The organism is Stenomitos rutilans (assembly GCF_059505485.1).
In genome coordinates this window covers 1-49,946 of record NZ_JCACKR010000101.1, presented here as the reverse complement: position 1 = coordinate 49,946, position 49,946 = coordinate 1, and the positions used below count along the sequence as shown (strand labels likewise).

The window sequence follows — 49,946 nt, the reverse complement described above, 5'->3', positions numbered from 1 at the left end:
CGTGGCATTGGCATGACATTGCCACCTATCCCACATTAATCTAATGCACTACCAACCGTTCGACTAATTGTGCAACCGCATCCCCAGAACGCCTCCCACAAACTTGGGCAGCAGCGGTATAGCTCAGTCTTTGGGCAACCGCTAGCAGGGCTTTGGCACGAGCCACACGAGTGGCAGATTCACTCGTTGCACGACTGAGGCGTTCTAATTCCTGCTGTTCTTCATCGGTGAGTGCACGTAACGGGTCTTTCTGTCGGCGAGTCATCACACTCTAGCATCGGGGACTTCTCTATCTTGCCAGACCCAGCAAATAATGGCAGTATTCATGCCAAGTGACCCACTAGTGGGTATTGGTGGAAATGGACATGACATGACTGCTGAAGTGTGGAAAAGAGAATAAGACTCAATACAGTTAGTCAAAATGTCTTGATATTAGTCTACCGCAAGCACGGTCATGCTTCGCTTTTAGGAATCACACCCACCTGCCAACGACCACGCGTAGAGTGCCGTCTTCTAACGTTTCTTGAGCCTCAACATCAAATCCCTGTGCCTGCACATTTGCCATCAGCGTTTTGTGGGCATAGTTTTGCAAGATGGGATTGAGAAAATCTTGTTGATTGATGCGCGCGCCCCAGAAGTCGGCGACCAGTTCGTAATGGTCATCGCCATCATTTCCATCGCTATGACTGCAACGAAAACCCAGGTCGTATCCATTCGATCGACGGATCACATACTCCGCCTGAGTTTTGTCACCCTGATAACCACGAACCTGGGCACTACAATCGACGCTGTAGCCTAGCTCTTGCAGCACCTGATGTAAAATTTCGCCGTTTTTGATCTGAACTTTAATGCGGCTAAAGTGAGACATTTATACTCTCCCGTTTCAATAAAAAAACTACCGTTGACATCAAGCTAAGCCTTAAACCCATTTTGCAAGCACAACGCGAATTGTGCCATCGTCTAAAATTTCATCTTGCTCGATCGCAAATCCTTGTAGCGGCACTTGGGTCATGAGCGCATGATAGGCATAGCGCTGCGTCATCTGGTTTAGCCACTGTTGAGAATATTTGTGGCGATCGTACTCAGAAATAATGGCGGTAAAGCTACCGTTCTCTTGACGCTTAAAGCCAATATCGTTGCTCATTCTGCCAATATATTGACGACGAATAATGATTTCCGCCGTGTCTGAGCGCTTATCTCCTTGATAGCCGTACAACGGTTGTGCCGTTTCATGCACTTCAATGGCTTTAAACTTCATTTCAGTCAACGCCTTCACAAGCGCATCAGGATCTTTAATCTCGGTTTTGATTTGAGTGAAATGAGACATTTAATCGACCTCCAAGGGCCCAATGCCCCGATCGTGGGTTAACTGACGCAACTCTTCAACCAACTGTACATCTTGAGAAGCGGGACGGGCACCCGTAATAGCTGCCCACTGCTTGAGCGCGTCGATCTGGTCACGGGCGATCGCGGCTAAGGGAACCGTTTCCTCGATCGCCTGCACAATATCTTCGCTGCTAAAGTCTTGCCGATTGCCAGGAGTACCCCGACTAAAGGCGCGCTGCATCCCATCAATAATGGTTTGCTCGATCTCAGCGCCACTAAAGTTTTTCGACTGACGAGCTAATAGATCGAGATCAAACTCCCGTAAACGGCTGGGGCGTAGGCGCTGTAAATGCACCCGAAAGATTTCTCGTCGTTCTTGCTCCGTGGGTAAGTTCAAGAAAAAGATTTCATCAAAGCGACCTTTACGAAGCAGTTCAGCGGGCAGAATTTGCACATTATTAGCCGTGGCAACGATAAATACCGGGCTTGTTTTTTCCTGCATCCAGGTAATTAAATTGCCAAACACCCGCCGACTGGTGCCCGAATCTCCATCAAAGCCTGCATTGATGTTGCCAAACGCCTTGTCAATTTCATCCATCCACAACACGCAAGGCGCGATCGCTTCGACAATTTGGATCATCTGACGCACTCGGCTTTCGCTTTCACCCACCAATCCGCCAAACAACCGCCCAGCATCCAGTCGCAATAAGGGGAGCCGCCATTCGTGCGCGATCGTTTTGGCAGACAGTGATTTGCCTGTGCCCTGAATGCCTGCCAGGAGAACACCTTTGGGGTTGGGGATACCGTAACGCCGTGCTTCTTCAGTGAAGCTATCCTGCCGCATTTGCACCCACCGCTTAAGCTGATCCAGTCCACCCACGCTTTTAAGGGAGGCGTGAGTGGTGACAAACTCCAAAATCCCCGTTTGCCGAATGGCTTGCCGCTTCGCTTCTAAAACGCTATCAATGTCCTGTTCTGTAACCTGCTGTTTTGCCGCAATTGCGTTTGCCAGCACCCGTTGAATGCGTGCTCGGCTCAATCCCTGGCATGCCTTCACCAGTTGCTCTCTTGAGAACTGCGATAGTTTCAGGTTTTCTGGAACGACTAGAAAGGAAAGCAAGGTGTTGATTTCATCAGCATCCGGTAGCGGAAAATCAATGACCGTCATCTCTTCGATGAATTCGGGCGGCACATCAAGCGAATAGCTCGTCAAAATTAAGGTTTTACGAGTGCGCTTGAGTTCGCGGGCTAAGGTTTTAATTTCACGAATGATGGGTACATTGCCCGGCTGTAGAGGCGCTTTGAGGACGGGATGCAAATCTTTCAGCACATAGATGGCCGGTTTTTCACCTGCCGCTTTGGCAATGCGCCCCAGAGCCGCGATCGCTGACCCCTTATCGGAGCCATTGTCATTCCAGCCTCGCGCAATATCCCACAGGTACAGATCGCGCTGAGGCGTTGAACGAGCTGCCACTTGCGTTAAAACTGCCTCGATCGGGTCTTCTTCTGCACCCACGATGTAGATCAGCGGATACCGCGCCCGCAGCATTAAATCAAGCTGTTCGACAATGCTCTGATGACTCGTCGGCAACGCAGATGGATGGGCATTCATACGAAACGGAGCAGAATATAGAACATGCAGCAGAATTCAGGCGTTAGAAGTCAGACGTGAAAAAACCCATCGATCAGGTTCTCAGAGTTCGAGATGTACTTTATTTAGCTGTAAGGGCAAATGCCGAACCACACTTAGTATGCCCTCTAGCCGTTGAGATTGAGCAAGCGCTAGATCTACTCTATTAAAGTACATTTGTTCTGCGAAAAACTTAAAACTTTGATAAACTCGTTCTCTCCAATCATTGTAGAGAGTATCAGGCTGCTTCGCTCTCAAGACGGCTCTAAGTCTCGCTGAGATGCGATCGTTCTAGAAGTACAGTTGTCAGTGTGCGGATGATTGGTGCCTAGTTTGTGAATGCCAACGTTGACTGGGCTAGCTTGACCGATCGACTGACGACGAGTCTGCTGGTGGCGGAACAAAGACCTCCAACGCTTTGGGGCAAAGCTCGAACAGGGCGGGCGTTTTGGTTGTAATTTCGCCATCCGTGTTCACTCGCTTCGGTTCATGCGTCCAAACTTTGATTTGTTTGCCCTCCCAGCGTTCAATACCAATACGATTGCTGAATTGCCCTGTTCTCAAAGCAGGCAATAAGAAGAGGAGGTGCCACCATTGGGGCATCTCCAGGCTGTACAGATCAAGTCTCTGATCGTCGATCGCCGCATCCTTGGCAATGGTTAAACCGCCGCCATAGTAGCGTCCGTTGCCGACCGCAATTTGCAAAGACCTTCGGGTCATTTCTACCCCGTCATCGACCTGGATCACAGCCGTAAACCGTCGTATTGTCACCATCGTTCGTAGCGCCGCGATCGCGTATGCCACAACGCCCCAGCGTTTTTTCAGTCTGCCTGAAAGTTTCTGCGTAATTTTGATACTGAGACCACAACTGGCGACGTTAAAAAAGTATTTGCCATTAACTCGCCCTAAATCAATGGTCTGTCGGTGACCTTGAGCAATCACCTGACAGGCTTCTGGCAGTGTCCGGGGTAGGTTGAGCGTGCGAACCAGATCATTCGCCGTTCCCAACGGTAAAATGCCCAACGGCAAACCTGTCTCAACGAGTGCATCAACGGCAACATTTAATGTACCATCGCCTCCACCAATGATTACCGCAGATACCCGCTCTTGGTAGCGGCGGATGCAACGGGCAAAATCTTCAGCCTCTTTGATCTGACCAATGATGTATTGAACGCCCAAGTCATTGAAACTAGCAAGCGCTTCTCCAAACCGTAAAAGCCCTTGTTTAGATTGAAGATTAATCAGCAGCAAAATGGGTTTAACCATCTCTTCACCCGTTGGTTGATGTTTCCAGTAAGGACATTGAGCAGCTGTTACTTACAGCCGCTCTTAATCGAGTAAGCCACAGTCTAATTTAAAACGGATGCAGAGGGGTGGGTAGCGGATATGGTGAATCCAAACGAAATCGGCTGTGATTCAGCAACGTGGGAGCCGCGATCGTAGTTTTGGTTGCGGTCAATCCCTGCCCTAAAAAAGCCTGTCCTAATAAAATCGCCGCGCCTGTTGCTTTTTAACCGTTTTTGAGAAATGCCGCAGTGGTACCTGTGACAGACCAATCCTACAGGTATTGGAAGCATTCCAGGAAGATATCCTGACCAACTGACAAAAGTCTTGAAAGGCTGATGGCTTCGTGGCTCATTCGCCCGTGATTAGAAGCCGGGCTAACGGTGCGAAACCCGTTAAAACGGGGTGAAAGACGCTTGTAGGCCTCTACCCTTCGGGAAGGCAGCACCTAGAGAGGACTTTCTGCTGTTAGTCCGCACTTTGAGGCAAGGCGAGGCAGGCGATTACGGAAAGCTTTGCCAGGCAATCAGGGAAAGCGTCTCAGGGTAGAGTGGCTTGCTCCAGTAACATTTGAAACTGCACGATGCTCCAGTAACATTTGAAACTGCACGATCGCCCTTACAGAAGCAAGCTAGAACGCATCCATTTTCCTTCAGCCAATGTGCTGATCATACGGCAAATCAGGGCACTCTACCTTTTAGATCTAAAAGCATGCGCCACTCTGGTTTACTGCTGATGTCAATGCCTGCTTTCTATACCTTCTGAGAGGTTTTCATGTTGGAAGCATTTAGGACTTTTTTGAATCCACAAGGGTTTATTGCTCACGGCCATTGTTACCTTTGGAAGCCGACATTAGTTTGGTTGCATGTCATCTCTGATGGCGCGATCGCGCTTGCCTATTTCTCTATTCCCCTCACGCTTATTTATTTCGTTTCCAAACGTAAAGATATCCCCTTTAACTGGATTTTTTGGATGTTTGGCCTCTTCATCATTGCGTGTGGTATTGGTCACCTGATGGACATTTGGACGCTCTGGCACCCGACCTATTGGTTAGCTGGAACGATCAAAGCACTCACCGCTTTAATTTCAGTCATCACGGCTGTAGAACTGATTCCACTGGTGCCTAAAGTGCTGGCATTACCAAGCCCGGCTCAGTTAGAAGCCGCCAATCAGGGGCTAGAAGAAACTCTTCGCAAGCTTCAGGAAGCCCAGATTCAGCTCGTTCAAACTGAAAAAATGTCCAGCTTAGGGCAACTCGTAGCCGGAGTGGCGCATGAAATTAATAACCCTGTTAACTTCATTCATGGCAACCTGCTTCACACCAGTGGTTACGTACAGGCTTTACTAGAGGTATTGAGCGTTTACCAACAGTCGTATCCTCAGCCAACGATCGCTGTGCAAACAGCGATTGAGCAGAGTGATCTGGAATTTTTGAACGAAGACTTACCGAAAATGCTGTCGTCGATGAAAGTTGGCACCGAGCGCATTCGTCAGTTGGTGCTCTCGCTCCGTAACTTTGCCCGGTTAGATGAGGCAGCCATGAAACCAGTTGACATTCATGAGGGTATCGACAGTACGCTGCTGATCTTGCAGAACCATTTGAAAGCAAAAGCGGATCGATCGGGCATTCAGTTGCAGAAAACATACGAACAGTTGCCTCCAGTTGAGTGCTACGCTGGACAACTAAACCAGGTGTTTATGAACCTGCTCAGCAATGCCATTGACGCGTTAGAAGCTGCGCCTAAAGGCCAACAGTCTGTAGAAAGTAATGCCACTCAACTCTCACCCACGATCCACATCCGGACAGCACGGCTTGAGCAAGATTGGGTTCTAATTGAGATTTCTGATAATGGGCCGGGTATGCCTGAGGCGGTGAGACAGTCCATTTTCAAACCCTTCTTCACCACTAAAGCAGTGGGTAAAGGCACAGGTTTAGGCTTATCTATTAGCTATCAAATTGTCGTCGAAAAGCACGGTGGACAGTTGGAATGCACCTCTACTATTGGACAAGGAACGACCTTTCGCGTCAAAATTCCAATCAAACAGGCCGAAAAGCGGGTGATGGAACCGAGTGATCAGCCGCCAACCATTCGCTATCAATCTGCTTAACGCTCTATGAAGCGCACTTATGCCCTTGTGCCTGAATATAGCGCTCCTCTTTGTTTTGTGAACATGATTCTGGGTTAGCTACTGACTAACAAAAGTCTTGAAAGGCTAATCGCTCCGTTGCTCACCCGCCCGTGATTCAAATCTGGGCTAACGGTGTAAAAACCCGTTAAAACGGGTTGCTAGAGGCTTGCAGTCCTCTACCCTTTGGGAAGAGCCTATAGAGGACTTCCTTCCATTAGCCTGTACTTTTAGTGCAGAGCGGGTCAGGCGATCACTAAAAGATTGGTCAGTCAACCAGGGATTAGCTATCAGCCTTCAGCTTTAAATTCCAGGCTGACCACTGACCGCTAATTAGATCAAACACAGCCTGCTACACGAACATGCGGCTTCTGCCTGAACGATCGCTTACATGTAATGCCTTATACTATCCATGCTTCAACAAATGGTTTAGTAATACGAGTCAAGGACAAAATATTCCTTGACTGATAGTTTTAGGCATTGAAACGCATGACAGACAACTTTAATCGTCGGAAGTTCCTTGTTTATGGCTCCGCTGCCTTTGGCTCTAGCCTTTTGCTCAAAGCCTGTGCCTCATCGCCTGCGCCAGAAGGTTCTCCAGCAGTACAAGGATCGCCTTCAGCCTCACCAGCAGGCAAAATCAAAGTGGCGAGTGTATACACGGTACCGATCGAGCAACAGTGGGTGAGCCGTATTCACAAAGCGCTGTCAGCCGCCAAAGAGCGAGGCGACATTGAGTACGTTTATTCTGAAAATACGACCAACACTGACTACGAGCGGGTGTTGCGGCAATATGCAGAAGGCGGCAATCAACTGATCGTTGGTGAAGCGTTTGCGGTGGAAAAAGCCTGTCGATCGGTCGCCAAGGAATACCCCAAAGTCGCGTTTTTGATGGGGTCGAGCGGCAAACCAGACGGCACCAATTTCGCCGTTTTTGACAACTACATTCACGAGCCGTCTTATCTTACAGGCATGATTGCAGGCGGTATGACCAAATCTAAGGTGATTGGGATGGTCGGCGGCTACCCGATCCCAGAGGTCAATCGCCTGATGCACGCGTTTATGGCAGGCGCAAAAGAGACCCAGCCAGATGTGAAATTCCTGGTGACGTTTATTGGGAGCTGGTTTGACCCACCTAAGGCGAAGGAAGCCGCCTTCGCCCAGATCAGCAAAGGTGCGGATGTGATGTACGCCGAGCGGTTTGGCGTGTCTGATGCCGCGAAAGAAAAGAAAGTATTGGCGATCGGCAACGTCATCGACACCCAAAAAGATTACCCCAACACCGTCGTCGCCAGTGCACTGTGGCACATGGAACCGACGATCGATCGCGCCATCAAAGCGGTCAAAGACGGCACCTTCAAAGCGGAAGACTACGGCGAGTACAGCTACATCAAGTACGGTGGCAGCAGTCTTTCACCACTGGGCACCTTTGACAGCAAAATTCCCGCCGACCTGAAGCAAAAAGTGACTGCCAGACAGGATGACATCAAAGCAGGCAAATTTACCGTCAAAATTGACGATACGCAACCGAAGGCGACCGCGTAAGGTAGAAAGGATAAGGGATGAAGGATGAAGGCTAAAGATTAAAACGTTTATCCTTCATCCTTAAAATCCAAACAAAGAGATTATCATGCTGACCTATAAGGCAACCTATCGGTTTCTAGATGAAGGTGTACATGGAGAAGTGCTGGACTTTCCAGGCACCATCACCTTTGCCGAGAATTTGGAAACAGCGCGACGATCACTGGCAAGTGCCCTGGTTGAGATGGCAGAAACCAATTTGCTGCTGGGCGAACCATTGCCCTCGCCGAATGCTCAATTGACGGATGCTGACAGTGATTTAGAAGAACCGATTCACCTCATTCTCACTGCCGCTTCCCGCATTCAGATTGTGCCCGATTTAGCAGCGTCATGAAGCGGCGAGATTTAATCCGCCATCTCAGCGCTCAAGGCTGTCGTTTAGTGCGGGAGGGTGGCGAACACTCAATCTGGGAGAATCCTGCTAACCATCGCCGGACTTCTGTACCGCGTCATCGAGAGATCCCCAACTTTACAGCAATGCAAATATGCAAACAGTTAGAGATAGCCACACCGTCTTGAGCCTTCTGCGATCAACGACCTGTCTCTTTGGTGTGCAAACGTGATGAGTCATTCAACCAACGCCATATTCGGGAAGCGAGCGCTGCATCAGATCTTTGCGGATGACTACATTGATTGGGCAACCGAACTGCTCGTGAAGGGTTACGACTCGCCCAACCTGCGAATTTTGGCTGGACTCGATCGACGCAGCAGCGTTTTTGATATAGAAACGTATTTCATTCATGCGATCAAAGAATTAGATATAGAGGAACCAGAGCCAAAAGCGGCTATTCGGGCGTATGCGTGCGAAATAGCACAGCAAATCATCAATGGTCAGTTCATATCACTTCGACAAGCGATACAGCCGTTGTATCAAATCTGGTTGGATACCGATCATGATCCTGATTACGTCATCTGGCTTGAACTTGACGATGCCCTGGATAGCCTCTATGCAGGCGAGTTTCCCTACAGTTATCCATCCGCAACTCTGGAAAATATTGATGCGATCGTCCATCAAGAGGCTGCAAGATTCGTGAACCAACTACTGCAGCCAGAAGCCGACGTTGTCCTTCAACTCACTAACATCAGCAAGCGGTTTGGGAGCCTGCTGGCAAATGATGCTGTCAGTCTGGAGTTGCATCGCGGCGAAGTGCTGGCGCTGTTAGGTGAAAATGGCGCAGGCAAGACCACGCTGATGAATATCCTGTTTGGTCATTACGTGGCGGATCAGGGATCGATCGCCGTCTTTGGCAAACCGCTGAAAACAAGTTCGCCTCGAGCCGCGATCGAAGCGGGTGTCGGCATGGTGCATCAGCACTTTACGCTGGCAGACAATCTTTCAGTGTTAGACAATATCACGCTGGGCACCGAACCCCTGTGGCGACCCTGGCAAAACCTGCAAGCTGCACGTCAGCGCTTAACCGCCCTATCAGACCGCTTTGGACTGGCAGTGAATTCAGATGCCAAAATCGGTGCCTTGTCTGTGGGTGAACGTCAGCGGGTTGAGATCCTCAAAGCGCTGTATCGGGATGTCAAGATTTTGATTCTCGATGAACCCACAGCGGTGCTCACGCCACCCGAAGCCGCATCGCTGTTTGCCACCTTGCGCCAGTTGACGTCAGCGGGGCTCTCGATCGTCTTCATTTCTCACAAGTTGCAGGAAGTGATGGCCGTGAGCGATCGTGTCATCGTCCTCCGTGCTGGCAAAGTTGTCGCGGCTGTCACTACCGCAGACACCACACCTGCCCAACTCGCGGAACACATGGTAGGTAGACCCCTGCCTAAAACCATTCGTCAGCCGCTCACACCTGGTGAACCAGTCCTACAGCTCGATCGCGTGACGCTGAAAGCAGGCCATCTTACCTCACTTGATGCCATCAATCTGCTGGTACGTCAGCAAGAAATTGTTGGCATTGCAGGCGTTTCTGGCAATGGACAAGCCGCCTTGTTTGATCTGCTGAGCGGACTGATGGCACCCACACAGGGCATCGTACAGCTCTATGGGCAAAAGCTACAGCAGTTTTCTCCCGCTGATATGGTGCAGGCTGGCGTGGCACGCATTCCTGAAGACCGTCACACCACCGGGCTTGTGACAGACATGACCATTTGGGAGAACTTGATTTTGGAAACGCACCAGGATCAAGCATTCTCTCAAATAGGGTTGCTCAAGCGAGAGGCTGCCACTCGCCATGCTGCCGGCCTCATTGCCGCCTTTGACGTACGGTGCCCATCGCCCAAGGCAACGGTGCGGTTACTGTCTGGTGGCAATATGCAAAAGCTGATCCTGGGTCGTGAACTATCGCGTGATCCCAAACTCATCCTGGCAAGCCAACCGACACGCGGACTTGATCTTGGTGCCGTTACCACTGTCCACCAACGCTTGCTGGAGGCTCGCGCCAACGGAGCCGGGGTTCTACTCATCTCTGAAGATTTGGACGAACTGCTGACGCTCTCCGATCGCCTCTACGTGCTCTACAAAGGTCGCCTATCACCTTCGATCGCCATCGAAAACGTGGTGATCAGCGAGATTGGACTCATGATGGCGGGGAAAGAGGGGAAGGGGTGAAAAGTAGAAGGCAAAAGGCAAAAGCAGAGGGGGCAGGGGAGGCGGGGGCGGAAGGCGTTGTTAGTTGTTAGATAGATGGCTGATGGCTGACCGCTGACCGCTTAATCAACTCAAAACTCAAATCTCCACTTCTCCATGCACCTTGAACAACGCGAACACATTCCTCCTCTTCTAGCCGTGCTGGCACCGATCGCGGCCATTGGTGCAGCGCTGGCATTATGCATTCCGCTGGTCTCCTGGACGGGTGTACCCGCGTTGCACTCCTATGGTGTGATGCTAAAAGGAGCGTTGGGTTCACAGTTTGCGCTTTCAGAAACGCTTTCACGGGCAACGCCACTGATGTTTACGGGCTTGAGTGTGGCGATCGCGTTTCGGGCGCGATTTTGGAATATTGGGGCAGAGGGGCAACTGTATGCGGGTGCGATCGCCGCAACGCTCGTGGGTAGCGGACTCATTACCCTGCCATCGTTCCTGATGATTCCCCTCATCTTGATCACAGGCTTTCTTTTCGGCGGAATACTGCTACTGCTGCCTGCTATCCTCAAAACGCAGATTCAAGTCGATGAGGTCGTCACAACGCTGTTACTCAACTTCATCGTGCTGCTGGTTGTCAGCTATTTAGTAGAAGGCCCGCTGAAAGATCCCTCCGCTTTAGGGTGGCCGCAAGCCGTGCCAGTGATTGATCAGGCCACCTTACCCAGGCTTTCGGGTCGGACTCATTTAGGGTTAATCGTGGCAATTTTAAGCGCGATCGTCGTGTGGGTACTCAACAGTCGTTCCGTATTGGGCTATCGCATGAAGGCGATCGGGGCAAACATCCATGCCTCCAAATTTGCGGGCATTCCCATTAACCGTGTCATTCTCGCCACAGCGCTTTTGAGTGGCGGGTTAGCGGGTCTTGGTGGCGTCAGCGAAGTGGCTGGACTCAAAGGCTACCTCAGCCTCGATTTGTCGCCCGGTTTTGGGTACACCGGCATCATCGTAGCGATGCTGGCGCAATTGCACCCAATCGGTGTACTTGGATCGGCCATTTTCATTGCGGCAATCTATGTCGGTGCTGATGCCATGAGTCGATCGGCGAACTTACCGTCTTACCTGGCAGATGTCATTGTATCGGCCTCCCTGCTGTGCATGCTCATCAGCATTCTGCTGACCCGTTATCGTTTGCGATGGCGATAGACTGTGCTGAGCTGACAGACTTGAACCAACAAACATCGCTCACAAAATGAAGTAATGCCACGTCTATGGATAGTCTCAACCTGCTCTTTGGTGTCGAATTTTGGACTGCCACGATCCGGATAGCGACACCGCTGCTCTTTGGCACCTTAGGAGAATTGCTCTGCGAGCGAGCAGGTGTCTTAAACCTGGGCATTGAGGGCATCATGACGATCGGTGCACTGGTTGGCTGGGCTGCCGTCTATCAGGGAGCCGATCTGTGGATTGGTGTACTGCTCGCAGCAGGAATCGGTTGTGCGTTTGGCTTGCTGCACAGCCTGTTTACAGTTTGGTTGGGTCTGTCACAACACGTCACGGGTATTGGCATCACCTTACTGGCCTCAAACTTGGCGTATTTCTTCTACCGAGTGTTGCTGCCTCAAGCCACTACACCGCCCAAAATTACACCGTTTCAGCCCTACCCGATTCCACTACTCTCGCAGCTACCGCTGATTGGTCAAGCCATGTTTACCCAGACGCCGCTCACCTACCTGGCACTGCTTGCGGTCGGTATAATCTCCTATGCGCTGTACTTCACACCGTTGGGGTTGGCCGTGCGAATGGTGGGGGAGAATCCACAGGCGGCAGAAGCACAAGGCATCAATGTGTATACGGTGCGAACAGGTGCAGTGATGGCTGGCAGCGGGCTAATGGCGATCGCGGGTGCCTTTCTGACCCTTTCTGCCTTTGATTCCTTCTTTATCAACTTAATCAACGGGCGTGGCTGGATTTGCATTGCCCTTGTCATTTTTGCCTCATGGCAACCCTTCAAGGCGTTGCTTGGTGCTTTGTTGTTCGCCGGGTTCGACGCTATCCAGCTCCGGTTACAGCAGGAAATTGGCGCGACCATTCCCTACCAGGTGTTTTTGATGCTGCCCTATCTTTTTAGCATCCTGGCACTCACCATCATGTCCAGGCGAGCCGGATACCCCAAAGCGCTGATGCGACCTTTCCTGAAGGGAGAACGGTAGGAGCAGGGCTTGCTTCCGCTTTGTGATGAAATTGATCGCGTAGTGGAACTGGGTCTCTAAGGCGTGTTTGGAGAATCGTTCACTAGATTGATCAAAATTTTGTGCCAGGATGCTTGTCAAAAGGGCTAAATTATCGATACTATGAGATCCGCGACGTTAAAGCATTCCTCAGTAGCTCAGTGGTAGAGCGATCGACTGTTAATCGATTGGTCGCAAGTTCGAATCTTGCCTGGGGAGTTTGATTAAGGGTAAAGGCAGCTACAACGGGTCAAATGGCAGCGTATTTATTGCAGTGGATTTGCCTGGTTTTATGATGATGCTTGAGCACTTTTGTTTCTTTTGATACAATCATGCGTACATTAAGCCGTTATAACTAGCACCATTCCAGGAAGTTGCTTTCTGGGAGTGAAAAACTTTATGAATAGAACTTACGCAGTCGCCCCCTTTTCTTGTATGCCCAAAGGGCTTTAAGCCCCCAACTCTGGGGGAATTTGAGTGCTTGCTCCCCCAAATTTGGGGGCTGTGGGGCTAGTTTTAGAGAATTTGCGTAAGTCCTGATGAATAAAGACTTCTAGGGTTCCGGCTTATCAACCTGGTAGCGACTGGTTCGAGAGAGGTCGATCCATTGAAAGGCTTGCGTCTGAGGCTTTTAATAGATTACACGGCGGGATAAAAACCCGGGAGAGTTCTGTAGCGATCGCTGCTTCTCTTCCGGGTTTTTAGCTGCTTCCTCATTTTTTTTGACCGTTCTATCAAGCCCTCTTTAATTGTACCTGAAAATAATTTTAATCTTGCGTGTTCATCCTCCTCTCACCCTATGCTAGAGCAAGTTCTGAGTGTTAATCACTCTAGTGAATTGTCCCAAGAACCCGTGGCAAAACTCCAGGTACAAAATCTTTACAAAACTTATCCCCTCCGGGGTAAGCAAATGCTAACCGTTCTCCAAGAGATTAACTTCAAGATTTTTCCTAGAGAATTGGTTTGTCTGGTCGGTTCGTCGGGTTGTGGCAAATCGACCTTGCTCAATATTATTGCTGGTTTAGTTCCACCGTCTGCTGGTGATGTTTTAGTTGATGGTAAACCTGTGACGGGCCGCCCTGGCTCCGATCGCGGCATGGTGTTTCAAGGCTATACCCTGTATCCGTGGCTAACGGTAGCGCAGAATGTGGCCTTTGGTTTGCAGTTCCAAAACATGCCAAACGCCGAGCAGCGCGATCGGGTGCGCTACTTTTTGGACGTTGTGGGGCTGACGAAGTTTGCTAAAAGCTATCCAAAGCAGCTCTCTGGTGGGATGAAGCAACGGGTGGCGATCGCGCGTGCCCTAGCCAACGAACCGGCTGTGCTATTGATGGATGAACCGTTTGGAGCGTTGGATGCTCAAACCAAAGAGCAGATGCAGCAGTTTTTACTGGAGTTGTGGGAAAAAACCCATGTTACTGTGCTGATGATTACTCATGATATCGAGGAGGCAATTTACCTTTCTCAACGAGTGTATGTAATGGCTGCAAACCCCGGTCGCATTCAGCTAGAGGTGCCGATTCCATTACCAGAACACCGCGAATTGGATATTAAAATGTCTCCAGAATTTGTCGGTATTAAGCGGCAAATCATTCATGCATTGCATAGCAAAACGTAGCCTGCTTAGCTCAATGCAATGGGGCATTTAATGCGTTTGCTTATTTCATTGTTTCATTGTTTTATGGTTCTATTGCTTGATTGAAGAATTATTCTATGCTGAAATTGCCTCACCTCGTCCGTCTGTTTTGCTTGGCGCTTGTATCCTTAACCTTAACGATTGCTTGCGCGCAACAACCCAATCCGACCTCATCGACGAGTTCTAGCCCGTCTGCCTCTCAGCCCATCGTTTCTGCCACTAACAACTGGGTTGGTTATGCTGGGCATCATGTTGCTGTGGGCAAAAACTTTTTTTCTGAACAAGGACTGACTGTTCAAGACCAGTTTTTCCAAAGCGTGAGTGAAGAAATTACAGCCTTTCTAGCAGGCAAAATTGATCTGGCCTGGTTCACTTCAGGCGATGCGGTGCAAATGGCAGCCAAAGACCCATCCATTCGCATGATTTATCTGGTGGATTACTCCAATGGCTCTGATGGCATTTTGGGGCGTGGAATTAAGTCCCCACAAGATGTGAAAGGGAAAACGGTTGGGCGAGAGAACGTCTTATTTGAAAAAATTCTGCTGGAAGCTTACTTGAAAAAAGCAAGTTTAACTGAGAAAGATGTTGTGGTTAAAGATATGGCAGCCGCTGATGCCGCTACCGCGTTTGCTGCCAAGCAGGTGGATGTTGCCGTGACCTATGAGCCTTACTTGACCAATGCGGCGAAGCAAGGTGGCGGCGAAGTCATTTTCTCCACAAAAGACACCAATTTGATTGCCGATGTTGTTGTCGCAAAGGATAGCTTTATCAAAGCGCATCAGGCAGACATCAAGGCGTATTTTAAGGCGATCGATAAAGCGGTTGATTTAGTGAATGCTAGCGATGCCGAAGCGCTCAAAATTGCAGGCAAGAAGTTAGGCATCACTGGCGATGACGTTAAACAGCAGCTTTTGGGGGCAAAGCTCTTTGACTTAGAAGGCAACAAATCGATCGCGTTTGACAAAAACAATCCCAATAGCTTGATTGGTAATCTGGAATTAACAGCTAAAGGAGCTTACGATTTCAAGATTGTCGATAAACCTCTCAAGGTTGAATCGCTTTATGATGATTCGATCGTGAAAGCATCGTAAACAGGCATGATGAATCAGCCCGTACTGTGGGAAGAACTTACCTGGGAGCAGTTAACGGCTTTGCGGAACCAGGGCACGAATCTGGTCATTCTACCCATTGGTGCAACTGAACAACATGGACTTCATTTGCCCGTGGGGGTGGATACCTTTTCGGCGATCGCGGTTGCACATGGAGTCTCCGCTCAAACGGGCATTCCTGTGCTGCCCGCACTGCCCTATGGGTGCTCTTTAGGGCATTCTAAAAAGTGGGCAGGTACGCTTTCCCTCCGACCTGAAACGTTGGCAAAACTTGTGGTAGAAATTGCCGAATGGGTTTACAGTGCTGGATTCCATCGCTTGCTGTTGCTCAACGGGCATGTCACCAATTGGGCACCCCTGCGCTGTGGGTTGGAAAACGTTCGCCATACCTACCCCGATTTACGCATTGCGCTGCGATCGTTGTGGGAAATCTCACCTCGAATCCATCAGTTCTATCACCAGGATGCCGCAAACTTTCATGCCAACTGTGCTGAAACATCTGTCATGCTGGCGCTGCGTCCCGATCTAGTGCAGATGGATAAAGCACTGGACGAACCCGATCGCTCTGCTGGTTGCTTTTTTGCTTATACCGTCAATCACGAAAGCGTCCACGGAGCAGTGGGTTCTCCCAGCAAGGGCGATCGTGCCTTGGGCGAACAGATCCTGCAACTTTGCATTGATGAACTCAGCACTCAACTGAAGCAGGCTCTGACCGAAGGAACCCCCCTGGAGGAATTGCCCCCTCCAACACCTGATTGAGACTGATCCATAACGACTGGTTTTAAGAAGACTCTGGAGGTTTTGCGTCAGTCGTGGATAATCTACTGTCATGTTGATTAATAGGCATTTATGATGACTTCAATCTTTTATGAGCAGCAGAAACCCATTGCAAGAAAAATATGAACCCTGAGCAAAGACTGAATTATCTTTACAAAGAATATGTGCGCTTAAGCCAACAAGCAGAAGAATACATTAGAAGTGCTTTTGATGACTTCAAATTGATGGGAGTCATCGGCGCTACGATCGCGCTTTGGAAGCCGATCGTAGATTTTATTGTGCTGGCAAACCCCAAAATTGACTATAGTGGACTCTTATTTTTAGGGTTTCTCAGTCTTCTGCTAGTAATTGCGATTATCGGCTTTTGGAATCTGATTAAACAATCCTTCATCATTTTCTTTGCAGATAATCTCCAGGGCTATGAGAAAGAACTTAGAAAAGAATTGAATGAGTTAGAAAGCTCAAGGGTCTTTAACCTAAATCTTGAAAAAGAAGCAAAACTTCTTGCCAGCTATAGGGTGACGTTTGCCGCGTTTCTTCTAATCTTTGCGCTTGCAACTACTGTCATACCGTTTTTAATTTTAATCTTTTTCAAAGTTATTTATTCGTTAATCTATTTGTTTCTATCATTGACTATTTTTGGAATCTATTTCCGAGTACTTAAGAAGTCAACTAAGAAATATCTCAATGAATAGCCTACAGAAGCCCGGTACTGGGCAGTGCTTTAAAACTTCTCCACTGCGTTGCGTCTCCGCGCTGAACTGTAAGTTCGCGCTCACAGAGCCAAGTCCACTAAAGGGACTGCTGGTCTTGAGTCCCTTTAGTGGACTTCCTGCTATTAGCCCGGATTTGCAATCACGGGCGGGAAAGCAGCATAGTGAAAGGGTTTAAAGCACGTTCTAGGTATTGACGACAATTTTCAGTGGCTAAAAAACCGCTTCTACTCAATCCTCAATCTTGCTAATTCGTACCTCTAAACCCACCTTCAATCTCCCACTTCCAATCAATATGACTGAATCTCTTACTCCAGAACTCCAGGCATTAAAAGATTCCCTGGCGGCGAAGGGCGTAAAATATGCCCTTGCCAGCTTTGTGGACATTCATGGCATGTGCAAAGCCAAATCGGTGCCCTTATCCCATTTCGGGCAAATGATGGAAGGCTCAGAACTCTTCACCGGAGCAGCACTTGATGGTGTTCCACAGGATGTAAGTGATGAAGAAGTCGCCACCTATCCTGACCCTAATTCTGCTACCATTCTGCCCTGGAACTCAGAGATGGTTTGGTTTGCCAGCGATTTACATTTGCAGGGAAAGCCTTTTGAAGCCTGCTGTCGTAGCATTCTTAAGCGGGTGCTGGCAGACGCTGCCGCGATGGGGTTTATCTTCAATTTAGGAATTGAAACTGAGTTTTTTATTTTAAAAGACGAAAATGGGAAAGCGGTGCCTGTGAGCGATCGCGACACCCTTGCCAAACCCTGCTATGACCTGCAAGGACTGTTGGATAACTACACCTGGGTGACAGAAATTGTGGAGGCCATGAACAGCCTGGGTTGGGATGTTTACTCCTTTGACCACGAAGATGGTAACGGACAGTTTGAAACTGATTTCATGTACTGTGATGCGCTCAAAATGGCCGATCGCTTCACCTTCTTTCGGTTGATGGTTAAAGAAATTGCTCGTAAGCATGGGTTCTTTGCCACCTTTATGCCCAAACCATTCGCCAACCGCACAGGTAGCGGGGCCCACTACAATATGTCCCTGGCAGACATGAATACGGGCGAAAATCTTTTCTATGATGCTGAAGATCCGCGTGGCTGCAAGCTTTCTAAGCTGGGCTATCAGTTTATTGCGGGCATCCTTCGCCATGCGCCTGCCATTTGTGCCACCATTGCGCCTACCGTCAATAGTTACAAACGGCTGGTGGCTAGAGGCAGTATGTCTGGCTTTACCTGGGCACCTGTTTATGTCTGCTATGGCAACAACAACCGCACCAATATGCTCCGTATTCCCCTGGCAGGAGGACGAGTGGAATGCCGTGCCGCTGATATTTCCAGCAACCTGTACTTGGGCGCGGCAATGATTCTCGCTGCTGGATTAGAAGGCATTCGGGAAGACCTCGATCCCGGCGATCCTCACACCGAAAATATGTATAACTACTCCCTGGAGCAACTCGCAGACATGGGCATTCGGTTTCTGCCGCGTAATTTAGGGGAAGCGATCACCGCCTTTGCCAGCGACCCTTTCAGCGAAAAAGTGATGGGTTCTCTGATGTACAAAACCTACATTGATTTCAAATCTCAGGAATGGGAAGAATACCACACGCACGTTTCTGACTGGGAAATTCAACGCTATCTCAAGTTCTTCTAAAATAACCATCCCCATGACACCCTTCAGCCCTGCTAACCCAGAACCCACCATCCGACAATATCGTTACCTCGAACCTTCTATATTTTGGAGCATCCGTCAGGGCTTTCCTAAGCGCTTAGCAGTTGCCCTTGTTGTCTCTGCTCTACTGGTGCCGTTATTGATTTGGAGCGTTGTCAGCTCACTACAGCTTGTACCGCCGATCTTTTTGCCCTCTCCTGCTGCGGTGCTGGCGGCGGGTTACAAAATGTTTGCGGAAGACAACTTAATTGCAGACGTAATTGCCAGCAGTCTTCGCGTTTTAGCTGGGTTTATTGTTGCTGCCATCATTGGTGTGCCGATCGGCTTAGCGATGGGAACGTTTTACAGCATGGAAAGCCTGTTTGCGCCTATTGTTGGCACCGTGCGCTATATGCCTGTAACTGGCTTTGTGCCGTTGATTGTGATCTGGTTAGGGCTAGGTGAACCCTCAAAAATTCTCATCATTATGCTGGGTGCAGTGCTATATAACGCCATTATGGTTGCCGATGCCGTTAAATTCATCCCCAATGAGATGATTAATGTCGCTTACACAATGGGTGCACCTCGATGGGGAGTGGTGTTTAAAGTGATTATTCCAGCTACATTTCCAAGCGTGTTAGATACCCTGCGAGTGAATATCTCAGGGGCATGGAACTTTCTCGTCATTGCTGAACTGGTCGCCTCCCAAAATGGTTTGGGCTTTAAGATTATCCAGGCTCAGCGCTTCTTGCAAACTGAGAAAGTTTTATTTTGCATCGCTTTCATTGGGTTGATTGGGTTAGTGATTGACTATGCCTTGAAATGGTTATCACAATGGTTGACTCCGTGGGCAGATCAGGTGCGCCATTAGAACCATCCGCCGTGAAATCATTTTGACTAAAGCCTCAGAGGTTTAAGCTACAACATGGGTCACAGTGCTTGATTTGGTGAAAACCTCCGAGGTTTGCGTCATACCAGAGGGCAAGGGAACACGATCGTGCTCATGAACGCGTTCCCTTAAGACCTAGAAACAATAAGCCACAATCACTTACTGTTCGTGTGAGCGCTGGTGCGGACGCGTTCGGCAAGCTTCTCAGGCACTTCTTGTAGGTGGTCATACTGCCAGTGAAAGAAGCCGACCCCTAACGTGAGCGATCGCAGTTCCACAATCAGGTCATGGATTTCTGCCTGCGGCATGTGAGCAGCCACTTGATCCCAGCCATACCAGTTGGCTTTAGCATCATAGCCAAGAATTTGCCCACGTCGGCCACTGACCAGCCGCAGCACCTTTGCCGTAAACTCCGCTGGTACTGAAATCGCCACGTTCAGGATGGGTTCTAGCAAAGTGGGTTCGCACTGTACGATGCCTTCCTGCATGGCTACCCGCGCGGCTTGCTTAAACGCCTGCTCAGAACTGTCGACTGAGTGGTAGGAACCATTGGTGAGCGTGACAGCCACATCCACGATCGGAAACCCAAGTGGGCCGTGAATCAGGTATTCGCGGACACCCGTTTCAACGGCAGGAATGTATTGGCGCGGCACCACTCCACCCACAATTTTCTCGCTAAAGTTAAAGCCATGCCCACGCGGCAGCGGTTGGATATCGAGGTAGACATCGCCAAACTGCCCGTGTCCACCCGTTTGATGTTTGTACCGCCCGTGCACGCTCCTGGTCTTACGAATGGTTTCCTTGTAAGGCACCTGGGGTCGGTGGGTGTGCATGGGCAGGTTGTACTTGCGCTTGAGGCGATCGAGGGCCACCTGAAGATGAATTTCACCCTGTCCCCATAGAATAATTTCATGGGTGGCATCGTTTTGTTCCCACGCGAGAGCGGGGTCTTCTTCCAGCAGCTTGGTGAGGGCACCGCTCAGCTTCACTTCATCACTGCGCTTTTCAGCGGCGATCGCCAGGGCAAACACAGGTGCCATCCGCTCGGCTTTGGGCAATTCACTGGCAAGCGACTGATCGGTGGTGAGCGTATCACCTGTTTTAATGCCATCCAGACGACCCAGCGCCACGATTTCTCCCGCAACGGTAGTGGTCAGACTCTGCTGCTGGTGACCCATGAGACGATAGATGCCGCCAACCCGCACGCCATTGAGGACAATGCCATCGGTCAACGTCCCTTGCCAAACGCGTACTAACGAGAGCTTACCGCCCTGAGGAGTGTAGTAGGTTTTCAATACCTGCGCCAGTGGAGCAGCCGTATGAAGGGAAATGCCTCGGTAGTCGGCGGTCGTTTCAGGCTCAGGTGCCTCGCGTAAGAGTGCCTGGAGCAGGGGACGCACACCAAAATCGCGATCGGTCACGCCAATGAATACGGGTACGATCTGGTCAGCCCCCAGTTCCAGCTTCAAGTCTTGCAGGATTTCTTCTTGCGGTGGTTCAATATCCTCTAGCAATTCCTCAAGCAGATGATCGTCAAATTCTGCCAGGGTTTCTAACATTTCGGCACGGGCCGCCTGCTCTTGCTCACGCAGCGATTCGGGTAACGGCACCGGATCGGCTGGAGCACCGGGATGATAGTGATAGGCTTGCTCGGTGACCAGATCAATGAATCCCGCCAGCTTTTCACCCTGCCCGATCGGGTATTGGTGGGCGACTAGCGGACGACTGGACACTTTTTTGAGCGCTTGCAGAACATCGGTAAACGCGACATCGGCTCGATCCATTTTGTTGATAAACACCAGATGAGGAAGGTGCCAGTCGTCTAAAAATTTGAACAGTGGAGCCAGGGTGAGCACTCGATCGGCCACGGGTTCACACACCACCACCACCGCATCCACCCCAATGAGCGCATGACAGGTTTCTTGAGCAAATTCAATCGAACCAGGGCAATCCAGGAACGTAAAACGAACGCCGTCGTACTGAGTACTGGCGGCGTTGATTTCTACAGACATCTGGCGATCGCGGGCTTCTGGGCTGCTATCTCCGACGGTATTTTTGTCCTGGACTTTGCCTTTGCGCGTGACAGCATTGGTAACAGACAGAATGCTTTCCAATAAGGTCGTTTTACCGCTGAGATAGGGACCCACGATCGCCACGTTTCGGGTTCCCAACAAGACGTTCTCGTTCATAAATTCCTCGCCAGCAAATGCTAAACAACAATGGGCTGGCTTAAACGGGAACGGCTTTTGGTCAAGCCTGAAGTCAAAGCCAGTCAGCCGCCTTCCAGGAGGAGAACCGAACGGTCAACGCACTGGAATAGCTATGTCATTGATTGTGGGGATCGTTCTATGAACCGACTCAAAAACTGCGGTTTGTCTTAAGGAAGGGTTAAACAATCATGAAGTAGTGTCTCGTTATTTTTCCTGGCTGACAATCATGAGTCGGGTGTTGTGATAGTGGGTTGCTCTTTGGATGCCTGGGCAACTTTTTGCGCGATTTCGGGATTGTAAAGCCGCAGGTAGTTCCAGTAGTTCTCGAATACTGATTTGACATAGCCTTTCGTTTCGTCGTAGGGGATTTTTTCGACGAAAACATCTGGATCTTGCTGCCCTGCTTTGGCTAGCCAACCTCCGACGGCTCCTGGCCCTGCATTGTAGCTTGCCACTGCCAGCATGGAATTCCCACCGTATTCTTGATGGGTATAGTCTAGATACCAGGTGCCAAGCTTGATGTTGTCGTCAGGATCGTTCAGTTGGTACTGCTTGAGCTTAATTTGCTTGGCGATCCAGGCTCCGGTATCGGGCATGACCTGCATCAGGCCAGTGGCTCCCACGCTCGATCGAATACCGGGCATAAAGCGCGATTCTTGACGGATGAGGGCGGTTACTAACAGAGGGTTGAGCTGCCGTTCTTGTGACCAGGTTTCGATCGGTTCCAGGAAGGGGAAGGGATAGAGCGCTTGCCAGTAAGAGGCTTGCTGTTTGAGCGATCGATACTGCGACTGCTCTTCGGGCTTGTCTCGTTCACTCAAGAAGGACACCATAAAGATCCCATCAAGATAATCGCCAACGCCAAGGCGCATGACTCCATCGGTAAACTGTTCTGCGACGGATGGCTGCATGGGGGTTTGAAATTCGACCTGCCAAAGCTTCCACGCCTCGCGGTCTTGCCCTAGCTGAAACAATTCTTTGAGCACGGCTGAGCCAACGGGCAACTCAGGGCGAGCGGTGGGGCGAGCGACTTCGGGTTTTAGCTGACGCACACTGTTAAAATCGCCGACCTGCCAACCCAGCCGGGAGGCCGATCGCCACGCGTAGTACGATTGTGGGTAGCGTTGCAGCACTTGCTCATAGGCTGCTCTGGCTTCGTTCTCTTTACCCAACTGTTCTGCCCACTTGCCGCTCCAAAACGTGGCTTCTGGTGCTTCTTCGCTGTTGGGGTTGTGCGTCATCAGAGACTCTGCCCACACACGAGCCGATTGAGGGTCGTTGGCGGCTCCTCGCTCCTGGGCTAATGTCCATCGTAGGGTTGCGGCTGCATCGGATTTGCCATATCGCGTCAGCAGCGTTTGACGAACGGCTGTCGCATACTTGAGACTATTTTGCTGCTCCAGGATCTTGCCTTTTTCGAGCAATGCCTCGCCCGCTTTGGCTGGAAAGCGCTTCTCTACCTGATCGAGATACGTGATCGCTTGCCCCGGTTCGGTAATTTTAGCGAGACGCAGGAGTGCCAGAGCGGTTTCGCTAGCGTTTGGGAATGCCTGTACGGCACGCTGGTAGGCTTGAGTGGCCCCTCCTGTTTCACCCAACTGCAAGCCTCGACCAATGCGGTAGGCGTTGCGGGCTGTGTAGGGTGCACGGGCATAAGCGGCTCCTGCCTTCCCGTAGACCTGTTTTTCCCAATAGCCAAAGGCGATCGCTTCCCAATCCGCTGGCCCTAGCTGAGCCGCATACTGACTGGTTAACGTATCCAGCACAGCCAGGTAATTTTGAGCGTAGAGGGCATGCTTGACAATGAGCAAGAGCAGTTGGGGCTGTTTGGGATTTTGCTTGAGGCGTTGCTGCACTAACTCGATCGTGCTGGGGTGTGCCGGAAACTGGGCGATCGCCTGCTCTGCATACCGTGGATTGTCTTGCCCCAGGGCTGCTAGTGCCTCGGCTGCGACCGGATTTTTAGGATAGTCTTTGAGCAGTTGTTGCCAGGTGGCCTGAGCCTTGGCGCGATCGCCCAGTTGCCCATAGGCTTGTGCCCGCTGCTTTAAGACATGCGCTGCCAGCACCGGGTAGCTGGTTTCTAACCCTTGCAGCGCTTCAAGGGCTTGTTTGCCCTGTTCCTTTGCCAGCAATTCGGATGCCAGCAGGTAGCGCGCACGGTTGCGTTCTAACGAGTCTTTGCCTCTGGCAGCAACCGTCTCTAAGGCTTTGGTGCGTTGGGCTGGCGGCAGCGCTTTGAAAGCGCTCACGGGCTTGTGGCTATCACTGACGGCAGTTGCGGTATCGAGCGCGATCGGTGATGCGTCTTGTTGACCGTGTTTAAAGATTGGGATTGCCGCGCCAACGACGAGTGCACTGAGTGCCGCTAACCCCAAACCGATCTGGATTTTGCGTTGCTTCAGCATGAAGCCTCCCAAAGTGGGCTGAATCTCCCTGTGAATTTAGCACTTTTAAACGAAAGTGACCGCTCAATTTAAGCCAAATGAAAGACTCTTTGTTCATCCTCTGGGGAGAAGACATTGTTCAGTTATAGCGGGTGATAAGTGATACCAATTTAAACAGACTCCGTGACAGATTTTGTCCCGAACTGATCTCCCTCAGTCTCCCTTGCATAAGCAGAGTGGTTTCATGTATCAGAAGAAAAAAGATTGGCAACAGATTGTGGAGCGGATGAAACAGATAACCCAAACAAAAAGCCACCTAACCCAGCCGTTTCATCGGTTTACCATCCGTTGCTCATTTGATTTCCTTGTATGAAACCACCCTGCTCAGTCCCCCTTATTCAAGAGTGATGCCGAAGGCAGGGGGATCGCATCTGTCGCATTCACAAATCAAATTAGTATGAGGGGAAGGCAAAGCAACTCGGTTGCCATGTTATACCGTTTCCCTTTCATTGAGCTACAGATAATGCACTCTAGCCAACGATTCCATGCAGGTTCGGGCACTCAAAACTCTCTAGCAACGCGGCGCATAGCGCTACTCAAAACTCAAAACTGACAACTGGTATTACGTTTCCAGTAGTTGTAATTGATACAGGCTGGCGTACAGTCCACCCAAGCTGAGCAGTTCTTCGTGGCTACCCGATTCGACGAGTTGACCGCGCTTGAGAACCAGGATGCGATCGCAGTTGCGAATGGTAGACAACCGATGCGCAATGATAATGGCTGTACGGTTTTCCAGCAAATGATCCAGTGCATCTTGAATCAGCACCTCAGTACCCACATCTAAACTCGCGGTGGCTTCATCCAGTACCAGAATACGCGGTTCACGGATGGCAGCGCGGGCAAAGGCGAGCAGTTGCTTTTGTCCACCTGACAGGTTGGTGCCTCGTTCGCGCAGAGGCGTGTCATACCCTTGCGGTAGTTGTTCAATCAGGGCAGAAACATTGGTGCGTTCCGCTGCCGATTGAATGGCTGCAAAGGGATAGGTTTCGCCCAGCGTAATGTTGCTTTTCACATCGCCTGCAAACACAAAGCCATCTTGCAAAATCACCCCCATGTGACGGCGCAGTTCCGTTTGGGGCAGATCGCGAATATTCACCCCATCCACCAAAATGCAGCCTTCCGTCGTCTCATACAGGCGACTTAGCAGGCGGATGATGGAACTTTTACCTGCACCTGTGGGGCCGACCAACGCCACTTTTTCACCCGGTCGAATGGTGAAGTTGAGGTCTCGCAGCACGTATTCGCCTTCTTTATAAGCAAAGGAGACATGCTCAAACCGAATTTCGCCTGTCGTCGCTTCAGGGCTGCTACTCAAGGTTTTGGGATGTTCTGGATCACGGATGTCGATCGGCTCATTAAAGATATCGCTGACCCGCTCTACTGCCGTGAACCCCGCTTGAATAGCGGTGAACTTCTCGGCAAACTGGCGCAGCGGATCGAAAAGGCGTTGGGAGAAGAGGATAAAGGTTGAGAGTTGCCCCAAATTGAGCGTTTTACCGATGATGAAAAACCCACCCAGATAGAGCACAGCGGCGATCGCAGCCAGCGAGATCCATTCCAACGTGGCAGAAATGGCGGAATCGTGAAAGATGGTTTTATCCACCTCTTTGATGTAGCGCTGATTGATGGTGCGGAACAGGTCAGCATTAAAAGCTTCGCGACGAAAAAGCTGTACCACATTAATACCCACAATGTTTTCTTGTAGGGTGGAGTTCAATGTAGACAGTTCTTCTCGTGCTTTATAGTTGGCTTTGCGGTACTGCTGCTGAAAATAAACAATCAGTATCGTCGCTGGAATGAGCATGGCGGTCAGCAACAGCGCCAGTTGCCATTGCAGAAGGAACATGGCGATCGCAATCACGATGATCGAAAACAAATCGCCCAAAATACCGATCGCGCCTGTGGAAAACACATCACCCAACGCTTCCACATCGCTGGTCAGGCGAGTAATCAACCGACCCACCGGGGTGCGATCGAAGAAGCGCATTGCCAGCGACGTGACGTGATGAAACAAATCGGCGCGAATGTCTGCCGTAATACGCTGCCCCATTTTCTGTACGAGAAATCCCTGTCGTGCGTCGAAAATGGTTCGCAAAATCAAGGTGAGCAGCAGTAACCCCGCCAAAAGGTTGATGCCGTCCGTAAGAGACATCTGACGCAGAAACGACCAGGTGGTTGGTTCCTGGCGAATGAGAGAAATGGCTTCACCAATCAAAATCGGCTGCATGGCTCCCGCGATCGCGGTGGGCACCAACAGCGCAAACGACCAGGCTAACAAGCGCTTGTCTCGCAACCCGTACTCGGCCAATCGCATAAACAAGCGCCAGTCGGTTTCGCGTACACGGTTTCGCGGGGGGCGATCGGACTTCGTTGGGGGGGCGATCGAGTCAGTCATAGAGGTAGAGCCAGTGGAGAAACATGCCCGAAAAGAAGGCGCTTCCCAACTGTAACGTAATCAGCTTGACTCCTATGGGGTAACGACGGCTACCGGAACCTTCTCAACCGATCGCCCTACCTTCGCCGCGATCGACGCCGACGATACGCAACAAAACTACACACCTTCACTTCCGTAAAATTACTGGCTCTTTTAACAGCATGTTAGACACGCCTTAAAGTCCCGGTGGAGTTTCCTTAAAGTCGTCGTGGGATGTATGGAAGTTGGGCAACTCCATCCGTCTGCGCTTCAACCAATCCCGCTTGAACCTCAGAGCAGACGCGATGGCATCAGGGCGCTTTTACATTCGTTTTACTAGAGCCTGTCATCAATGATTCATCCACATAGCTGACAGCAAGAGTTCCAGCCCCTAGCCTTGTTTGTGAGGACGGGCGCGGTAAGGCTGATACGCAAGGTTTCTGAGCTTCATTGATGACGCGCCCTAGCGCATCGATCGCCCCATTCATCTACCACTAAACACCTCTAACACTATGGCAGACGTAACTCTCAAGGGCTTTGCCTCGCTCCCAGCCGACACGTTCGCAGAGGGGCCTCCAGCCGGAAACGGTGGGATTGTTGGCAACGGTCGCACGGGGCCTTTCCCTGGTCAGCCTGTACAGGGCTTTAGCGGCGTACAGTTCGCTGATCAAAAGCGCTTCTGGTTTTTGCCAGACAACGGCTTTGGTGCTAAGGGCAATAGCGCCGATTTTCTGCTGCGGCTTTATCAAGTTGACCCCAGTTTGCAGGGGGCAGAAGCCTCTGGTGATGGCAGCGTGAAGGTTGGAAATTTTATTCAACTCCGCGACCCCGACAACAAAATCCCCTTTAAGATTACAAATGAAGGGACGAGCGATCGTGCCCTCACAGGTGCAGACTTCGATGTTGAATCCTTCGTCATCGCAGCAGACGGCACGATCTGGGTCGGCGAAGAATTTGGCCCCTTTCTGCTTCATTTTGACGGCACGGGCAAACTGCTGGATGCGCCGATTGCCACCCCAAACCCCGTTAGCCTCAACACATTAAACGGACAGGCACCAATTGTGATTGGGCATCGGGGGGCCAGCGGCGATCGCCCCGAACATACGCTGGAGTCCTACAAACTAGCCATTCAGCGCGGCGCAGATTTCATCGAACCCGACTTGGTAGTCACGAAGGACGGTGTGCTGATTGCTCGTCACGAACCAGAGATCTCTGGGACGACGGATGTTGCTAGCCGCCCTGAATTTGCCGATCGCAAAACCACCAAACTCTTGGATGGTGCTCCAGTGACAGGCTGGTTTGCCGAAGATTTCACTCTGGCTGAAATCAAAACTCTGCGAGCGATCGAGCGGCTGCCGTTTCGCGAACAGACCTTCAACGGGGTGTTTGAAATTCCCACGCTGGATGAAATCATCGCGCTAGTGAAGCAGACCGAGCAAGAGGCGGGCAAAAAAATTGGGATCTATCCCGAAACCAAGCATCCTACTTATTTTCTAGAGAAAGGCTACGATACCAGCCAACTGCTCATTGACAACTTGGTCAAGAACGACTTCATAGACGCCAGCCGCATCTACATTCAGTCCTTTGAAGTCAGCAACCTGAAAGCGCTGCACGACACCATCATGCCGGGTGCTGGGGTTGACATTCCCCTCGTCCAGTTGCTCGATGCCTATGACGTAGCGGACAATGGCACCTTGCTGTACGAGGATGTGAATGCCCGTCCTTACGACTTCGCGGTTGCAGGCGACACACGCACCTATGCCGATTTGCAAACTCCAGCAGGACTGGCAGAAATTGCCACCTACGCCGATGGCATTGGCCCCTGGAAGCGCATGATTGTGTCTGTCAAAATCGTTGATAAGAACGGTGATGGCAAGGCAGATGACCTCAATGGCGATGGTGTCATCAATGATGCCGATAAAGTGACCTTAGCGCCCACATCTCTGGTGAGCGATGCCCACACAGCAGGTTTGCTGGTGCATCCTTACACCTTCCGTAATGAAGGTCGCTACCTCGCATCTGATTACAACGGCAATCCTGAGTTGGAGTTGCGCCAGTTCGTCAATCTGGGTGTGGATGGCTTTTTTGATGACTTCCCTGGCACGGGCGACCTGGTGCGCGATCAGATCGGTTCGCCCTTTGTCCGATCGCCTCAAAATCCCGATGTGCTCAAACAGCCATCATTCGATACGCTCACAGGCAAAGCACCGATCGTCATTGGGCATCGCGGTGCATCGGGGGAACGTCCAGAACACACCCTGGCATCCTACAAAGTGGCGATCGCGGGTGGAGCCGATTTTATTGAACCCGATCTGGTGGTTACTAAAGATGGCGTGCTGATTGCCCGTCACGAACCGATGCTGGCAGTCCTGAATGTCGATGGCACCCTTAACACAACCAACACCAGCACCGATGTTTACAAGCATCCAGAGTTTGCCGATCGCCTCACCACCAAAATTTTGGATGGCGTTGCGGTAAAAGGCTGGTTTGCTGAGGACTTCACTCTAGCAGAAATCAAGACCCTGAACGCGATCGAGCGCCTGCCAGCCCTGCGCGGCACTGAATATGACAACGATGGCTTGAAAGTGCCCACCTTCCAGGAAGTCATCGACCTGGTGAAGCAATACGAGACGGAAACCGGGCGCAAAATCGGCATCTATCCTGAAACCAAGCATCCCACCTACTTTGCGGACAAAGGCTTTAACACCAGTCAGCTTCTTGTGGATACGCTGGTGAAGAACAACTTCACCGATCCCAGCCGCATCTATATTCAATCTTTCGAGGTCAGCAACCTCCAGGACTTGAACGCAAACATTCTGCCCAAAGCAGGCATTGATTTGTCGATCGTTCAACTGCTCAGTAGTTCGGGTAGCCCCTACGACTTCGTGGCTAAAGGTGACAAACGCACCTACGCCGACCTGATCACAGCCAATGGCTTGAAAGAAGTCGCCACCTATGCGAATGGGATTGGCCCCGATAAGCGCCTGATTGTGCCTGCCAGCACGGTCGATCGCAACAACGATGGGTTGCCCGATGACCTCAACGGCGACAACCAGATCAGCGATGCCGATCGCGTGCTGGGCGCTCCGACCGCGTTGATCCAGGATGCTCACAGCGCAGGGTTACTAGTACACCTCTATACCCTCCGCAACGACTCCTTCTTTCTGGCATCGGACTACCAGAACAACCCCGCCAAAGAGTTCCAGCAGTTCATCGATTTGGGTGTAGATGGCTTCTTCACCGATTTCCCCGGCACCGGACGCAACGTGCTGGTCAACGATTACTTTGCGGGTACAGGCTACCAGCCCAGTGACAACAACAACTACAACCCAAACCTGCCCTATAACACCGATCCCAATCAGCCGTACTACGGCAACCTGGTTGTGGCGAACTTAGGTCGCTCCAAAGGCTTTGAAGGGCTGGCAATCAGTCCTGACAAATCCACGCTGTATCCTTTGCTCGAAGGAACCGTTGTGGGCGATCCAGTCGGCGCACTGCGGATCTATGAGTTTGATCTGGCAAGCAAGCAATTTGAGGGACTGGTGGGCTATTATAAGCTCGAAAACTCGGCAAACGCGATCGGTGATTTTACCGTCGTCAACGATCACGAGTATCTGGTGATTGAGCGGGACGAAAACCAGGCGAGTGCGGCTCAGTTCAAGAAGATCTTTAAGGTCGATTTCTCCCAGCAGGATACGAATGGTTTCGTTGCCAAAACGGAAATTGCCAACCTGTTGAATATTACAGACCCCAACGATCTCAACAAAGACGGTAGCACCACTTACACTATGCCGTTCCAAACGATCGAGGATGTCCTCGTCATTGATGCCAACACGATCCTGGTAGCAAACGACAATAACTATCCGTTCTCCGTCGGTCGCCCACCCGCGATCGACAACAGCGAGATTGTCTTACTGCAACTGGGACAACCTCTTAATCTCGATCCACGGGTCGGCTTGGCAGGGCTAAACATTCAAATCTATGAGGGCACTGATGGCGACGATCGCCTGCGGGGTACTCAAGCCGATGACTACATCGATGGTGGTGCTGGCGACGATTTTTTGAGAGGCGGTAGAGGCAACAATTTTCTCAAAGGGGGTGAAGGTGCCGACACGTTTGTACTTACAAGAGGTGGCACACAGACTATCGCCGACTTCGAGAATGGTACTGATCTGATTGCACTGCCAGCGGGCTTGGGCTTTAACAGGCTCTCGATCGTGCAAGGCACTGCCCTGAATACGAATGACACCCTCATTCAGCGTCAGGGCAACACCTTAGCTGTGCTGTCGGGCATACAGGCAAGCACCATCACCGCCAACAACTTCATCTCGCTCTAAGTCGCTATCCCACATAGCCTGAGACATTTGGGTGTGGACGTTGCTTCCAACCAGACGTATCGTGTTGCAGCCCAGTTTTAAAACACAATGGCGGGTAGAGAATAGTATCTTCTGCCCGCCATTTTTATTGTGGGCGACACCAGTGTGTTGTAATCCCTCTTTTTTAGTTCGGCGAGAGTAAACTAAGCTGAAAGAAATTGCGTTTTGCCTAAAAATTTGATGGGGTGACAACCCAACAGTTACGATGGGTTTATTGATGACTATTGCCTTCAATATCGGTCGATCTTTGCCGATGTTCGATTGTACGAATGCTTCAAGCACCTGCATGTTGGAATTTTTAGTCCTTTGCCACATAAAACGCTACCGGAGATTGCCAAAATCACTGGACTCAAAGATGGACAAAGCTTCCATCACTTTCTGCGCGATGGAATGTGGAAGGTTGAACAAGCCAGAGTCATTCGGTTGCATCTGATTCGACAACAGATTGGGACTCGATCGATTAGCTTGTGTATTGATGAAAGAGATGTCAAGAAAGGCAACACAACTGACTATGTTGCCAAACAGTACATTGGCAATCTAAACAAAACTGCTAATGGGATAGTCAGTGTGAATGCCTGTGCAGTGATCGATGGTATCACCTATCCCTTGCTATTCAAGATTTACAAACCCAAATCACGATTAAAAGACATTTGCGGGCTTGATTCTTTACAAAATTCCTTGAACTTTCAAGTTGCAGGGAAATTTACGCTTTTCCTGTGTTTTCAATCCCTGTTTTAGATCAAATCGTTCTTAGAGAATATTCCGCTCAATCTCAGAGGCTCTCATTTGAGCCAGCTTATGATACTGGGGCGTGTCGGGATACCCCGTTGTACATTCGCATATTAGATGTCGCGTTTCGTAGCTTGTTTTTGCAAGACACAAACGACTTCCAACAACTGCTCACAGGTAATCTAAGGGATTTTTGCCAGAAAAGCGACATTTAAGTAGATTCGCAAGCTGTGTGTCGCAGAGTCAGATTCGCAAGTTAAATGTCGCTTTTCTACACAAACTCGCTTCGCAAATTATGTGTCGTCTTTTATAAATGATTCGCCTCTTTGACTTGTGTACACGCTAACTGGACAAAGTTAGCCAATCAACCCTGGGTAAGAACGTGGTATTAGGAATTGTCCGGAGGCGGTTGTAAAGAACGCTCCCCCATAACTCGCAAATTTCATGTCGCAGTATCTAGTCTCTTCAGGAAGATAATGGTACATTTTTACCAATCTTCCTAGATCAAAGGCGTGCTCCTATGGATGATTGCCAGGTTGGATTATTAGGATCTGTTGCACTCGACTGTGATGAGGTTTTGCTAAGCGATCACGCTTTCGACACCGACTCCTCCAAAATCCTGCTTGAAGCAGCAGATTCGCAAAAGCTACGTTTTCGCCTTGTTGAGTGGTTGGCTAGGTCGCTCAACCGGAAGGTTAAATCTGAGCGGAAGCAGGCGATCGCCAACACTCTAGATATATCAATTCGTCAGGTCGAGCGAATGCTCAATCACTACAACGAGGAACGGTTACGCGAAACCGCAGGGATTGAACGCTCTGACAAGGGTCAACACCGCATTAATGATTATTGGCAGAACTACATCCGGGAAGTTTACGAGAAAAGCCTCAAGGATAAGCATCCTCTCAAACCTGCTGATGTTATACGCGAAGTACAGCGCCATGCTGTGATTGATCTGCGGCATGAAGAAGGCGATTATCCCCATCCGGCAACCATTTACCGGATTCTGAAACCTCTTGTCGAACGACAGAAACGGAAACAAAGAGTTCGCAATCCGGGGGCAGGTTCCTGGTTAGCTGTTGAAACGCGAGATGGGAAATTGCTCAGAGCCGATTACAGCAATCAAATTATCCAGTGTGACCATACGAAGCTCGATATTCGGATGGTGGATAAGGATAGCAAACTATTGAGTTGGAGACCCTGGCTGACCACAGTTGTTGACACCTTTTCAAGTTGCTTGGTTGGCTATCATCTGTGGCACAAACAGCCTGGATCGCATGAAGTTGCTCTCACTTTGAGACATGCGATATTGCCCAAGAGGTTTCCTCCAGACTATGAACTGAGTAAGCCTTGGATCTATGGAGCACCACTGCAATATTTGTTCACTGATGGTGGAAAGGACTTGAGTAAATCAAAGCTCATTAAAGCCATTAGTAAGAAGCTAGGATTTCAGTGCGAATTGCGCGATCGCCCTCCCCAAGGTGGCATCGTTGAGCGGCTCTTCAATACTATTAACACCGAGGTTCTAGCTCCCCTTCCAGGATACATATCCAAAGAAGAAGGTGGAGCAGAAAGGGCAGAAAAGGAAGCTTGTCTATCCATTGAAGATATTGACAAAATCTTGGCAGGTTACTTTTGTGACGACTACAACCATCAGCCCTATCCCAAAGATCCACGTGAAACCCGCTTTGAACGTTGGCTTAAGGGGATGGGAAACAAACTGCCTGAACCATTGAATGAACGTGATTTAGATATTTGCTTGATGAAGGAGGAACAACGGGTTGTTCAGGCGCATGGGTCTGTTTACTTTGAGAATCTGACCTACTGTTGTGAAGAACTGCGATCGCTGAAGGGTGAGTACGTCACTTTGACTTACGACCCCGAACACATTTTGACTTTGTATATTTATCGCCAAGCTGGCGATGGGGCAAGTGAGTTTATTGGTTACGCTCACGCCATCAATATGGATACCCAGGATTTGAGCCTGGATGAATTGAAGCAACTGAATAAAGTACGAAGTAACGCTAGGCGCGAACATTTAAATTACGATGCGCTTCTGGCTCTGGATACACGACAGAAGCTTGTAGAGCAACGAAAGCAGGAGAAGAAGGAACGACAACACTCAGAGCAGAGAAAACTGCGAGAAAAGAGCAAGCAAAGCTCGAATGTGGTGGATATGCGAAAAACGCGGGCAGGCAAATCTACTAGCAAGGCGGAGCCGATGGAGCTGCTACCTGCAAGGATTTCTCCTGAACAACTGAAACCTCATTATCCTGCACCAGTTCCAGGCATTTCTAAACCTGCGGGTCTTTTGGCAGAAGAACAACATAACCTTGTTTTTGCCAGTAGCCAAACCTCAAAAATGGCTGTTCCTCCACCCCAGATTTCTGAGACTGCGGCTTCCGCTCCTTCTTCAGAGGAACGACATCGGCTAATTATTCCCAAAAATCAAACACTGAAAGGGATTTGGTAAGACATGGCACAATCAGAATTGGCAGTTCAGGTTCCGGTAGAGGTTTTGGCTCCTCAGCTAGATATAACTGATGTGATCGCTAAAACAGCTGCGATCGAGGAGCTCTTCAAGACTGCGTTTATCCCAACGGATCGCGCCTCGCAATACTTTCGATGGCTGGACGAATCGCGCCTGCTGAAACAATGTGGCCGAGTCATTGGTCCTATGGGTGTGGGTAAGAGTCGATCGTCGAAACATTACCGAGAAGAGGATAGAAAAAGGGTTTCACATGTCGAAGCATGGTCAAATTCAAGTTCTAAGCGGTTATTTTCCCAAATTCTTAAAGATATCAAGCATGCCGCTCCGAGGGGCAGGCGGCATGATTTACGCGATCGCTTAGCTGGCTGTTTAGAGCCCTTTGGCATTGAGTTGCTGCTGGTTGACAATGCCAAGAATCTGCAATGGGAGGCGTTAGTTGACCTGAAGCAGCTTCATGAGGCGTCGGGAGTGCCTGTCATCCTCATCGGTGATCAGGACCTCGATGATAATTTAGAAAATGCCGCTTTATTGACCTACTTTCCGACACTGTTTGAGTTTGACAAATTGGACTACGATGACCTTCAGAAAACTCTACGGACGATCGAACTTGATCTTTTGGCGCTCCCTCAAGCCTCCAATCTGGCACAAGGGACTCTCTTTGAGATTCTGGCAGCCAGTACACAAGCCCACATGGGTACGTTGATTAAGCTTTTGACCAAGGCCGTTTTGCACTCGCTGAAAAAGGGGCATGGGAAGGTTGATGAGGCGATTTTGCATAACATTGCCAGTCGTCATGGCAAGCGCTATGTCCCTCCAGAAGCCAGAAAGAAGCCAGAGTTGGGTGAAAGCTGAGCATCGATCGTTCTGAAAGGAGAGTCTGCGATGAGTCAGCCTGATGAGATGTTGCCCCGACTAGGGTCTGTGGAACCGTTGGAGCATGAGAGTATTAGCCATTACTTAGGGCGGCTAAGACGCTTGAAGGCGAATAGTTTGCCTTCGGCTCATGCGCTAGGGCAGGCGACGGGCATTGGGGGCATTACAGTGCGGTGGGAGAAGCTCTACTTTAATCCGTTTCCCACAGAAGAAGAATTGGGTGCGATCGCCCGCTTAATTGGACTGGATACCGGACGACTACAAGACATGTTGCCGAGTCGAGGGATGACGTTACAGCCTCGCCCCATTCGGCTCTGCGGGGCTTGTTATGCTGAGGTACCCTGTCATCGGATGGCGTGGCAGCACAAGGATATTGCTGCGGTTTGTCCCCATCACCCGCTGCGTTTGCTGGAGCGCTGCCCCAGTTGCAAAAAGCCTTTTCAGATTCCGGCGTTGTGGACAGATGGGAAATGCCATCACTGTGGAATGCGGTTCACGTCGATGGTGAAGTATCAGGAGAGAATTAAGAGAACTGGATGAGATGGGCGATCGCTTCAACATGGCTGTCACGCCTAAAATCCTTCTCAAGCCCTACAAAAGCTGGGCAATGTTTTCATAGAGGGCTTCGATCGCGCACGTAAAGCCAATACTGGCAAATTCGATCGTGTCTCCGGCTCGATAAACCTGGGGAATCCACAAGTTATCAGATTTACGCTGAAACCGCTCGACCAAAATTTGCTTTTGGTGAATCAGAACGTATTCGGTAAATTCTGAGATTGACTTGTAATCAGCGAACTTATCACCTCGGTCAAAGGCTTCTGTGGAATCGGATAGGACTTCAATGATGAGCTTGGGATGGAGTATAAAGTCTTCGTCGGAGCGACGATCACGCTCATCACAGGTCACTGCCAGATCGGGGTAGTAAAAAAGGTTGAGGGTAGGCAGGCGGACTTTCATGTCGGAGGTGTAGGAAAGACAGCCTGTGCCGCATAGGTGATTGACGAGAAGGGCGGAGAGGTTGCCTGCGATGATGACATGAGCTTTACTGGCTCCTGCCATTGCTACCATTTGCCCCTGGAGGTATTCGTGTTTGATGGGGCTAATGCGTTCAATTTCTAAATAGTCTTCGGGTGTGAAGTAGGCATGGCTTTTACTAACGGTCATGATCGGCGCTCCCTTTAGCCCTGTCTTAACTGTATTGCACTGAGGTTTGTAAAGCTTCACGAAGAACGCGGCCGCGATTTGATTACTGTACTTCTTAAAGAGTTTGCATACAGAGATAATGTGAAGAGATAGCTCTCACAACATTATGAGTTGTCAATATTTTTACCTATTACTGCTTGAAAAACCACTGGTGAACCACTCGAATCATGATACCTATCTGCCCAAGTACGAATCATCGTATCAAGTTCAACGAAAGCTTGATCAAGCTTCTCCGGCAACATATTTAAAGACTCTAGAAAACGCATAGTTTCTGGCTGCCTTTGTTGCCAATTTCTAAGCAACCGGAAGTAACGAGCAGTATCCTCGACAAGAACATATGTTCGTTCTTTGTCATCAGTTGGTGAGTATGACATACTAGCTAACAAATAATAAAGTACACCCGAAGAGGTGCTAGTTTGTATTACAGTACCGGAAGCCACTAGCTGACCAATTACCCGCTGAGCTACATCCTCATTGAAAACTTCTCGTAATTCCTGCGGTACGTCTTCTATTTGAGCTATAGCATATAGAGCCTTAATAATGTTCACAAGCTGCGGCATATTAAGTATCTGTGCATTCGGAGATTCGACCAAAAACTCTTCCAGCTTCTTTTCAATTTCCTGCTTTTCTTCGTGGCTTAGAGCATCACTAGGATAACGTGAATGACCTGGCAGATAAGGATATTTTTCCAGCCATAGGTAAGGAATTCGTATCATATAAACAGGGTTGCGAATATCTCCAATTAATCGCCTTCCTTCGATTAAAGCTTGTTTGATTTCTTCAATAACTACACTAATTCGATTATCGATTAACAGATTAGCCAATTGTTGGTTTATCCAATGCTCATTAAATATATGTTTATAAATTTGATTGTAAATAAGCAATTTTCCTTGCCTGTTAACGATCAATCCTGACAGTTTAAGATTCATTTGCTCAGAGCTTTGATCGGCAGCTATATCTTGCTGGTTTAGAATCAGCCTGTATTGTTCTAACAGGCGAACAGCCCTTCTTTGATTTCCAAGAATTCGATCACGAATTGTCTTCAAATGCTCGGGAGAATCTTGTGCCTCCCAATTTTCAATTATCCTGTTTCTCACTAAATCTTCAACCCAATTGACTTCTTCTCCTAGGAATGGTGCATCCTCCGCATTCAATATCAGCTTGCAGACCTTCTGAGTTAGAAACGGCTGTCCTCCCGTCATGTTCAACACTGCTTGCATCAGAGTATTAGGGTCATTGGATTTAAGGGTCAGTCCCCGGGCGAGGGGCTGCGCTTCCTGTAATTGAAAGCCCATCAATTCGATCGGGTGACCTACATTAAACGGAGTTCGCTGCTTGTCTTGAATCAAATCCGATGGTGTGGTTACACCCAGCAGGGTAAACGTCAGCCGCCCATACGCTGAGTGTTCAGCCCGACGGTTGTAGCATTCCCGCAGCAGCGCAAAAAAGTCATCCAGCTTAAACGGCAGACTGAGGACGCTATCAATCTCATCAATAAAAATGACGATCGGCTGGGGAATGCTTGCCAGCAGCACCTCCTCCAAAAACTTGTCAAACCGCCGTACAAATGACAGCAGCCCATGCTCCTCCCACCAGGTATAAAAGTCAAACGTCTCGTAGAGATCCAGACTGCTAACAATGCTATCGATAACGCTGCTGTACCACTGCTCCGGGGTCATATCCGACGTGCCAATGCGGGTCAGGTCGATCGCGGCACATGCCACCCCTTCCGCCTGCAACCGCTGCATCGTCTGCACCTTCAGACTCGACTTGCCCATCTGCCGCGAGTTCAGTACATAACAAAACTCTCCCGCTTTCAAGGCGTTGTAAAGGTCGTCATCAGCTTGTCGCCGCACATAGGTCGGTGCATCAACTGGAAGGCTGCCACCGACCTGGTAGTCGTAGGTGGTAGGTGGTAGGTGGTAGGAAGGGGATTGATCAGTCATGGCGATCGCTCCACGGTTTCTAAGCACAAGCGTTTTGCGTTCACAGGCTAAAACTCCTTACTGCCCCAACATGACCAAACTTCTACCACCTTTACCGACGCACCCAAAAGACCGTTAGCACCAATACTGCCACGACCAAACCGATTCCCAACAAAATCAACGCGACTAGACTCGCCTTCACCAACCACTGTGCCCGCCGCAATTTTGCTGTAACTGCGGTTTTCTCAGCGGCTAGCGCCCGTTTATCCTGCTTTTCTAACTCCAGCGCTTTGAGTAGCTTTTGCCGCTCGTGCTCCTGGCTCGCGAGTAAAAACTGATGGTCTTGCTGCGGGAGCGAACGACTGGCTGCCCAAGCTTTTGCCTCTGCCAGCGCCTGACCGTGCAAGAGCAGTGAGTCATCATAGCCTGACTCGATCCATGCTTCCATCGCCGATCGATGAGGGCAAAGATTAGAGAGGTACTTTTCAATCCAACGTTGATTGAAGACCGCCGCGTAGATTTGATTCGTCACCCGCAGTTGATGATTTTCCCGCATGACCAGTCCCGATAAGCGCAGCTCGGTCTGTTCGGCACTATCGTTAACAGCGACTCCCTTCATGCGCAGCACGTCACGATACAGCTCTAAAAGTCGCCCAAAGCTTCTGCTACTGGTAATCCGGTTTTGAATCGTGAGCAAATGCTCTGGCACATCCTGCTGCAACCAATGATCAATCACATGCGTCTGCGCTAGTTGGGCAATCCACTGGCTAGCGCGCCCCATCGGAATTTTGCCTGCGTTACTCACCACTAAACGACAAAGCTTTTGGGTTAAAAAAGGTTGACCACCTGTCCAAGTAAGGATCGAGCCAAGAATCGCAGACGGATAGGGCGCAACATGGACTAGACCCTGCCATAACGGTTCTGTCTCCGCTAGTTGAAATCCCGTTAATTCAATCTCGCAACCCATGTTGAACGGTGTTCGCTGCTTGTCTTGCATCAAGTCTGAAGGCGTCATGACACCCAGCAGCGTAAACGTGAGGCGTTGATAGGCTGGCTTTTCAGCCCGACGGTTATAACACTCGCGAATCAACGCAAAGAAGTCATCGAGCTTAAACGGCAAGCTGAGAATGCAGTCAATCTCATCAATGAAGATGACGATCGGTTGAGGGATCGCTACCAGCAATATTTCTTCCAGAAACTTGTCAAACCGTCGTACAAACGAGAGCAGTTGATGCTCTTCCCACCAGGTATAAAAGTCAAACGTCTCGTAGAGATCGAGACTGCTAACAATACTGTCGATGACACTGCTGTACCACTGCTCCGGGGTCATATCCGAGGTGCCAATGCGTGTCAGATCGATCGCAGCACACGCTACTCCTTCCGCCTGCAACCGCTGCATTGTCTGCACTTTCAAACTGGACTTACCCATCTGCCTTGAGTTCAGCACATAACAGAACTCGCCTGCTTTCAACGCGTTGTAAAGGTCATTATCCGCTTTTCGTCGTACATAGGTGGGTGCATCGACTGGGAGACTCCCACCCACTTGGTAGTCGTACAGGCTTGAATGCATTGAATCTGAAGTAGACGCAGAGTCAGTCATCGCCCTACTCCACTAGCTTCTGCTCGATCGCTTGGAAGAGATCCTCAAACTCAGATTGACTGTGCATCTCTGACGTGAGCGTGTTCATGTTCTTCAAAATGCCTGTGAGTTCAGCAATGGTATTGCGAATCTGAGTGTATTGATCAATTTCCTCTCGAAAGCCTTGCAAGTTAGCAGCGCTCACGCCCCGCATGGCTTCATCAAGCTCCTTAATCTGTTCTTCCCAATGCTTGATGTACTTGATGCGCTCGATCGGTCGATAGATTTGTGCATCAGCTAGCACGATCGGGAAGATGCGATCATAGAACCTGCCGTTTTGAGCAATCTGCACCAGCTCAAACATACAGTTGGGCGACTTGAGATACTTATCGCTGATTACAGTCACCACACACTTACCTCGACCAATTTGCTCCATAAACTCCTTGATGAGACCCTTGTAGCCCAAGTTGCGCTTATCGCGAATGATGGTGACGCCTTTTGCTTGAAACGCGGCATCCAGCCGATTTACTAGTTCTTCGCTCTCACCGCCCCAAGCGTAGGAGAGATAGATTTCTGGCGCTGCTTGAACGGTAGGACTGGTTTGTCTGGGCGCTGCTTCCGTCACGATGGCTGGTGCCGCTACGCTCTTGCTACGCTCTGCATTCAAGTAGGCGGCATCCGTCTCAATTAAACGCTCTCGAAAATAACGGCGATACAAATCGCAGGTCGGTATCACCTCACTCCCTTGAAATAGCACCAGCCCCATGCTCGTAAGCTTAAAGGCATCACTGGTGTTGATCGAAATAGCATGATCCACCGCTACCACCTGCTTAATCGCCGCCAGCAGTTTTTCATCTCCCTCCAGGTTCAGCAAATGCCGCCGTAAATGTTCGCCATATAACCCACCTTCCGTGGGGGCAATCTGCAACAGACGTGCCAACGCCATCTCACCTCGGACGATGGCATACAGCCCTGCCCGCACTAGATAGGGATGCCCACCCACCATGTCCATAAATTGCAACGCTTCAGCATCTATCCAGGTCAAGCCATGCCGCTGGATCAGATCCAGCACCTGAGGTTGGGTCAACTGCGGTAGCTCGATCGGCACTCCCACATTAAACGGCGACTGGTTAATGTTGAGGGGAATATACACCTCTTTGGAATGGACAATCACCAGCCGCAGGTTCTTCCAAATCGGCTTAATCTTGGCATCTTCATGCCATGCCCGTAGCATCCCAAAAAAGTCTGTGGCAATTTCGGGATACTGGAAAACCTCATCCACTTCATCCAGGCACAGCAACACTGGACGTTGCAATTCCGGCATCAGGTAGCGCTGAAAGTAATTCGTGCATTTGTTTTTGCAGCCAACGGCTCCTTTCCAGTAGTCTGCTAAGCGATCGTCCAGGTTCAGTTCCCCAGTCAAGCTGGTGCAGAACCATTGCAAAAACTGGTCAAGACTGCTGAGGGAGTCTCGATCGAGCAATTGAAAGTTAATAGATGCCACTTGATAGCCTTGCTCACTTGCGTAATGCAAGATGCGTAGCATCAACGAAGATTTCCCCATTTGCCGGGGTGCTTTAATCCGAATCAGTGCTCCAGGCTTCACGATCGCCTCATAGCAACGCGCTTCGATCGGCGGACGCTCGACATACAATGTTGATTCTAGTGGCACCTGCCCCTCTGGCTCATCCAACACAATGGCTTGAGCGGGAGAAGTTGCTTTTTTCTTACGTGTCGAACCGCTGCTCATGAATAGTCCCGGACTAGAGATACATCGGGCGATCATTTTACTCGGAAGAGTATTTCTCAAAGCTTAGACGCTTTAGTGCCTCTCATGCCAAATTACACGATCTGTTTCCTGTTGATTCTCCTCTCAAAACGACATGACTTTCCTGTCGTTTTGCAAGATTTACAGGCGCTCGCATCATCTAAGTTAACCTGCTGGAATGTGCTATCGCCAGAAGCCAACGTTAATTTCTACTTCTAGAAGTTTTTGGGCTATGGTGATGGTCAAGTTCTTCAGCGATCGCCCCCACAACCCTAAGCATGAAGCGATATGCCCTGGTCATTGGTATTGGCAAGTATGCCAATCTGAATGAGTTGTCTAAACCTGCAAGTGATGCCCAGGCTGTTGCCGAGGTGCTGAAAAAGCATGGCGACTTTCAGGAAGTCACGCTACTCAATGGAATCAAAGCAAAACTGGGATGGGTAGAGTACGACACGCTGGGCGTAAAGCTGACTAAATTCTTGAAGCAGGCGGCTACTCAAGATCCGCTGCTTTATTCGCCTGCTTCGTCAAGTATATTCAGCCGTGTCACCTGAAAGGTTAAGGGGGATCGCTCGCTTTCAAGACGTGCTGATTCAAGACGCGTTGAAGGAGATCGAGCGTGTGACGCGGGGTTTATCTGTCCTTCCCACTGATTCTCTAGAACAATTCACGTTCGCTTGCAGAAATCTCACTTAAACTAAGATTTAAGCTTTGGATACAAAATTTTGAGGATTCCTGCTGATGCCTCAACGTCCGTTTATGGTCCAGAGCTAAAGAAGTCCCTGTTGATTCTTTGAATTTAGTTCCTGAAGACAAACGTGTATCTACCTCGCTCATTATGGACTTCAATTTCCTTAGTTTTTTTGAGGCTTGTGATCCAAGCAGAACACTGATTATTGGGAAACCAGAGGATCGTCAGTACTATATTGACTTTGCCTCTGTACGCGGTGGCAAAATCATTGAGGCGTTAGAGCGCACCATTCTCCTCAAAGCCCGGACGAATCAACCAAGCTGCCAGCTCTTCACGGGGCATATTGGTTGTGGTAAATCGACAGAGCTGCGTAGGCTGCAAGCAGATTTAGAACAGAAAGGCTTTCACGTTGTGTATTTCGAGTCTACAGAAGACTTGGATATGGCTGACGTAGACGTGACTGATATTTTACTGGCGATTATTCGTCAGGTTTCTGAAAGCCTGGAGAAAGCGGGTATCCGACTTAGACCAAGTTACTTTAAGGGGCTACTCAATGAGTTGGCTGATATTTTACAAACACCAATTGAACTGTCTGATGTGGAGTTTTCCTTACCGATGGGTTTGGGCAAAGTCACCGCGCAAACCAAAGAAAGCCCTAAATTACGCAGTCGCTTGCGGCAGTATTTAGAGCCACGAACGCGCAGTATTTTAGAAGCTCTCAACAAAGAAGTCCTGGGTCTGGCGACTGAGAGACTCAAACAGCAAGGCAAGCAGGGGCTTGTCGTGATTGTAGATAACTTAGACCGTGTAGACAACCGTCCTGTCGTGGGCGATCGCACGCAGCCAGAATATCTCTTCGTAGATCGGGGAGAGCAGTTGCGCCAACTCAATTGCCATGTGGTTTACACCATTCCTCTGGTGCTAATTTTTTCAAACGAATATCAGGCGCTTACCAACCGCTTTGGCGGTGGAGTGTCGCCCAAAATGCTGCCGATGGTACCAGTGCAGTGCCGAGATGGCAGTGAACATCTGGAAGGACTGAACTTATTGAGGCAAATAGTCTTGACGCGGGCATTCCCGACGGTTGATCCAGCCCGACGAACAGAACTCACTCCTCAGATTTTTGAAAATTCCGAAACCCTGGATCGTCTGTGTCGTATCAGCGGTGGTCATATTCGTAATCTGTTAGGGATGCTATACCGTTGTCTCCAGGAAGATGACCCGCCCATCTCTAGCGGTTGTTTAGAAAGAGCTATTCGAGAACACCGTGACAGCCTCACGCTGGCAATTAGTGATGAAGAGTGGTTACTGCTCAACCAGGTGATTCAGCAACAGGGGGTAAGCGGTGAAGCAGGGCATCAAACTCTGCTACGGAGTCTCTTTGTCTTTGAATATCATGATGACCAGCAAGGGCGATGGTTCAATGTCAACCCGGTTTTGAGGGAGACTGAAAAATTTCGCAAACTTCAAGCTCAAGCGTAATGACGTACAGATAGATCATGGTGGACTTACCCTCTTCCGCAGCCATATCAATGGAAAATGAGCGATCGCTCAAAAGTTTGCTTCGAGCGATGACCCTTGCAAGAGGACGTTTTTCCTTGATTTTGGCTCACTGTAACTACAGCAGTCTGCGATCGCAGATGATGCAGCAGTTGCATCAACAAGAGACCCTTCAAGTTCGAGAAATTGTTCTTTCAAAAGCGGCTCAAACGCTTTTCACCGCGATTAAAACTGAACTGGGTGATGCGATTCCGCAAGCGCTCGTTATTTCCGGCTTAGAAGCCGTTGAAAACCTTGACACGTTGTTATTAGCAACCAATCAGGTGCGAGATGAGTTCAGCAAAAGCTTGGCGTGTCCATTGGTGCTGTGGGTTACGAATGAGGTTTTGACTCAGTTGGTTCGGTTAGCCCCTGATTTCTACAGTTGGGCATCCAGTCCCATCTCCTTTCAGCCATCATCGTCAGAACTGAGAAGCTTTTTGCGCCAGCAAGCTGATCGCGCTTTCGCCGAAAGCCTACATCCTCATCACCTGTTGCCGATCGACGATTTATTTCGCTACCAGCTATCAGCGTTACCACGCCGCCATGAAGTGGAAGCGGCACTTCGAGACTTACAGACCCAAAATAGTGCTCTACAGCCGGATTTAATGGCCAGTCTCCAATTCCTCTTCGGACAAGCAGACTATGCAGAAGATAACGTCGAGCAGGCGATCGAGAAATATCACGATAGCTTAACGTTTTGGCGGCAAGCTAACGACCTGGAACGGCAAGGCGCAGCCTTGTTGTATCTGGGGCTGTGTTCTTTACGATGGGCTGAAATTGATGCAGCTTTCAAAGTTCCCCATCTGGAAGCTGCCAGGACTTACTTTCAGGACTGTCTTGCTGCTTTTGAATCGACCAACCGCCGTGATCTCAAAGCAAAATTCACTGGGTATCAGGGAGAGATACTCAAAGGCTTAAGTGCTTGGGTAGAACTGCAAACCCTAGTCCAAGAAGCCCAAGACTTACATCACATCTACCCGTCTCCAGTTGAACAAGCCAAAGCTAACGGGTTGCTTTCCGAGATTGCACTCTGGCACTTGCAAGACTACCCGGCGGCGAGTCGCCATGCTCAAGCCGCACTTCAGAGCCTGGAGTCTGCTGCCATCAGCCCACCACCGTCCCCAGCCAAATACTGGGTTTTGCTGGCAGAAGCACAGCACCATCTGAACCAGCCTCATGAAGCAATGCGATCGCTGGAACAAGCGCGAAACCAAATTTCGTCTCAAGATAATCCCCACCTCTATATTCATATCTTAGAAAGGCTTAGGACACTTTATTTTGAACAGAAACAGTATGAAAAAGCGTTCCAGTTTAAGCGCGAACAATTGAGCATTGAAAGCCAGTATGGGCTTCGAGCATTTATCGGTGCAGGAAGGTTACAGTCCCATCGTCAATTAAGAAGCAGCGCACCAAATACAGACACAATTGCTCAAGAAATTGCTGTTTCTGGACGGCAACAAGATGTGAATCGCTTACTGGAGCGCGTCTCTCGTGATGACTGCAAATTGACGATTTTACATGGGCAACTTGGTGTGGGCAAAAGTTCACTGATCCAGGCAGGCTTAATTCCAACCTTAGAGCCAGAACCGATTAAAGCTCGTGATGTTGTAGTCGTATTACTGCGTAGTTACAGCAACTGGGTTGACAAATTAGGCGAAAAACTAGGCGAACAAACTCAAAAAAGAAAAGACATTCCCATCACCATTCCTCATTCTCCTGCTACTCTACTCCAACAACTTTCCAATAATGATGACCGTAACTTTCTGTCTGTCTTGATTCTCGACCAATTTGAAGAATTCTTCTTTTCCTGTCCTCATCCCCATGAGCGACAAGCATTTTTCAAATTCCTGAGTGCCTGTCTGGAGATTCCATTCATCAAAATCATTCTCTCTCTAAGAGAAGACTATCTACATTACTTGCTGGAATGGGAGCATTACGATGATTTGAAGCCTATTAATGACAACATTTTAAGCAAAGATCATCGCTATGAACTGAGAAACTTCTCGTCTGAAGATACCAGGAGAATCATCCAGGGATTGACAAACCGATCGCATTTGACGCTAGAGGAAGCACTGGTTAATCAGCTCGTTCAAGATTTGACCGGAGAGACGGGTGAAATTCGTCCCATTGAATTGCAGGTTGTTGGCGCACAGCTTCACGAAGAAAAAATCAGAACGTTTGAACAGTATCGCTTGCTTGGCGATCGCCCAAAAGAAACCCTGGTTCAGAACTATCTGGAAGGAGTTATTCGAGACTGCGGAGCAGAGAACGAGAATGCCGCCAGACTTGTCTTGTACTTACTCACAGGGGAAAACAACACACGCCCCTCAAAGACTCGTGATGAACTAGAAACAGACTTAAAAGCGTTAGAAAAAGACTTGCTCAAGGAAGCCCAAAAACTGGATCTAGTCCTTGAGATCTTTAGACAGTCGGGATTAGTTTTTCTGCTCCCTGAAACTCCGGCAGACCGTTATCAACTCGTTCATGATTATCTCGTTGCCTTCATTCGCAAACAACAACCCAGAATTGATGAGTTGGTGAAGGAACTTGAGATAAAGCGCAAGCAACTAGAAGAAACTGAGAAAAGTCTAAAAATTGCTCAATTAGAAAAAGGAATCGCAGAGGAACAGGAAAAATTTGCTAAAGAAAGCCAGAAGCGCGTTGAAGCTGAACTCACACTTGAAAAAGGTCGAAAAACTCGGCTTCTTCTTTATAGTATCTTATTTGCAATATCTAGCTTTGCGATAGTATCCATGATTTCTCAATCTCAAATTCAGAATAAAAATGATGAAATCAGTAGCTTTCTAGATTCACAATATAGAAGCACACTTGATTCATATAGCAATTATGCGACGGATCTTGTTTACTATGGAAATTCACAGGCAGCCTTGGTAGAAATGTTAAAAGCCTGCACCCTTCTTAGGCAACGTTACTCTTTTGATGAGCAGACCTTTAAAGTAGAAGACCCTGAAGAGACTTCTAAAAAGATAATCAGACAAATGCAAAAAACAATCTCTAAAGCTGTTTCCGAAAAGAATATTAGACCAGCAGCAAGAGCTGATATTTCTAGAAATTTAGAGAAGCTTAAAGCAGAGGAACTGAATGCGTTGTTAAATCGTCTATTGGATATTGGTTGCACTCATGTGCAGAAAGACGAGCTAGAACATCGTAAGTGGGAAGCACCGCTATGTGAGAAGTATCAACAATAGAAATAGTCATCCTAAGTTAGATAACTTTAATTCGACAAGGTTTAGCCCTGTTTTTTCGGAGCAGAACAATCTAATACACCGTCGTTGTTGATATCCTTGCAGCAAGTCCGTCCTCCAGGTAAGTTAGGGGCAGGCTTCGGCTCTTCAATATACCAGGCAAGAAATTTTTTGCATTCCCTTGGTTTTTGACTTTTAGAGTCTGCGTTCTGTGCTGCCTTAGCTGAATTGACCGATGCCACGTTTTGAGAAGTCTCAGATGGCTGATCAGCTACTGATTCAGCGGAACAGGCTGAAATACTACAAACTGCAAAAATTCCAATTAAGACAATAAGGATACGCTTCAGTAGGCTTTGCATGACTCGAAAGACGATTCAGGAACAGTACACTTCATCTTTCTGGCAGGTGTCTGCATACCCGGAATGATCGAAGCTTCCCCGAAGGAATTTAAATTTTCTTTACAAAACTCCTGGATTGCCAAAACTGTGAATCAGAGGCATATGGGTAGATTCGATTGTTTCTGCTTCTTTTGGGACTCTGAGTCTAGAAGCTAAATTCCCTGATTCAGCTCAAAATTTTGCTGGACATGAACTCAAGATGGCTTAAAATAAGCGAACGACTTGCCTTGTAGTACAGTCGTTTGGGTGCAATGCTTTCTCGCAGGGAATAGTTTGGTAAGGTTCGTTTGACCTAGCATCAGGGCATTTGAGTCAGAATCCGGTGGCATCTTTTTTCAGTCAGGGCAAATCTACGATCGCGACTCCGGACTGGCGTCCTCATAATCTTTGTCTTCGCCTCTGGGCAGAAGCTCATCAACTTCTATAGAAGTTGCGGCTTACGTTGCCGTACTTCATAAGCTTCTCCTGATTTACTGACCGATCAGGGGAACAATGTTTTTAGTAATTGATGTTGGTTACAGCGTAAAACTCGCTGTTGCAGCCATACATCTTCAGTCTTCAGCGCATATCATGGCAAAGCGTTCAGAAATCTCCTTGAGCAGTTATAACGTTGTCGGTAACCCTTTAGAGCAACGCCTTTTTCCAAATGGACGAGCCTTGAGAAGCCTAGCAAGAGCTATTTCTTTACCCGCCGATCGCTTTTCTCTAATTCTGGTGCGCTGTAACGATGACGCGTTGAAGCAACGAGCACTCCAGAGTTTGAGGGATGACTATGCGATCGAACCCCAAATCTTGGTTTTACCCGAAACGGCCAGGAGTCTTTTTTCGGCTCTCCAGAAGAACGAGCATCCGTCACAATGCTTGATCGTGTTTGGACTGGAAACCTTGACTCACCTTGATGAGTTTTTGATTGCTACTAACCAGATGAGAAATGAGTTTCGTAGCACCTTTCGTTTTCCATTGGTGCTTTGGGTGAATGACGAGACGATACACAAAATGATCAAGCTAGCTCCTGACTTCTACAGTTGGGCCAATACCCCCATTAATGTGGAGTAAGCCACAGCAAGCTCTACCGAACCATGCATGACAAAAGGTTCGCTTTTCTATTTCGTGTCTGCCTAGGAGATTTGCAACTCAGGTATCCTTGTAGGATTTTCCACAAAAAGGGCAAAAGCGGAATTTGAGCGACACGATCAGCTCCTTACAACTGCCACAGCGATCGCGCAACGGACTCCCACAGGCAAAACAGTGCTTGGCACGCGGGTGTGTCCACATAGGATCAGGTGGTGTTCCCGGCACCCAGCATTGGGGGCAGAACTTGAGGGAGGCGATCGCCTCTACCGCCACGCCCTTACAGATCGCATCCAGATATTCCACAGGGACACTCAGGGCATAAGCCAAGCCGCTCTTGGGTCCTTGCTTCAACCGAGTCGTCTGCCTCCGCTCGATTTTGCCTACACTCTGTAAATGAACCCCTGCTCGCTCTGCCAGTTCCTTCTGGCTCAGACCCAGGCTCATCCGCACTCGCCGGACGTAATTTGCCAGGGTTTCTTCCGGGTTTGGAGCCAGTTCTGGTTGTAAAAGTGGCATTGAAGTAGATGTAAATCTATTTCTCTTAAGACTATATTATTTGTTCAGTTTCGGTGTCATTTTGACCACATCCATTAAGGTAAATGACTACTTCCCTTGCTACAGTCACAACCGCCTTTTTGCAGCGCCCAGGCTTGGCTCGTACAACCTTGCGCTCTTATGAATCGACGCTGATGCCCCTACTGCAAGAGTATGGGCGATCGCCCATCGAAATCTTGACCCGACAGACGTTACAGGACTATCTCAATAATCTGACTACGATTTCCTATACCACTCATCACCGTCATCAAGCCATTATCCAGGCATTGTTTAACTTCGCGGTGGAGCAGGGGTATCTGAAAGCCAACCCGATCGCGCAATTGAAACGTCGCAAACCCGATCAAGCGAAAGGCGAACATCGGAGCGATACCGTCATTCGTTATCTGACGCCTGAACAACTTGTAGTGTTGTATCGTGCAGTCGCCTCTGATTTACGACTGAATGCCCTGGTCTATCTCCTGCATCATACAGGTGCAAGAATTGCCGAAATCCTGGCGCTCGACCTACAAGACTTGTACCTGGAACAACGGAAGTTTCAGGTACTGGGTAAAGGCAACAAGCAACGTTGGTGTTTCTACAGTGAAGCTGCCGCAAAAGCATTAGAACGCTATTGTCGCTATCAAAGGCATTCTAGCAGTGCGGCATTGTTTACAGCGCAGCAACCTTTTACGCTGGAAGTCAGCCGCTTGAGCTACCGCATGGCACATCAAGACTGGACTGACCTCATTGCCCAGGAAGCAACCCTGAAAGGCATTCGGATTCATGACCTCCGCCACACCTTTGCTACCGAACGAGTGGGCTTGATGGGCATTGAGGAACTCCGAGCCTTGATGGGACACCAGAACATTCAGACGACTTTGCGCTACCAAAAAGTAACATCACAGCGGGCAGAAACGGTCGCTAAGAAAGCGTTTGAATCGCTAACTAATCCCTCTTTTGTTACCTCAACGAGAGCAAATTAAGCTGGAAGAAGCTGCGT

The 49,946-nt window shown here is 49.4% G+C and carries 36 protein-coding genes, 1 tRNA gene, 1 pseudogene and 1 riboswitch; of the genes and pseudogenes, 24 read left to right on the top strand and 14 right to left on the bottom strand.

The window, feature by feature from the left end:
• Nucleotides 1-40 precede the first annotated feature (40 nt).
• The 5 genes from AC5JLP_RS20210 to AC5JLP_RS20190 all read right to left on the bottom strand — a co-directional run bounded on the left by AC5JLP_RS20210 (nt 41) and on the right by AC5JLP_RS20190 (nt 4,222).
• On the bottom strand, nt 41-265 hold the full coding sequence (locus tag AC5JLP_RS20210; protein ID WP_496069744.1) for a hypothetical protein: 225 nt from the start codon (nt 263-265) through the stop codon (nt 41-43).
• 207 nt (nt 266-472) lie between these two features.
• Nucleotides 473-868, bottom strand: a complete 396-nt coding sequence (locus tag AC5JLP_RS20205) for a DUF1257 domain-containing protein (protein WP_496069743.1) — start codon at nt 866-868, stop codon at nt 473-475.
• A 51-nt stretch (nt 869-919) separates the two neighbouring features.
• Nucleotides 920-1,327, bottom strand: a complete 408-nt coding sequence (locus tag AC5JLP_RS20200; RefSeq protein WP_496069742.1) for a DUF1257 domain-containing protein — start codon at nt 1,325-1,327, stop codon at nt 920-922.
• Entirely contained in the window at nt 1,328-2,938 is a 1,611-nt protein-coding gene (locus AC5JLP_RS20195; RefSeq protein WP_496069741.1) for an AAA family ATPase, read from the bottom strand.
• Between the two features lie 375 nt (nt 2,939-3,313).
• Nucleotides 3,314-4,222, bottom strand: coding sequence for a lipid kinase (locus AC5JLP_RS20190; RefSeq protein ID WP_496069740.1), 909 nt, complete (start codon nt 4,220-4,222; stop codon nt 3,314-3,316).
• A 792-nt stretch (nt 4,223-5,014) separates the two neighbouring features.
• Between AC5JLP_RS20190 and AC5JLP_RS20185 the strand changes: the two genes are divergently transcribed.
• From AC5JLP_RS20185 to AC5JLP_RS20120, 14 genes are all read left to right on the top strand, one after another.
• Entirely contained in the window at nt 5,015-6,349 is a 1,335-nt protein-coding gene (locus AC5JLP_RS20185; RefSeq protein ID WP_496069739.1) for a sensor histidine kinase, read from the top strand.
• Between the two features lie 507 nt (nt 6,350-6,856).
• Nucleotides 6,857-7,912: a BMP family protein gene (locus AC5JLP_RS20180; protein ID WP_496069738.1), complete on the top strand. Its 1,056-nt coding sequence runs from the start codon at nt 6,857-6,859 to the stop codon at nt 7,910-7,912.
• Between the two features lie 85 nt (nt 7,913-7,997).
• Nucleotides 7,998-8,282, top strand: coding sequence for a type II toxin-antitoxin system HicB family antitoxin (locus tag AC5JLP_RS20175; RefSeq protein ID WP_496069737.1), 285 nt, complete (start codon nt 7,998-8,000; stop codon nt 8,280-8,282).
• Nucleotides 8,279-8,467, top strand: coding sequence for a type II toxin-antitoxin system HicA family toxin (locus AC5JLP_RS20170; RefSeq protein WP_496069736.1), 189 nt, complete (start codon nt 8,279-8,281; stop codon nt 8,465-8,467). Before AC5JLP_RS20175 ends, AC5JLP_RS20170 begins: the two co-directional genes overlap by 4 nt.
• A gap of 43 nt (nt 8,468-8,510) precedes the next feature.
• Nucleotides 8,511-10,511, top strand: a complete 2,001-nt coding sequence (locus tag AC5JLP_RS20165) for an ABC transporter ATP-binding protein (protein ID WP_496069735.1) — start codon at nt 8,511-8,513, stop codon at nt 10,509-10,511.
• Nucleotides 10,512-10,646: 135 nt separating this feature from the next.
• Nucleotides 10,647-11,690 carry an ABC transporter permease gene (locus AC5JLP_RS20160; protein WP_496069734.1) on the top strand — a complete coding sequence of 348 codons (1,044 nt, stop codon included), beginning with the start codon at nt 10,647-10,649 and terminating at the stop codon, nt 11,688-11,690.
• A gap of 65 nt (nt 11,691-11,755) precedes the next feature.
• Nucleotides 11,756-12,697 carry an ABC transporter permease gene (locus tag AC5JLP_RS20155; RefSeq protein ID WP_496069733.1) on the top strand — a complete coding sequence of 314 codons (942 nt, stop codon included), beginning with the start codon at nt 11,756-11,758 and terminating at the stop codon, nt 12,695-12,697.
• A 165-nt stretch (nt 12,698-12,862) separates the two neighbouring features.
• Nucleotides 12,863-12,934: transfer RNA gene (locus AC5JLP_RS20150), tRNA-Asn, on the top strand.
• 323 nt (nt 12,935-13,257) lie between these two features.
• Nucleotides 13,258-13,383, top strand: a riboswitch (guanidine-I (ykkC/yxkD leader).
• A 131-nt stretch (nt 13,384-13,514) separates the two neighbouring features.
• On the top strand, nt 13,515-14,333 hold the full coding sequence (locus tag AC5JLP_RS20145) for an ABC transporter ATP-binding protein (RefSeq protein WP_496069732.1): 819 nt from the start codon (nt 13,515-13,517) through the stop codon (nt 14,331-14,333).
• 95 nt (nt 14,334-14,428) lie between these two features.
• Entirely contained in the window at nt 14,429-15,442 is a 1,014-nt protein-coding gene (locus AC5JLP_RS20140; RefSeq protein ID WP_496069731.1) for an ABC transporter substrate-binding protein, read from the top strand.
• A gap of 6 nt (nt 15,443-15,448) precedes the next feature.
• Nucleotides 15,449-16,219 (top strand): creatininase family protein, encoded by a 771-nt coding sequence (locus AC5JLP_RS20135; RefSeq protein ID WP_496069730.1) that lies wholly within the window; start codon nt 15,449-15,451, stop codon nt 16,217-16,219.
• Between the two features lie 140 nt (nt 16,220-16,359).
• Complete coding sequence (locus tag AC5JLP_RS20130) at nt 16,360-16,932, top strand: hypothetical protein (RefSeq protein WP_496069729.1); 573 nt, start codon at nt 16,360-16,362, stop codon at nt 16,930-16,932.
• Between the two features lie 313 nt (nt 16,933-17,245).
• A complete protein-coding gene (glnT, locus tag AC5JLP_RS20125; protein WP_496069728.1) occupies nt 17,246-18,604 on the top strand; it encodes a type III glutamate--ammonia ligase in 1,359 nt (452 codons plus the stop codon).
• Between the two features lie 13 nt (nt 18,605-18,617).
• Nucleotides 18,618-19,472, top strand: coding sequence for an ABC transporter permease (locus tag AC5JLP_RS20120; protein WP_496069727.1), 855 nt, complete (start codon nt 18,618-18,620; stop codon nt 19,470-19,472).
• 173 nt (nt 19,473-19,645) lie between these two features.
• Here AC5JLP_RS20120 and AC5JLP_RS20115 read toward each other — a convergent pair whose 3' ends face one another.
• The 3 genes from AC5JLP_RS20115 to AC5JLP_RS20105 all read right to left on the bottom strand — a co-directional run bounded on the left by AC5JLP_RS20115 (nt 19,646) and on the right by AC5JLP_RS20105 (nt 26,542).
• On the bottom strand, nt 19,646-21,679 hold the full coding sequence (locus tag AC5JLP_RS20115; protein WP_496069726.1) for an elongation factor G: 2,034 nt from the start codon (nt 21,677-21,679) through the stop codon (nt 19,646-19,648).
• A 245-nt stretch (nt 21,680-21,924) separates the two neighbouring features.
• Entirely contained in the window at nt 21,925-24,108 is a 2,184-nt protein-coding gene (locus AC5JLP_RS20110; protein ID WP_496069725.1) for a lytic transglycosylase domain-containing protein, read from the bottom strand.
• Between the two features lie 601 nt (nt 24,109-24,709).
• A complete protein-coding gene (locus AC5JLP_RS20105; protein WP_496069724.1) occupies nt 24,710-26,542 on the bottom strand; it encodes an ABC transporter ATP-binding protein in 1,833 nt (610 codons plus the stop codon).
• A gap of 530 nt (nt 26,543-27,072) precedes the next feature.
• On the opposite strand from AC5JLP_RS20105, the gene AC5JLP_RS20100 reads away from it, so the two are divergent.
• The 5 genes and pseudogenes from AC5JLP_RS20100 to AC5JLP_RS20080 all read left to right on the top strand — a co-directional run bounded on the left by AC5JLP_RS20100 (nt 27,073) and on the right by AC5JLP_RS20080 (nt 35,566).
• Nucleotides 27,073-30,897, top strand: a complete 3,825-nt coding sequence (locus AC5JLP_RS20100; RefSeq protein ID WP_496069723.1) for a glycerophosphodiester phosphodiesterase family protein — start codon at nt 27,073-27,075, stop codon at nt 30,895-30,897.
• 252 nt (nt 30,898-31,149) lie between these two features.
• Nucleotides 31,150-31,581, top strand: a pseudogene (locus AC5JLP_RS20095) (transposase); the annotation flags it as partial.
• A 604-nt stretch (nt 31,582-32,185) separates the two neighbouring features.
• Complete coding sequence (locus AC5JLP_RS20090; protein ID WP_496069722.1) at nt 32,186-34,135, top strand: transposase; 1,950 nt, start codon at nt 32,186-32,188, stop codon at nt 34,133-34,135.
• A 3-nt stretch (nt 34,136-34,138) separates the two neighbouring features.
• Complete coding sequence (locus AC5JLP_RS20085; RefSeq protein WP_496069721.1) at nt 34,139-35,005, top strand: AAA family ATPase; 867 nt, start codon at nt 34,139-34,141, stop codon at nt 35,003-35,005.
• Nucleotides 35,006-35,035: 30 nt separating this feature from the next.
• Nucleotides 35,036-35,566: a TniQ family protein gene (locus AC5JLP_RS20080; RefSeq protein WP_496069720.1), complete on the top strand. Its 531-nt coding sequence runs from the start codon at nt 35,036-35,038 to the stop codon at nt 35,564-35,566.
• Nucleotides 35,567-35,617: 51 nt separating this feature from the next.
• Here AC5JLP_RS20080 and AC5JLP_RS20075 read toward each other — a convergent pair whose 3' ends face one another.
• The 4 genes from AC5JLP_RS20075 to AC5JLP_RS20060 all read right to left on the bottom strand — a co-directional run bounded on the left by AC5JLP_RS20075 (nt 35,618) and on the right by AC5JLP_RS20060 (nt 41,483).
• Complete coding sequence (locus AC5JLP_RS20075; protein ID WP_496069719.1) at nt 35,618-36,190, bottom strand: Uma2 family endonuclease; 573 nt, start codon at nt 36,188-36,190, stop codon at nt 35,618-35,620.
• Between the two features lie 143 nt (nt 36,191-36,333).
• Nucleotides 36,334-38,175: an AAA-like domain-containing protein gene (locus tag AC5JLP_RS20070; protein ID WP_496069718.1), complete on the bottom strand. Its 1,842-nt coding sequence runs from the start codon at nt 38,173-38,175 to the stop codon at nt 36,334-36,336.
• Nucleotides 38,176-38,266: 91 nt separating this feature from the next.
• The gene (locus AC5JLP_RS20065; RefSeq protein WP_496069717.1) at nt 38,267-39,754 is read right to left on the bottom strand and encodes an AAA-like domain-containing protein; all 1,488 of its coding nucleotides are present in this window, start codon (nt 39,752-39,754) and stop codon (nt 38,267-38,269) included.
• Nucleotides 39,755-39,758: 4 nt separating this feature from the next.
• Nucleotides 39,759-41,483 (bottom strand): AAA-like domain-containing protein, encoded by a 1,725-nt coding sequence (locus AC5JLP_RS20060; protein WP_496069716.1) that lies wholly within the window; start codon nt 41,481-41,483, stop codon nt 39,759-39,761.
• A gap of 296 nt (nt 41,484-41,779) precedes the next feature.
• On the opposite strand from AC5JLP_RS20060, the gene AC5JLP_RS20055 reads away from it, so the two are divergent.
• The 3 genes from AC5JLP_RS20055 to AC5JLP_RS20045 all read left to right on the top strand — a co-directional run bounded on the left by AC5JLP_RS20055 (nt 41,780) and on the right by AC5JLP_RS20045 (nt 46,943).
• Nucleotides 41,780-42,055 carry a caspase family protein gene (locus tag AC5JLP_RS20055; RefSeq protein ID WP_496069715.1) on the top strand — a complete coding sequence of 92 codons (276 nt, stop codon included), beginning with the start codon at nt 41,780-41,782 and terminating at the stop codon, nt 42,053-42,055.
• A gap of 284 nt (nt 42,056-42,339) precedes the next feature.
• On the top strand, nt 42,340-43,674 hold the full coding sequence (locus AC5JLP_RS20050; RefSeq protein ID WP_496069714.1) for a P-loop NTPase fold protein: 1,335 nt from the start codon (nt 42,340-42,342) through the stop codon (nt 43,672-43,674).
• Nucleotides 43,675-43,691: 17 nt separating this feature from the next.
• A complete protein-coding gene (locus AC5JLP_RS20045; protein WP_496069713.1) occupies nt 43,692-46,943 on the top strand; it encodes an nSTAND1 domain-containing NTPase in 3,252 nt (1,083 codons plus the stop codon).
• A 41-nt stretch (nt 46,944-46,984) separates the two neighbouring features.
• On the opposite strand, the gene AC5JLP_RS20040 is transcribed toward AC5JLP_RS20045, so the two are convergent.
• Entirely contained in the window at nt 46,985-47,299 is a 315-nt protein-coding gene (locus AC5JLP_RS20040; RefSeq protein ID WP_496069712.1) for a hypothetical protein, read from the bottom strand.
• A 609-nt stretch (nt 47,300-47,908) separates the two neighbouring features.
• Here AC5JLP_RS20040 and AC5JLP_RS20035 point away from each other — a divergent pair.
• Nucleotides 47,909-48,394 (top strand): hypothetical protein, encoded by a 486-nt coding sequence (locus AC5JLP_RS20035; RefSeq protein ID WP_496069711.1) that lies wholly within the window; start codon nt 47,909-47,911, stop codon nt 48,392-48,394.
• A gap of 78 nt (nt 48,395-48,472) precedes the next feature.
• Here AC5JLP_RS20035 and AC5JLP_RS20030 read toward each other — a convergent pair whose 3' ends face one another.
• Nucleotides 48,473-48,928 (bottom strand): double zinc ribbon domain-containing protein, encoded by a 456-nt coding sequence (locus AC5JLP_RS20030; protein WP_496069710.1) that lies wholly within the window; start codon nt 48,926-48,928, stop codon nt 48,473-48,475.
• Between the two features lie 83 nt (nt 48,929-49,011).
• Between AC5JLP_RS20030 and AC5JLP_RS20025 the strand changes: the two genes are divergently transcribed.
• Nucleotides 49,012-49,929: a tyrosine-type recombinase/integrase gene (locus AC5JLP_RS20025; protein WP_496069709.1), complete on the top strand. Its 918-nt coding sequence runs from the start codon at nt 49,012-49,014 to the stop codon at nt 49,927-49,929.
• The last annotated feature ends 17 nt before the right edge of the window (nt 49,930-49,946 follow it).

Bases quoted from the DNA above. Each gene is read 5' to 3' on its own strand.
- AC5JLP_RS20210 (WP_496069744.1), bottom strand. From the start codon at position 265: ATGACTCGCCGACAGAAAGACCCGTTACGTGCACTCACCGATGAAGAA.
- AC5JLP_RS20205 (WP_496069743.1), bottom strand. From the start codon at position 868: ATGTCTCACTTTAGCCGCATTAAAGTTCAGATCAAAAACGGCGAAATT.
- AC5JLP_RS20200 (WP_496069742.1), bottom strand. From the start codon at position 1,327: ATGTCTCATTTCACTCAAATCAAAACCGAGATTAAAGATCCTGATGCG.
- AC5JLP_RS20195 (WP_496069741.1), bottom strand. From the start codon at position 2,938: ATGAATGCCCATCCATCTGCGTTGCCGACGAGTCATCAGAGCATTGTC.
- AC5JLP_RS20190 (WP_496069740.1), bottom strand. From the start codon at position 4,222: ATGGTTAAACCCATTTTGCTGCTGATTAATCTTCAATCTAAACAAGGG.
- AC5JLP_RS20185 (WP_496069739.1), top strand. From the start codon at position 5,015: ATGTTGGAAGCATTTAGGACTTTTTTGAATCCACAAGGGTTTATTGCT.
- AC5JLP_RS20180 (WP_496069738.1), top strand. From the start codon at position 6,857: ATGACAGACAACTTTAATCGTCGGAAGTTCCTTGTTTATGGCTCCGCT.
- AC5JLP_RS20175 (WP_496069737.1), top strand. From the start codon at position 7,998: ATGCTGACCTATAAGGCAACCTATCGGTTTCTAGATGAAGGTGTACAT.
- AC5JLP_RS20170 (WP_496069736.1), top strand. From the start codon at position 8,279: ATGAAGCGGCGAGATTTAATCCGCCATCTCAGCGCTCAAGGCTGTCGT.
- AC5JLP_RS20165 (WP_496069735.1), top strand. From the start codon at position 8,511: ATGAGTCATTCAACCAACGCCATATTCGGGAAGCGAGCGCTGCATCAG.
- AC5JLP_RS20160 (WP_496069734.1), top strand. From the start codon at position 10,647: ATGCACCTTGAACAACGCGAACACATTCCTCCTCTTCTAGCCGTGCTG.
- AC5JLP_RS20155 (WP_496069733.1), top strand. From the start codon at position 11,756: ATGGATAGTCTCAACCTGCTCTTTGGTGTCGAATTTTGGACTGCCACG.
- AC5JLP_RS20145 (WP_496069732.1), top strand. From the start codon at position 13,515: ATGCTAGAGCAAGTTCTGAGTGTTAATCACTCTAGTGAATTGTCCCAA.
- AC5JLP_RS20140 (WP_496069731.1), top strand. From the start codon at position 14,429: ATGCTGAAATTGCCTCACCTCGTCCGTCTGTTTTGCTTGGCGCTTGTA.
- AC5JLP_RS20135 (WP_496069730.1), top strand. From the start codon at position 15,449: ATGATGAATCAGCCCGTACTGTGGGAAGAACTTACCTGGGAGCAGTTA.
- AC5JLP_RS20130 (WP_496069729.1), top strand. From the start codon at position 16,360: ATGAACCCTGAGCAAAGACTGAATTATCTTTACAAAGAATATGTGCGC.
- glnT (WP_496069728.1), top strand. From the start codon at position 17,246: ATGACTGAATCTCTTACTCCAGAACTCCAGGCATTAAAAGATTCCCTG.
- AC5JLP_RS20120 (WP_496069727.1), top strand. From the start codon at position 18,618: ATGACACCCTTCAGCCCTGCTAACCCAGAACCCACCATCCGACAATAT.
- AC5JLP_RS20115 (WP_496069726.1), bottom strand. From the start codon at position 21,679: ATGAACGAGAACGTCTTGTTGGGAACCCGAAACGTGGCGATCGTGGGT.
- AC5JLP_RS20110 (WP_496069725.1), bottom strand. From the start codon at position 24,108: ATGCTGAAGCAACGCAAAATCCAGATCGGTTTGGGGTTAGCGGCACTC.
- AC5JLP_RS20105 (WP_496069724.1), bottom strand. From the start codon at position 26,542: ATGACTGACTCGATCGCCCCCCCAACGAAGTCCGATCGCCCCCCGCGA.
- AC5JLP_RS20100 (WP_496069723.1), top strand. From the start codon at position 27,073: ATGGCAGACGTAACTCTCAAGGGCTTTGCCTCGCTCCCAGCCGACACG.
- AC5JLP_RS20090 (WP_496069722.1), top strand. From the start codon at position 32,186: ATGGATGATTGCCAGGTTGGATTATTAGGATCTGTTGCACTCGACTGT.
- AC5JLP_RS20085 (WP_496069721.1), top strand. From the start codon at position 34,139: ATGGCACAATCAGAATTGGCAGTTCAGGTTCCGGTAGAGGTTTTGGCT.
- AC5JLP_RS20080 (WP_496069720.1), top strand. From the start codon at position 35,036: ATGAGTCAGCCTGATGAGATGTTGCCCCGACTAGGGTCTGTGGAACCG.
- AC5JLP_RS20075 (WP_496069719.1), bottom strand. From the start codon at position 36,190: ATGACCGTTAGTAAAAGCCATGCCTACTTCACACCCGAAGACTATTTA.
- AC5JLP_RS20070 (WP_496069718.1), bottom strand. From the start codon at position 38,175: ATGACTGATCAATCCCCTTCCTACCACCTACCACCTACCACCTACGAC.
- AC5JLP_RS20065 (WP_496069717.1), bottom strand. From the start codon at position 39,754: ATGACTGACTCTGCGTCTACTTCAGATTCAATGCATTCAAGCCTGTAC.
- AC5JLP_RS20060 (WP_496069716.1), bottom strand. From the start codon at position 41,483: ATGAGCAGCGGTTCGACACGTAAGAAAAAAGCAACTTCTCCCGCTCAA.
- AC5JLP_RS20055 (WP_496069715.1), top strand. From the start codon at position 41,780: ATGAAGCGATATGCCCTGGTCATTGGTATTGGCAAGTATGCCAATCTG.
- AC5JLP_RS20050 (WP_496069714.1), top strand. From the start codon at position 42,340: ATGGACTTCAATTTCCTTAGTTTTTTTGAGGCTTGTGATCCAAGCAGA.
- AC5JLP_RS20045 (WP_496069713.1), top strand. From the start codon at position 43,692: ATGGTGGACTTACCCTCTTCCGCAGCCATATCAATGGAAAATGAGCGA.
- AC5JLP_RS20040 (WP_496069712.1), bottom strand. From the start codon at position 47,299: ATGCAAAGCCTACTGAAGCGTATCCTTATTGTCTTAATTGGAATTTTT.
- AC5JLP_RS20035 (WP_496069711.1), top strand. From the start codon at position 47,909: ATGGCAAAGCGTTCAGAAATCTCCTTGAGCAGTTATAACGTTGTCGGT.
- AC5JLP_RS20030 (WP_496069710.1), bottom strand. From the start codon at position 48,928: ATGCCACTTTTACAACCAGAACTGGCTCCAAACCCGGAAGAAACCCTG.
- AC5JLP_RS20025 (WP_496069709.1), top strand. From the start codon at position 49,012: ATGACTACTTCCCTTGCTACAGTCACAACCGCCTTTTTGCAGCGCCCA.